Origin of the sequence: Streptomyces sp. NRRL F-5122, from assembly GCF_001507435.1 — a bacterium.
GTDB lineage: Bacteria > Actinomycetota > Actinomycetes > Streptomycetales > Streptomycetaceae > Streptomyces > Streptomyces lannensis.
Genome location: NZ_LMWH01000228.1, coordinates 227,497 through 283,820, shown reverse-complemented (window position 1 = coordinate 283,820; position 56,324 = coordinate 227,497). Strand labels below are relative to the sequence as shown.

Sequence of the window (56,324 nt, the reverse complement as noted above, 5' to 3'; positions counted from 1 at the left end):
CGGCAAGACGAACCTCCTGCTGCGCTGGACGGGCGCGGACGGCGCGGACGCGCGCTATCTGCCCCTGCCCAACCCGCTGGCCTGCCGGTGAGCGGCCCCCACCGGGCCCATGGCGCACACGGGCACGGAGCCGAGGTGCTCGGCGTCGGCGCCGTGCGGGGGCCGGGGGCACGACGGGTCGGCCGGACCGCCCGCGCAGCGCCGGCCCGACACCGCCGACGACGCCCATCGCGTCCCGATGTGGACCCGGAGGCGAACCGGGCACCGAGCCGGTCGGGGACGTCGTCGACGGGCGACTCGGAGCCGTGGACCGCGTAGTGCCCGGTCGCTCGGGCACTCCGTGCTCCGGTCACCCCCGGTTACTATGGTCACTTCATGCCGGAGGGCCGGAAACAGGACGGCCGGCTCCGTTGTGACACGCCTTCGAGGTCGAGCGCGGACGGCACGGGTGAAGAGGTTGGTGGCCTGAGGACATGCTGAGAGAGGTCACCGCTGCTCGCTATGTCGAGCCCCTGCGCTCCGGCGGTTCCGTGCCGGGCGTCGTCGAGGCCGACGACCTGGGGACGTACGTCGTGAAGTTCACCGGCTCAGCCCAGGGCGTCAAGGCGCTGGTCGCCGAGGTGATCGTCGGGGAACTGGCGCGCCGGCTCGGACTGCGCGTGCCCGAGCTGGTCCTCACCCACTTCGACCCGGCGATCGCCGCGCACGAACCGCACCAGGAGGTGCGCGACCTGCTGAACGCGAGCCCCGGCGTCAACCTCGGCATGGACTTTCTGCCGGGCGCCCGGGACTTCACCCCCGAGGTCGCCCGGGCCTGCACGGTCGACCCGCTGGAGGCCGGCAGGATCATCTGGCTCGACGCGCTGACCGTGAACGTCGATCGCACGGTCCACAGTTCCAACCTCATGGTCTGGCCGACGTTCGGCATCGCTCCGCCGAAGCTGTGGCTGATCGACCACGGTGCGGCCCTGGTCTTCCATCACCGATGGAACGCCTCCGCACCGGACAAGGCGTACGACTTCCGGCACCACGCCCTGGGCCACTTCACCCCCGACACGCGGGCAGCCGAGGCCGAGCTCGCGCCCAGGGTGACCGAGGCGCTGCTGCGCGAGGTCGCCGAGGAGGTGCCGGACGCGTGGCTGGCCCGTGAGCCGGGCTTCGCGACGCCCGGAGAGGTCAGGGACGCCTACGTGGACTACCTCACGGCCCGGGTCAAGGCGTCCGAGGCCTGGCTGCCCACCGACTTCCCCACCCGGGAGGAGCTCGCCGCCGAGGAGGCCCGGCGCGCGGAGCGGACACAGGAAGGCCGTCCGGCATGGCTCAAGCGGGTCCCGGACCTGCACGGCAAACCGGCGGCGCGACAGGATTGGTCGGTGCACCTCGGATGACGGACACCCCCGGGACGACCGGCGCCCCCTCGCGGGAGGCGCACCGCGTCCGGATCGAGTACTGCACCCAGTGCCGCTGGCTGCCCCGCGCGGCATGGCTGGCGCAGGAACTGCTGACGACGTTCGAGACCGAGCTGACGGAACTCGCGCTCACACCGGGCACGGGAGGTGTCTTCGTCGTCAGGGTGGACGACGAGGTCGTCTGGGACCGCCGTGAGCAGGGTTTCCCCGAGCCCACGGCGGTGAAGAGGCTGGTCCGCGACCGAGTGGCCCCGGGCAAGCCCCTGGGCCACTCGGAGAGGCAGGCCGAGTAGGTCAGCCGCCCAGCTGCTCGTAGGCGGGCAAGGTCAGGAAGTCCGCGTAGTCCTCGTCCAGGGCGACCTTCAGAAGCAGGTCGTGGGCCTGCTGCCAGTGACCGGCCGCGTAGGCGTCCTCGCCGATCTCGGCCCGGATGTTCGTCAGTTCCTCGGCCGCGACCCTGCGGGCCAGCTCCGGGGTCGCCTTCTCGCCGTTCTCGAACTCGACGCCCGCGTTGATCCACTGCCAGATCTGCGAGCGGGAGATCTCCGCGGTGGCCGCGTCCTCCATCAGATTGAAGATGGCGACCGCGCCGAGGCCACGCAACCAGGCCTCGATGTAGCGGACACCGACCTGGACGGCGTTGACCAGTCCCGGGTAGGTCGGCTTCGCGTCCAGGGAGTCCACGGCGATCAGATCGGCCGCCTTGACGTCCACGTCCTCGCGCAGCCGGTCCTTCTGGTGGGGCTTGTCGCCGAGGACCCGGTCGAAGGACTCCATGGCGATGGGCACCAGGTCGGGGTGGGCGACCCAGGAGCCGTCGAAGCCGTCGTCCGCCTCGCGGTCCTTGTCGGCCTTGACCTTCTCGAAGGCGACCCGGTTGACCTCCTCGTCGCGCCGTGACGGAATGAACGCCGCCATGCCGCCGATCGCGTGCGCACCGCGCTTGTGGCAGGTGCGGACGAGGAGTTCGGTGTACGCGCGCATGAACGGGGCCGTCATCGTGACCGCGTTGCGGTCGGGCAGGACGAACTTCGGCCCGCCGTCGCGGAAGTTCTTCACGATGGAGAACAGGTAGTCCCACCGGCCCGCGTTCAACCCCGAGGCGTGGTCGCGGAGTTCGTAGAGGATCTCCTCCATCTCGTACGCCGCGGTGATCGTCTCGATCAGGACCGTGGCGCGGACGGTGCCCTGCGGGACGCCGAGGTGGTCCTGGGCGAAGACGAAGACGTCGTTCCAGAGGCGGGCCTCCAGATGGGACTCCGTCTTGGGGAGGTAGAAGTAGGGGCCCTTGCCGAGGTCGAGCAGACGGCGGGCGTTGTGGAAGAAGTACAGGCCGAAGTCGACGAAGGCGCCCGGCACCTGCTGTCCGTCGACGAGGAGATGACGCTCGTTCAGATGCCAGCCGCGGGGGCGCACGACGACGGTCGCCAGCTCCGCGTCCGGGCGCAGGGCGTAGGACTTCCCGGAGGCCGGGTCGGTGAAATCGATGCTCCGGGTGTACGCGTCGATCAGGTTGAGCTGGCCGACGACGACGTTCTCCCAGGTGGGGGCCGAGGCGTCCTCGAAGTCCGCGAGCCACACCCGGGCGCCCGAGTTGAGGGCGTTGATGGTCATCTTGCGGTCGGTGGGGCCGGTGATCTCGACACGGCGGTCGTTCAGGGCCTGCGGCGCGGGCGCCACCTTCCAGGAGTCGTCCGCGCGGATCGCGGCGGTCTCGGGGAGGAAGTCGAGCGTCGAGGTGCGGGCGATCTCGGCGCGGCGCTCAGCACGGCGGGCGAGCAACTCGTCGCGCCGGGGCGTGAACCTGCGGTGCAGCTCGGCCACGAAGGCGAGGGCCGCATCCGAGAGGACCTCGTCCTGCCGGGGCAGGGGCTCGGCGTCGACCACGATCGGCGACGGCGCTGGTGCGGACATGAGCGGTCACTTCCTTCAGCGAGCTGATGCGGGGACACCGCGACACCGGGTGCCAGGGAGCCCGGATGCGGCTGACGGTGCCCCGTGAGTGGTCCTGCGCTTCTGACCTGTGGATACTAGTTTCCTCATGGTGGAAGTTCAATGATCTGTTGATGTCGAGACTCTCCGTCTCGAGGGAGGTCGGCTCCGGGTGCCACCCTCCTCACTCGAGACGGGCCAAGTCGGCCTGTGTGTCGATGTCGTAGGGCTGTGCCACATCGCCGCACTCCACCAGCGCGATCGCGTTCTCGTGGGCCTTGAGGTAGTCGCGCGCCCCGCGATCGCCCGTCGCCGCCGCCGCGACGCCCGCCCAGTGGCCGGCGCCGAACAGCACCGGATGTCCGCGTACCCCGTCGTACGCGGCGGAGACCAGCGTCGCCTCGTCCTCGTAGGCGGCGAGCACCCTGGCGACCGCCTCGGGACCGATACCGGGCTGATCGACGAGCAGGACAAGAGCCGCCGGGGCGCCCGTCCCGGCGAGGGAGCCGAGGCCGGCCCGCAGGGAGGAGCCCATGCCGCCGGCCCAGTCCGGGTTGTCCACCAGTACGCAGCCGGACAGATCCGCCCGCTCCCGTACGGCCGCGGCGGACGCTCCGAGCACCACATGGACCCGCTCGCACCCCGCCGTGCGCAGGCTCGCCACCGCATGTTCCACGAGGGTCCGCCCCCGTTGCTCCAGCAGCGCCTTGGGCCGTCCGCCGAGCCGCCGACCGCCGCCGGCCGCGAGGAGCAGTCCGGCGATCCGGTCCTCTTTCGGTGTCATACGTCCTGCATACCCGACCCTGTGCCCACCGCGCCGTTCCAGGGACTGAATTTCGGTCCGCACGGTGGCGCCCGGACCACCGGGTGGCGTTTACTGACCCGCGTCCCCGGCGCCCGACCAGCGCCATGGGGGCGCGGACGGTGTGTCGAGAAGTGCGCACGACGGGGTGCGAGGGGGGAGAGCTGTGTTGCGGAGCTTGGGGCAGAGGCCAGTGACCGGCAGTGAAGAGGACCCGAGGGTGGCGGAACTGCGGACCGCCGTGTCCCGGCTGCGCCGTGAACTCGCCACCCTCCCTTCCGAGTTCCCCGACCGTGCCATAGCGGAGGACGAACTCGCCGCGCTGGCCGCGATGGCCCTCAGCGGTGTCCCCGAGATCCCACGGCTGCGCCGCTCCCTGCTCCTGATCGCCGGCGCGATCGGCTCGGTCAGCGCGCTGGCCCGGGGTCTGTCGGATGTGCGCAGCGCGGTGGAACTGTTCGGGGAGTCGCGGCGGGACTGACCCGCACCGCCCATGACCGGCATGCCACGGCAGCGGCCTTCGGCCGCACGGCCGGACACCGTGTGCGCATCGGGGGTCAGGCCGTCGGGGTGCCCGAAGTCGCCAGCGCCTGCGACAGTTCCGCGGCCACCTGCTGGAGCACCGGCACGATCTTCTCGGTCGCCGCGTCGGTGACACGGCCCGCCGGTCCTGAGATGGAGATCGCCGCGGCCGTCGGTGAGTCGGGCACGGACACGGCGAGGCAGCGGACCCCCAGTTCCTGCTCGTTGTCGTCGACGGCGTACCCGTGCGTGCGCACCTCCTGCAGCGCGGCCAGGAACGCCTCGGGACTGGTGATCGTCTTCTCGGTCGCCGCGGGCATGCCGGTGCGGGACAGCAGGGCGCGCACCTCGTCGTCCGAGGTGGTGGCGAGCAGTGCCTTGCCCACGCCCGTGGAGTGCGGCAGCACCCGCCGGCCCACCTCGGTGAACATGCGCATCGAGTGCTTGGAGGGGACCTGCGCCACATAGACGATCTCGTCCCCGTCGAGCAGCGCCATGTTGGCGGTCTCGCCGGTCTCCTCGACCAGTCGCGCCAGATAGGGGCGGGCCCAGGTGCCGAGCAGCCGGGACGCCGATTCGCCGAGCCGGATCAGCCGGGGGCCGAGTGCATAGCGGCGGTTGGGCTGCTGGCGTACGTAGCCGCAGGCCACCAGCGTGCGCATCAGGCGGTGGATCGTGGGCAGCGGCAGCCCGCTGCTCGCGGACAGTTCGCTCAGGCCGACCTCGCCGCCCGCGTCGGCCATCCGCTCCAGCAGGTCGAAGGCGCGCTCGAGGGACTGGACACCGCCCGCGGCGGACTTGGCGGGGGCGTCGCTGGCGCTGGACGTCGACACGGCGCGTTCCTTTCGGGGCCGGCAGGAAGGGCCAAAGCCTACCCGGCGGGCGGTCGGCTCCCTGGTCCTGGTGCCACCCTGGGGTCTGTTGGGCGGAATTCTAATTCCGCTAAGCGGAAAAGTCCATAGCGGGCGCCTCGGAGGTGATGGAAGGAAGTGTGCCCTTGACGGCGTGGGGGCGGGAGTGAAGACTCCTTCAACAGAACGTTGAAATCCCATGGATGTGCATCCCTTTCCCGGAAGCAGGACGGCGGCAGAGAGGGGCCGGAGTGTCTGACGCTGAACTGGTGCTGCGCTCGAGGCGTGTCATCACACCCGAGGGGACGCGCGCCGCGACGGTCGTGGTCGCCGGGGGGACGATCACGGCGGTTCTGCCGTACGACGCGGAGGTTCCGGCAGGGGCCCTCGTGCAGGACGTCGGCGACGACGTCCTGCTGCCCGGCCTGGTCGACACCCACGTGCACGTCAACGACCCGGGCCGCACGGAGTGGGAGGGCTTCTGGACGGCCACCCGCGCGGCGGCGGCCGGCGGGATCACCACCCTGATCGACATGCCGCTCAACTCGATCCCGCCGACCACCACGGTCGGCCACCTGCGCGTCAAACAGCAGGTCGCGGCCGGCAAGGCGCATGTCGACGTCGGCTTCTGGGGTGGCGCCCTGCCGGACAACGTCAAGGACCTGCGGCCGCTGCACGACGCCGGAGTCTTCGGCTTCAAGGCCTTTCTGGCACCGTCGGGCGTGGACGAGTTCCCCCACCTCGACCAGGAGCGACTCGGCCGCTCCATGGCCGAGATCGCCGGATTCGGCGGACTGCTCGTCGTGCACGCCGAGGACCCGCACCACCTCGCCGCCGCCCCGCAGCAGGGCGGCCCCAGGTACGCCGACTTCCTGGCCTCCCGGCCGCGCGCCGCCGAGGACACGGCCGTGGCACACCTGATCGCGCACGCGAAACGCCTGGACGCGCGGGTACATGTGCTCCACCTGTCCTCCGGCGACGCGCTGCCGCTGATCGCCGAGGCCCGGACCGAGGGCGTCCGGATCACCGTGGAGACGTGCCCGCACTATCTGACCCTCACGGCCGAGGAAGTCCCGGACGGGGCAGCCGAGTTCAAATGCTGCCCGCCGATCCGTGAGGCGGCCAACCAGGACCTGCTGTGGCGGGCGCTGGCGGACGGCACGATCGACTGCGTGGTCACCGACCACTCCCCGTCGACGGCCGACCTGAAGACCGACGACTTCGCCACCTCCTGGGGTGGCATCTCCGGACTGCAGCTGAGCCTGTCCGCGGTGTGGACCGAGGCGCACCGGCGCGGACACGGCCTCGAGGACGTGGTCCGCTGGATGTCCGCACACACGGCACGGCTGGTGGGGCTCGACACGCGCAAGGGAGCCATCGAGGCCGGCCGGGACGCCGATCTCGTGGTGTTCGCCCCCGACGAGACCTTCACCGTGGATCCGGCGGCCCTCCAGCACCGCAACCGGGTGACGGCGTACGCGGGCAGGACCCTGCACGGCGTCGTCAGGGCCACCTGGCTGCGGGGCGAACGCATCGTGAAGGAAGGCGAGTTCACCGAGCCGAAGGGCCGACTGCTCGGCAGGGACGACTGACCCGCGTCCCCGCCCGCAGCCGCCGACTCCCGAAAGGACGACCTGATCACCGTGACCGCGCAGCATCGACCCCAGACGGCCCGCTTCACCGGAGACGCCGACCCGTACGGAGGCGGTGACCCCTACGCGGACTACCGCACCGCCCACTACCCCTTCACCCGCCACGCCGACCTCGCCGACCGGCGGCTCGGTGCCGGTGTCATCGCTGCCAACGACGAGTTCTTCGCCCAGCGCGAGAATCTGCTGGTGCCGGAGCGGGCCGAGTTCGACCCCGGGCACTTCGGGCACAAGGGCAAGGCGATGGACGGCTGGGAGACACGGCGCCGGCGCGGCACCTCGGCCGGGCATCCGTGGCCCGCGGAGCAGGACCATGACTGGGCGCTGGTACGCCTCGGCGCCCCCGGCGTCGTCCGCGGCATCGTGATCGACACGGCCCACTTCCGGGGCAACCACCCGCAGGCGGTGTCCGTCGAGGGCACGTGCGTGCCCGGCTCCCCGTCCCCGGAGGAACTGCTCGGCGACGACATGAAGTGGACGACACTGGTCCCGCGCACTCCCGTCGGCGGCCACGCGGCCAACGGCTTCGAGGTCACCGTCGAACAGCGCTTCACGCACCTGCGTGTCAACCAGCACCCCGACGGCGGCATCGCCCGTCTGCGCGTGTACGGCGAGGTGGTACCGGATCCGGCGTGGCTCGACGTGCTCGGCACGTTCGACGTCGTGGCACTGGAGAACGGGGGCGGGGTGGAGGACGCGTCCGACCTCTTCTACTCGCCCGCGTCCAACACCATTCGGCCGGGCCGCTCCCACAAGATGGACGACGGCTGGGAGACACGGCGCCGCCGCGACCGGGGCAACGACTGGATCCGCTACCGGCTGGCGGCGCAGTCCTTGATCCGTGCGGTCGAGATCGACACGGCCTGTCTGAAGGGCAACGCCGCGGGCTGGGCGTCGGTCTCGGTCAGGGACGGCGAGGACGGCCAGTGGCGCGAGATCCTGCCGCGCACCCGCCTCCAGCCCGACACGAACCACCGGTTCGTCCTGCCGTCGGCCGCCGTCGGTACGCACGCGCGCGTGGACATCTTTCCGGACGGCGGCATCTCACGGCTGCGCCTCTTCGGCTCCCTGACCGCGGAGGGGGCGGCCCGGCTGGCGGCGCGCCACCAGGAGCTGGGCGGCTGACACCGCCGTGCCCGTCCCGGCCCTGCGCCGAGCGACCTGCCGGGACGCGAGGGGGCGATCCGGGGTGCGCGGGTCCTCCGGTGTCCTTGCCGTCGGTACGGGTGGCGGCGAGGTCCTGCGCCGTCGAGGTACCGGTGGGGCGCCGTCGCCGTACCCCTGCCGCGGCTGCCCGTCGCGGACCGGGGCGGCGCGGTTCCCCGTGAGGTGGCGGGCCCGACCCACCCGTGGGCCGGCAGGCGGCCGACGGTGAACGGCGACCGGCCTCGACGGGACGGCTCCGGGGCGCTCAGTGGAACTCGTCACTTTGTGGAACTCTTCGACCCGCCCGTCACGTTCTTTGTCGCGTGACTCTTCAGCAAGAAATCGTCGGCAACGCCATGCAGATGGCGGTCGTCAACCTGCACCCGGGCCAGACCGTGTACTGCGAGGCGGGCAAGTTCCTCTTCAAGACCACGAACGTCACCATGGAGACCCGCCTGTCCGGCCCGTCGAACGGCGGACAACAGCAGGGCGGCGGCGCCGGCGGCATGGGCGGTTTCCTGCGCCAGGCCATGGGGACGGCCGCGCAGGTCGGCCAGCGTGTGCTCGCGGGCGAGTCGCTGGCGTTCCAGTACTTCACCTCGCAGGGCGGCGAGGGCACGGTCGGTTTCGCGGGCGTGCTGCCCGGCGAGATGCGCGCGCTGGAGCTCGACGGGACACGCGCCTGGTTCGCGGAGAAGGACGCCTTCGTGGCGGCCGAGTCGACCGTGAACTTCGGCATCGCCTTCCAGGGCGGACGGACCGGTATGAGCGGCGGCGAGGGTTTCGTCCTGGAGAAGTTCACCGGGCACGGGACGGTGATCATCGCCGGTGCGGGCAATTTCATCGACCTCAACCCCGCGGACTTCGGCGGCCGGATCGAGGTCGACACCGGTTGTGTCGTCGCCTTCGAGGAGGGGATCCAGTACGGCGTCCAGCGCGTCGGCGGCCTCAACCGCCAGGGGATCATGAACATGGTCTTCGGCGGGGAGGGCCTGTCCCTGGCCACCCTGGAGGGCAACGGCCGTGTGATCCTGCAGTCCCTCACCATCGAGAGCCTCGCCAACGCCCTCAAGAAGGCGCAGGGCGGGGACAAGCAGGGGCCGACCGGAGGACTGTTCTCGACGCACGCCGGGTGAGGCGATGAGTTCCGGGTGCCGCCGGGGTCCCAGTCGATGACAACGGACCCCACCCGGACACGAGAAAGCAGGCACCCGACATGGGCAAGCTCGTCGTCACCGCGTTCATCACCCTGGACGGCGTGTACCAGGCGCCCGGCGGCCCGCGGGAGGACCGCGGGGGCGGATTCGAGCAGGGCGGCTGGAGCGTCCCTTACGGGGACGGCGACTTCGGCACGTTCGTGGCCGAGGTCTTCGACCGCTCCGGCGCCTTCCTCCTCGGCCGCCGTACGTACGACATCTTCGCCGCGCACTGGCCCCGAGTGACCGACCCGGCCGATGCCGTCGCCTCGCGGCTCAACTCGCTGCCCAAGTACGTGGTGTCGCAGACCCTCGGTGCCCCTTCCTGGGCCGGCACCACCGTGCTCGGCGGCGATCTCGCAAAGGAGGTGACCGCCGTCAGGGAGCGGACCGAGGGCGAGCTTCAGGTGCACGGCAGCGGTGCCCTCGTCCGGTCGCTGCTCGCGCTCGACCTCGTCGACACCCTGCACCTGGTGACGTTCCCGGTCGTGCTCGGCGCCGGGCGCCGCTTCTTTGCCGAGGGCGCCGTCCCCACCGCGTTCCGACACACCGGTGCGCGCACCACGGGCACAGGTGTCGCCATCCACACCTACGAGCCAGAGGGCCGTCCCCAGTACGGGTCGTACGAGCTTCCGCAGGACGCTTAGGCGCAGATCGTCCGCACCCGTACGGCGATATTTCCGCCCGTGCGGCGGCCCGGGCCGCGCTGCCCAAGCCTGTGAGGAGCTGCGGCCCGCCCGCCGCCGGACCGCCGAGGGGGGTGACGGGCGTCCGCCCGTATCCGGCGGAGCGAACGAGCCCCGGTCCTCGTTCGCTCCGCCGGGCGGCCTGGGCCCCGCACGCCACGCCGGGCGCACGCCCTGCCGTAACCGAGGTTAACTCCCTGAAAATTCCTGGGACTTGTCGTGAAACTCTGTGGAGTTGTCATTGACATGCCATGGTCTACGCGCGTCATCATGACGGCATGCGATTCCCCCCACGCGCAACACGAATCGGCGCCGCGGCCGCTCTTGCGTCCGCACTCCTCATGGGCGCCACCGTCACCGCCACGACCGCAGACGCCGCTGCCGCGTCCGTCGGGAGCATCTGCTATGGCTCCCTGCCCTCCCAGGCGCACGACACCCTGGACCTGATCGACTCGGGCGGCCCCTTCCCGTACCCGCAGGACGGGATCGTCTTCCAGAACCGTGAAGGCGTCCTGCCCAAGCAGTCGAGCGGGTACTACCACGAATACACCGTCAAGACCCCCGGATCCTCCACCCGTGGAGCCCGCCGCATCGTCACCGGCAGGCAGTTCGAGGAGGACTACTACACCTCGGACCACTACGAGACGTTCGATCTGATCGACTTCGGCTGCTGACGACCGGCGGACGATCGGCGGCCGTGCGGCTTGAGCCGGTCCGGCGCGACCCGGCACCGGAAGGGTCGTGCGCCGCGTACATACCGCCCCGCAGCTCTCGTATCCGCTGCGGGGCGGTTGGCGTCCTCGCCCCGTTACGGGCCGCGACGCCCACCCCGTGCCCGAGCGGATCCGCCCTTCGGCGCCCGCCCCTGTATCGGCTCGGGCCCGTCGTCGGGCGCCCGACCTGTCTCCGGTCGGCCGTGTCTCTGCCCGGGCCCGTCGTCGGGCGCCCCGGGTCGGCCCCGTCTCCGCCCGGGCCCGTCGTCCTCCGCCCGTCCCGTCTCCGGTCGGCCCCGTGCCGGGTCGGACCCCTCCGGCCCCTGTCCTCCCCGCCGAGCACGGCATCGGCCGGAAGTACCCCCAGGGCCGGCAGGGGAGGCCCAAAAGTCTGCGGCACTGCGACTTTGGTCTCGGATCGGGGCGCGGGAGAGGATTCCCCGGCCGTCCCCACATAGATTTGTCGACCGTGAACGGAGACGAGTCGGCACGACGCCCGGGGCCCACCGCGCCCCGCCTCGCGGCGGCGGTGGAGGGTGTCAGGGAGGGCCTCGGCCCCCTGCTGACGGGCTGGTCGCGGCATCTGCGGCGGCGGGAGGCACCCGCGGCCCCCACGGCGCTGCCCGTGCCCGTGCCTCTGGAGGGGACGACCGCGAACGGGCTGCCCCGGCACCGCTGGTTCCTGCCCTCCGCCGTGATCGCGGAACTGGATCCCGAGGCCGGCGGCCGGCGGGGCCGCCCCCGCCGTACCGTACGGGACTGGGCCGTCGACCTCGGGGCCTTCTTCCTCGCGGTGCTCCTCGCCTTCGCCGCCGGGGTCTCGGTGGAGCAGAGCCCCCACACCTCGCACCAGGTCGTGGCGATGGACGTGGGTCTTGGCGCCCTGGCCTGCCTGGCCCTCTGGCTGCGCCGCCGATGGCCGCTCGGGCTCGCGGTGGCGATGCTTCCGCTGGGTCTGCTCTCCGACAGCGCGGGTGGTGCGAGCATGATCGCCCTGTTCACCGTCGCCGTGCACCGGCCCTTCAAGTACTCCGCCTGGATCGGCGCCGCCCAGCTCGCGATCATCCCGTTGTTCTACTGGATACGCCCGGACCATGACATTCCGTACCTGGTCACCGTGGCCGTCGCAACTCTGATCACGACCGGGGTCGTCGGCTGGGGCCTGTTCGTGCGCTCCAAGCGGCAGCTCATGCTGAGCCTGCGGGACCGGGCCCGGCGGGCCGAGACGGAGGCGGCTCTGCGGGCCGAGCAGGCCCAGCGGCTCGCCCGGGAGGCGATCGCGCGTGAGATGCACGACGTCCTGGCGCACCGGCTGACGTTGCTGAGCGTGCACGCGGGCGCACTGGAGTTCCGCCCGGACGCGCCCCAGGAGGAGATCGCCCGGGCGGCCGGGGTGATCCGGGAGAGCGCGCACGACGCGCTGCAGGACCTGCGGGAGATCATCGGGGTGCTGCGGGCCGGTGACTCCGACGACGCCGGACGCCCGCAGCCGACGCTCGCCGCGCTCGACGCCCTGGTCGCCGAGTCCCGCGAGGCCGGCATGAAGGTCGTCCTCGACCATCGGGTCTCCGACGCTTCCGCAGTGCCCGCCTCGGTGGGCCGCACCGCCTACCGCATCGCCCAGGAGGGCCTGACCAACGCGCGCAAACACGCCCCCGGCGCCGAGGTCACCGTGACGGTCGCGGGCACGCCCGGAGACAGCCTCACCGTGACGGTGCGCAACCCGGAGCCGCCCGGCGCGGTCCCGCACGTCCCCGGTTCCGGCCAGGGACTGATCGGCCTGGCCGAACGCGCCACTCTGGCCGGCGGACGACTGGAGCACGGCGCCGGGACCGACGGCGGCTTCCGGGTGCACGCGTGGCTTCCCTGGCCTGCGTGAGCACGGCGGCCGGGCCGCAGGGTGCGGCTCAGGGCAGCCGGAGGGTGTGCCACACCTCGTCGACGCCGGCCACGTAGCGGTCCACCTCGACGAAGCCGCGCCGGTGGGCGAACCGCAGTCCGTCCTCGTTGGTGCCGAGCACGATCGTCTCGATCACCTCGGCACCCAGCCGTCGTGCCAGCTCGGCGCCGCGGTCGTAGAGCTGCCCGCCGAACCCCCGCCTCCGGTGGCCGGGCAGGACCCGGGCGATGACCGTGGCAGTGCCGTCCCGCGGAGGGCGCACGGTCGAGCAGCCCACGAGGACCTCGCCCAGATACGCCACCTCCAGCTGATGGCGCGCCATGCGCTCGCGAACGTCATCCGGGGAGAGCGGGTCCGCGGGGATGATCTTGTTGTGGACGTACCGCCAGTCCTCGAGTTTGCTGTCGTCGTGCGGTTGTTCGAAGTGAAGGGTCGGCATCGCAGCAGGAAACCGGGTGCGCTCGGCCCGAGTCAATCGAAATCCACGGCGTCACACGGCGGTTCGGGCCGGTCCCCGGCCGCATCGCGGCGCCCGTCGCGGCCCGCCGGAGCGGCGATCCCTGTCATGCACGAGGCGGCCGGTGCATACGGTAGGGAGCATGACCGCGATCCGACTGCTCCTCGTCGACGACGACCCCCTCGTGCGGGCCGGCCTGTCCTTCATGATGGGTGGTGCCGACGACATCGAGATCGTCGGCGAGGCTGCCGACGGCAGTGAGGTCGGGCAACTCGTCGCGCGCACCCGGCCCGACGTCGTCCTCATGGACATCCGGATGCCGACCGTCGACGGACTCGCCGCGACAGAGCTGCTGCGCAGCCGCCCGGACGCGCCTCAGGTCGTGGTCCTCACCACCTTCCACGCCGACGAGCAGGTGCTGCGGGCGCTGCGTGCCGGCGCGGCCGGGTTCGTCCTCAAGGACACCCCGCCCGCCGAGATACTGGACGCGGTACGGCGGGTCGCGGCGGGCGACCCGGTCCTGTCACCCGCGGTCACCCGTCAGCTGATGGCGCACGCCGTCGGAACCGGGGCCGACACCCGGCGTCATACGGCCCGAGAGCGGATCGCGGCGCTCGGGGAGCGCGAACGGGAGGTCGCGGTCGCGGTCGGCCGCGGCGCGTCGAACGCCGAGATCGCCACCCAGTTGTTCATGAGCGTCGCCACGGTCAAGACACACGTCTCGCGCGTCCTCGCCAAACTGGGTCTCAACAACCGCGTGCAGATCGCCCTGCTGACGTACGACGCGGGACTGCTCGACGAACCCGGGCACTGATCGCGCACGCCGTCCGTTCTCCGGGGGGCGCGTTGACGGACCGGTTGCCGACGAACGGGCGGGGAGAGCGGGCATGGCCGTGATCGATCTGGGGGCCTACGGGCCGGGCTTCACGCGGGATCCGTATCCGGTCTACGCCGAGCTGCGGGCGCGCGGGCCGGTGCACCGGGTGCGGACGCCGCCGCCCGAGGCGTACGAGGGCTGGCTGATCGTGGGACACGACGAGGCGCGGGCGGCGCTGACCGATCCCAGACTGTCCAAGGACAGCACCAAGAGAGGGCTGGTCAGCCGCGAGGACGGGCTGATGGGCCGGCATGTGCTGATCGTCGACCCGCCGGAGCACACCCGGCTGCGGTCCCTCGTCGCCCGGTCCTTCACCATGCGCCGCGTTGAGGCGCTGCGCCCGCGCGTCCAGCAGATCACCGACGAACTGCTCGCGCAGATGCTGCCGAAGGGCCGGGCCGATCTGGTCGAGGCCCTCGCCTATCCGCTCCCCATCACCGTCATCTGCGAACTGCTCGGCGTCCCGGACATCGACCGGGTTGCCTTCCGCTCCCTGTCGAACGAGATCGTGACCCCGACCAGTTGGGAGGCCGAACTCGCCGCGGTGCGGCGACTCGCCTCGTACCTGGACGAACTGATCGAGGACAAGCGGTGCGCGGCCCCCGCCGACGACCTGCTCAGCGACCTTCTGCGCACCCGGGCCGAGGACGGCGACCGGCTCTCCGGCAGCGAACTGCGCGCGATGGCCTTCATCCTGCTGATCGCGGGCCACGAGACCACGGTCAACCTGATCACCAACGGTGTGCACACCCTGCTCACGCACCCTGACCAACTGTCCGCCCTGCGCGCCGACATGACCCTTCTCGACGGCGCCGTCGAGGAGCTGCTGCGCTTCGAGGGACCGGTGGAGACGGCGACGTACCGCTACGCCTCGGAGTCGATGGAGATCGCCGGTACGGCCATCGGCGAGGGCGACACGGTCATCGTCGGGCTCGACGCCGCGGGGCGTGACGCGGTGCGCTTCCCCGACCCCGACCGCTTCGACATCCACCGGGCCCCGCAGGGCCACCTCGCCTTCGGGCACGGCATCCACTACTGCCTGGGGTCGCCCCTGGCCCGTCTCGAGGCGCGTGTCGCGCTGGGTACCCTGCTCGAGCGCTGTCCGGATCTGGCCCTGGACGGTCCGCCCGGTCCGTGGCTGCCGGGGATGCTCATGCGTGGGGTGCGGAGCCTGCCGGTGCGCTGGTAGCCGGCGACGGGCGGGACGGCGCGGCGCGGCGCGGTGGCCGGTCCGGTCCGGACCGGCGGGAGGGCGCGGCGGTTCGGCCGTCATGCCCGGCCCGTCACTCGTGGGCGCCCGCGATCTCGGCGAGGCTCACCGGGCGGCGCTCGTGACGGGAGAGCTCGCAGGCCTCCGCGATGCGCAGGGCCCGCAGTGCCTCGTGGCCGTCGCACGGGTTGGCCCGCTCACCGCGCACCACCTGCACGAACGCGGCGAGTTCGGCCTCGTACGCGGGCGCGAAGCGCTCCAGGAAGCCGGTCCACGGTTTGACCGCGGGCGGCGGCCCCTCCGGCTCGGTCGACGTGATCGGGGTCCGGTCGTCCAGTCCGACCGCGACCGTGTCCAGCTCGCCCGCCAACTCCATGCGGACGTCGTAGCCGGCGCCGTTGGTGCGGGTCGCCGTCGCCGTGGCCAGGGTGCCGTCGTCCAGGGTGAGCACGGCCGCGGCCGTGTCGACGTCGTTCGCCTCGCGGTACATCGGCCCGCCGGCGTCGGTCCCGGTCGCGTAGACCTCGACGACCTCGCGGCCGGTCACCCAGCGCGTCATGTCGAAGTCGTGGACGAGGCAGTCGCGGTAGATGCCGCCGGAGACCGGAAGGTATAAGGCGGACGGCGGCGCCTGGTCGGCCGTCATCGCCCGGACCGTGTGCAGCCGTCCGAGGCTGCCGGCGCGCACGACCTCGCGCGCGGTCGCGTAACCCTCGTCGAAGCGGCGCTGGAAGCCCATCTGCAGGACCGTTCCGGCGGCGTCGACCTCGGCCAGCGCTTCCAGCGTCCCCGGCAGGTCGACGGCGATGGGCTTCTCGCAGAACACGGGGAGGCCGGACCGCGCTGCCCGACCGATCAGTTCGCCGTGCGCCGCGGTCGCCGCGGTGATGACGACGGCGTCCACGCCCCAGACGAAGATCTCGTTCACCCCCGGCGCCGCTGTCTCCCCGAGACGGTCCGCGAGCGTATGGGCCCGGTCCCGGTCCACGTCGGTGATGATGAGTGAACCGACGTCACGGTGGCGACTGAGCGAGGTCGCGTGGAACGTGCCGATGCGGCCCGCTCCGATGAGTCCGATGCGCATGGGAACAACGTGGAGGCGCGTCCCCCACCGTGTCAATGCTTTGTCCGGACAATCTGACTACACAACTTCCCGTCAACAGGCACCGGAGCTACGCTCGGGCCGTGCCGAAACCAGATGTGGATCCGACCGCCTCGCTCCAGCTCAGCGTCGACCGGAACAGTCCGGTTCCGCTCTACTTCCAGCTCTCCCAGCAACTGGAGGCCGCGATCGAGCACGGGAAGCTCACTCCGGGCAGTCTGCTGGGCAACGAGATCGAACTGGCCGCGCGGCTCGGCCTGTCACGGCCCACCGTCCGCCAGGCCATCCAGTCGCTCGTCGACAAGGGCCTGCTGGTGCGCCGCCGCGGTGTCGGCACGCAGGTCGTGCACAGCCAGGTCAAGCGCCCGCTGGAGCTGAGCAGCCTGTACGACGACCTGGAGGCGGCGGGGCAGCGCCCCGCGACCCGCGTCCTCGTCAACACCCTGGAGTCGGCCTCCACCGAGGTCGCCGCCGCGCTCGGGGTGCCCGAGGGCACGGAGGTCCACCGGATCGAGCGGTTGCGGCTCGCGCACGGTGAGCCGATGGCCCACCTGTGCAACTTCCTGCCGAAGGACCTGCTCTCTCTCGAGACCGGACAGCTCGAGTCCACCGGCCTGTACCGGCTCATGCGCTCCGCGGGCATCACCCTGCACAGCGCCAGGCAGTCCATCGGGGCCCGGGTCGCCACCGAGGCCGAGGGCGAGCGACTCGGCGAGCCGGAGGGCGCCCCGCTGCTCACCATGCAGCGCACCACTTTCGACGACACCGGGCGTGCGGTCGAGTTCGGCACCCATGTCTACCGGGCCTCGCGCTACTCGTTCGAGTTCCAGCTCCTCGTGCGCTCCTGACCCGACGGTGGCGTACGTCACCGTGTCGCCATTGCCTCATCAGGGCCCTGACCTGCGACGTCGATGCGCAGTCCGTGATACTTGGTAGTTCCAAGCGACACTACGCAAGAAGGGCACGGCCTCGTGGCACGGACTCGGACCTGGGCAACCATCGCGCTGACAGGGGCGCTCGGCCTATCCCTCGCGGGGTGCAGCAGCCATGGAGGGCAGCGCGCCGAGGACGCCCGCAAGGCCGCCACCGCGCAGGGCCGGGCCGCAGTGGACACCCCCCGCTGGACCTTCGCGATGATCACTCATTCGGGTGATGGTGACACCTTCTGGGACATCGTGCAGAGCGGCGCCCGGCAGGCCGCCGTCAAGGACAACATCGACTTCCTGTACTCGCACGACGCCAACGCCCAGCAGCAGGCCCAGCTCGTGGACGCCGCGATCGACCAGAAGGTCGACGGCATCATCGTCACGCTGGCGAAGCCCGACGCGATGAAGGCCGCCGTCGCCCGCGCCGAGAAGGCCGGCATCCCGGTCGTCACGGTGAACTCCGGCTCCGCGGAGTCCAAGGCCTTCGGAGCGCTCGTCCACATAGGCCAGGACGAGACGATCGCGGGCGAGGCCGTCGGCGACGAGCTCAACAAGCGGGGCAGGACCAAGGCCCTGTGCGTCCTGCACGAGCAGGGCAACGTGGGCCACGAGCAGCGCTGCGCGGGTGTGCGCAAGACCTTCCACGGCACCGTGGAGAACCTCTACGTCAACGGCACCAACATGCCGGACGTGCAGTCCGCCGTCGAGGCGAGGCTCCAGTCGGACAAGTCCGTGGACGCGGTCGTCACGCTCGGCGCTCCCTACGCCGACACGGCGGCCAAGGCCAAGGCCGATGCCGGAAACCGGGCGGAGATCGACACCTTCGACCTGAACGCCAAGGTGGCGGGTGAGCTGAAGGACGGCACCCTCGGCTTCGCCGTCGACCAGCAGCCCTACCTCCAGGGCTACGAGGCGGTCGACCAGCTCTGGCTCTACAAGTACAACGCCAACGCTCTCGGCGGTGGCAAGCCCGTGCTGACCGGACCGCAGATCGTCACCGGGGACCAGGCCTCGGCCCTCGAGCAGTACACGAAGCGGGGCACGCGATGACCGTCACGTCACCGGCATCCGCGCCGGACACGCACCAGGGGCCGGCGTCCGACGAGCGGCTCCTCGGGACCTCACCGCTCAAGAGGCTCCTCAGCCGGCCGGAACTGGGCTCGGTCGTGGGAGCGCTCGCCGTCTTCGGCTTCTTCGCGCTCGTCGCAGAAAGCTTTCTGCGGGCCTCGAGCCTGAGCACCGTCCTGTACGCGGCCTCGACGATCGGCATCATGGCCGTCCCGGTGGCGCTGCTGATGATCGGCGGGGAGTTCGACCTCTCCGCCGGAGTCCTCGTGACGACGTCCGCGCTGGCCTCGTCGATCTTCAGCTACCGGATGACCGCGAACGTCTGGGTCGGCGTCGGCGTGTCCCTGCTGTTCACGCTCGCGATCGGCGCCTTCAACGGGCTTGTGCTCGCCCGCACGAAACTGCCGAGCTTCATCGTCACGCTCGGGACGTTCCTGATGCTGGCCGGCCTGAACCTCGGATGCACCAAGCTGTTCAGCGAGACGGTCTCCACCAAGTCGATCTCGGACATGGACGGCTTCTCCTCGGCCAGGGCGGTGTTCGCGTCCACGGTCACGATCGGCGGTGTCGCCTTCAAGATCACCATCCTGTGGTGGATCGTCCTGGTCGCCCTGGCCTCCTGGGTCCTGCTGCGCACCCGCGCCGGCAACTGGATCTTCGCGGTCGGCGGCAACAAGGACGCGGCCCGCGCGGTCGGCGTCCCGGTCGGCAGGACCAGGACCGGCCTCTACATGGGTGTCGCCCTCGGGGCCTGGATCTCCGGTCAGCACCTGCTCTTCTCATACGACGTCGTGCAGTCCGGTGAGGGTGTCGGCAACGAGCTGATCTACATCATCGCGGCCGTCATCGGCGGCTGCCTGATCACCGGCGGCTACGGATCCGCCGTCGGCTCGGCGGTCGGCGCCCTGATCTTCGGCATGACCAGCAAGGGCATCGTCTTCGCCCAGTGGAACCCCGACTGGTTCAAGTTCTTCCTCGGAGCGATGCTGCTCCTCGCGACCCTGCTCAACGCCTGGGTCCGCAAGCGCGCGGAGGCCACGACATGACGGACGTCACGGAGCGCACCGCGCTCGTCCACCTCGAGGACGTCGGCAAGCACTACGGCAACGTCCGCGCCCTCGACGGGGTGTCCCTGGAGGTCCACGCGGGCGAGATCACCTGCGTACTCGGCGACAACGGCGCGGGCAAGTCGACCCTCATCAAGATCGTCGCAGGGCTTCACCGGCACGACGCCGGGACCTTCCGCATCGAGGGGGAGGAGAGCGGCCTGTCCTCCCCGCGCGAGGCCCTGGACCGGGGCATCGCCACCGTCCACCAGGATCTGGCGGTGGTCCCGCTCATGCCGGTCTGGCGCAACTTCTTCCTCGGTTCGGAGCCGCGCAAGGGCTTCGGCCCCTTCAAGCGCCTGGACGTCGACCTCATGCGGCGCACGACGCGTGAGCAGCTCTTGCGCATGGGCATCGACCTGCGCGACGTCGACCAGCCCATCGGCACCCTGTCGGGTGGTGAACGCCAGTGCGTGGCCATCGCACGGGCGGTGTATTTCGGGGCCAAGGTGCTGATCCTCGACGAGCCCACGGCGGCCCTCGGAGTGAAGCAGTCCGGCATGGTCCTGAAATATGTGGCCGCCGCACGGGACGAGGGCCTGGGCGTTGTGTTCATCACTCACAACCCCCACCACGCGTACCTCGTGGGCGACCGTTTTGTGCTGCTCAAGCGCGGCACCATGGTGGGGAGCCACACCCGCGAGGAGATCACCGTGGATGAGCTGGCGCGCCAGATGGCGGGCGGCAACGAACTGGATGATCTGCGCCATGAACTCGAGCGCACACCGCACGGGGGCGAACGTCAGGACGCGGGGCGGTGACGCCGCGTCGTCCCGCCGCATCCGCGGGTCCGGCCACGACGGACGTGCGGATGCGGCGCGGGGCCGCGTCGCCACGGCCCGGTGCCGGGTCGCCACGGCCCGGTGCCGGGTGCGAGGGCTCCGCGATGCAAGCCGGTGGGGGCGTAAGGCAGAATCGGGCGCGATGAGCACCTACCGCGACTTCACCCACCGCGGCTCCGCCCGGGCCACCGTCCTGCGGACCGTCGGCACGCGCGAGCGCCGTTCCCACCTGACCGCGCCCCGCGTCCCCACGGTCGGCATCGACATCGGCGGCACGAAGGTGATGGCGGGCGTCGTCGACGCCGACGGCAAGATCCTGGAGAAGCTCCGCACCGAGACGCCGGACAAGTCCAAGAGCCCGAAGGTCGTCGAGGACACCATCGTCGAGCTGGTCCTGGACCTCTCCGACCGGCACGACGTGCACGCCGTCGGCATCGGAGCGGCCGGCTGGGTGGACGCGGACCGCAACCGCGTGCTGTTCGCCCCGCACCTGTCCTGGCGCAACGAACCGCTGCGCGACCGCCTCGCCGGGCGGCTCGCCGTGCCCGTCCTGGTCGACAACGACGCCAACTCCGCAGCCTGGGCCGAGTGGCGCTTCGGCGCCGGCCGTGACGAGGACCATCTCGTCATGATCACCCTCGGTACCGGCATCGGCGGCGCCATCCTGGAGGACGGCCAGGTCAAGCGCGGCAAGTTCGGAGTGGCCGGCGAGTTCGGCCATATGCAGGTCGTGCCGGGCGGGCACCGCTGCCCGTGCGGGAACCGCGGCTGCTGGGAGCAGTACAGCTCCGGCAACGCCCTGGTCCGCGAGGCCAGGGAGCTCGCCGCGGCGGACTCCCCGGTCGCGTACGGGATCATCGAGCACGTCAAGGGCAACATCTCCGACATCAGCGGCCCGATGATCACCGAGCTCGCCCGCGAGGGCGACGCGATGTGCATCGAGCTGCTCCAGGACATCGGCCAGTGGCTCGGCGTCGGGATCGCCAACCTCGCGGCGGCCCTGGACCCCTCCTGCTTCGTGATCGGCGGCGGGGTGAGCGCGGCGGACGACCTGCTGATCGGACCCGCCCGGGACGCCTTCAGACGCCATCTGACGGGCCGCGGTTACCGCCCCGAGGCCCGCATCACGCGTGCCCAGCTCGGTCCCGAGGCCGGCATGGTCGGAGCCGCGGACCTGGCCCGGCTCGTCGCCCGCCGGTTCCGGCGCGCCAACCGTCGCCGGGTCGAGCGGTACGAGCGCTACGAGCGGTTCGCGGAGGGCCGCCGCAGCGCCAAGGGGACGCTGTGACGGCCGCCGTGTCGATACCGCGCCAGTCCTCGCCGCCTGACGAGCCCCCGGGGCCTCCGGAGGGCGGGTGGCACAAGTTCCGCCGCCGGGCGCTGACGCTGCTGATCATCGTGCTGCTCATCGGCGTGCCCGCCGGCTATCTGGTGATCTCCGCGAACCAGAGCCGCAACAGCGGCAAGGACAAGGAGGCGAAGTACTCGGCGACCGGACTGACCGCGGGGTGGCCCTCGCGCGTGCAGCGCCGCCTGTACCAGGTGACGATTCCGAAGGGCGCCACGAACGTCGCGTACTACGAGACGAACAACTGGAAGACCAGCCGGCTGTACGTGCAGTTCGACACGGACGACGCCGGTCTGACCCGGTTCCTCGGCCACCTCAAGACGTCACAGGCCGCCCTGAAGAAGGACGACATCGCCATCAACGAGCGCGACCAGAAGATCGTCGGCTGGTCCTTCACGGCACCGGGCTCCTGGTACGGCCTCGTCCACAAGCAGAAGAACCCGGCTCCCACCCTGGACATCGTGGTGAACAAGGAGCATCCCCTGCAGCCCACGGTGTACGTGGTGTCGCGCACGATCCCCTGACGGTCCCGCGCCCGGCGCTCCCGCGGCCGCCGGAGCCGATTGTCGGACCCCGCCCGTAGAGTCGAAGACGACTCGACGTCGATGGCGGGAGGTGACCGGACGCATGGCCGAGCAGACGGCGCAGGGCGGCGTGCCCGTGAGGCTGGCCGCCGTCTTCGTGCCCGCGCCGGTGCCCCGCCGGGGCCGGGTCGTCTTCTGGGACCCGGAGGGCGATTCCCCGCCCGCGGGCCCCACGGAGGAGCTGACGGTCGTCCGCCGGCACGGGTCCGCGGTGCGCAGGGCCACCGTGCCTGCCGTGTCCGTCCCGGTCGCCGAGGCACTGCCCCTGCTCACCCGGGCCCGGCGCGATGCCGCCGCCCACCCGGCCACCGCGTGCTGGGGCGCGGCCGCGCTGCACGCCCTGCGGCTCGTCGCGCGCGGCAGGCTGCTGCCGGGGCTGTCCCCCGAGGGATACGACGCCTGGCGGGCCGGACCGCTGGAGCCGGACGACATCGCCCACCTCAGAGCGGTCGCCGCCGCCCTGCCGTACGAAGGCCACGCCGTCCCGCTCCCGGACAAGGGCCCGCTCCTGCTGCCCGAGCCCGAGGCCCTCGTCAGATCCTTCCTGGACGCGGTCGCGGACGCCCTTCCGCGCACTCCGGCGGCCGCCCACACCGTGGGCGGGCCGTTCGCGGCGCGCGAGCCGCAGCGTCTGCCGCTGGCGCAGGACTGGGCCGCGGAGGTCGCGGCCGGCATGGACGCCGGTGTGCGGATCTCGCTGCGCCTCGACCTGTCCGCGTACGACCTCTTCGACGACGGCGGGGGAGCCCGCCGTGCCGGGGCCGCGGTCGTACAGGTGCACAGCCTCGCCGACCCGACCCTCGTCGTCGACGCGGCGGCGCTGTGGGCCGGTGAGGCCGACGCCGCCTTCGGCCCCCGCGCGCGGGTGGACGCCGCCCTCGCCGTCCGCCGCGCGGCCCGGGTCTGGTCACCGCTGGACCGGCTCTCCGAGCAGGAGACGCCAGACGTGCTGGCCCTGTCCGAGGACGAGCTGACCGATCTTCTGGGCGTCGCCGCCACGCGGCTGGGAGCGGCGGGAGTCGCCGTGCACTGGCCACGCGACCTGGCGCAGGACCTGACCGCGGCGGCGATCGTACGGCCCGCGCCGGGCTCGGCCACCGACGGCACGGGCTTCTTCGAGAGCGAGGACCTCCTCCAGTTCCGCTGGCAGCTGGCCCTCGGCGGCGATGCGCTCACCGAGGCCGAGATGGACACCCTGGCGGAGGCCCACCGCCCGGTCGTCCGGTTGCGCGACCGGTGGGTGCTCGTGGACCCGGCGCTCGTCCGCAAGGCCCGCAAGCGCGAGCTCGGCCTGCTCGATCCGGTCGACGCGCTGTCCGTGGCGCTCAGCGGCAGCGCCGAGGTCGACGGCGAGACGGTGGAGGCGGTGCCGGCCGGGGCGCTGGCCGAGCTGCGGGACCGGCTGACGGCGGGCATCGTCCCCGTGGAGCCGCCCCCTGGTCTCGCCGCCCGCCTGCGGGACTACCAACTGCGGGGACTGGCCTGGCTGGACCTGATGACGTCGCTCGGCCTCGGCGGCTGCCTCGCCGACGACATGGGGCTGGGCAAGACCGTCACCGTCATCGCGCTCCATCTGCGCCGGGCGCGCCGTGAACCGACCCTGGTGGTCTGCCCGGCGTCGCTGCTCGGCAACTGGCAGCGGGAGATCGGCCGGTTCGCACCCGGCGTCCCGGTCCGCCGCTTCCACGGCGCCGAGCGGAGTCTGGACGGTCTGGACGGCGGCTTCGTGCTCACCACGTACGGGACGATGCGAGCGGCCGCGCCACGACTGGCCGGACAGAGCTGGGGACTGGTCGTCGCGGACGAGGCGCAGCACGTCAAGAACCCCTACTCGGCGACGGCGAAGGCGCTGCGCACCATCCCGTCGCCCGCCCGCGTGGCCCTCACCGGCACCCCCGTGGAGAACAACCTCTCGGAGCTGTGGGCGCTCCTGGACTGGACGACACCGGGACTGCTCGGCCCGCTGAAGTCCTTCCGCGCCCGGCACGCACGCGCGGTGGAGAACGGCGAGGACGCGCAGGCGGTGGAGCGTCTGGCCCGGCTGGTCCGGCCGTTCCTGCTGCGCCGCAAGAAGTCGGACCCGGGCATCGTCCCCGAACTGCCGCCCAAGACGGAGACGGACCATCCGGTGCCCCTCACCCGCGAGCAGGCCGCGCTGTACGAGGCCGTGGTGCGGGAGTCGATGCTCGCGATCGAGACGGCGGAGGGCATCGCCCGGCGCGGCATGGTCCTCAAGCTCCTCGGTTCGCTCAAGCAGATCTGCGACCATCCCGCGCTGTATCTGAAGGAGGACCCGCGGGCAGCCGCTGGCCTCGCCACGCGATCCGGCAAACTCGCCCTGCTGGACGAGCTGTTGGACACGCTCCTGGCGGAGGACGGCTCGGCGCTGGTCTTCACGCAGTACGTCGGCATGGCCCGCCTGATCACCGCGCATCTGGCCTCCCGCGCGGTGCCCGTCGATCTGCTGCACGGGGGGACGCCGGTACCCGAACGGGAGCGGATGGTCGACCGGTTCCAGAGCGGCGCGACACCCGTCCTGGTCCTGTCCCTCAAGGCGGCGGGCACGGGCTTGAACCTCACCCGCGCCGGCCATGTCGTCCATGTGGACCGCTGGTGGAATCCGGCCGTGGAGGAGCAGGCCACGGACCGGGCGTACCGCATCGGCCAGACCCAGCCGGTGCAGGTCCACCGGCTGATCACCGAAGGCACCGTCGAGGACCGCATCGCCGAGATGCTGGAGGCCAAGCGGGCGCTGGCCGACGCGATCCTGGGCTCCGGCGAGTCGGCCCTGACCGAGCTGACCGACCGGGAGCTGTCGGATCTGGTCTCGCTGAGGAGTTCGGCGTGAGCGGGGCAGGTGAGGAAGGGCTTGCGGCGGGCGACGAGTCGCGTGAGGGCACCGGGGCGGCCCCAAGCGACCGTCCGCGTCCCGCCGACGCGGTGCGCCGTGCGCTGTGGGCCGCGCGGGAGCGCGGCGGGGGCGCGGAGTCCTCGGCGCCGCCGGTGCAGCCGCCCGCCGCGCACACGGCGGCCTCGGCGCCGGAGGAAGGCACGCAACCGGAGGCCCGTCCCGGCGATGCGGCGCGGGCGGCTCTGCGCCGGGCGGCCGCGGAACGCCGCACCGGCCGGGAAGCGGACGAGGACGCCGTGTCACTGCCGGTGCCGGGCGAGGGAAGCCGAGCGGTTGTGGGCGAGGCCGCCACGCCCCGGGAACCCGCACCGGCCGAGCGTCCCGGCGACGCGGCGCGACAGGCGTTGCGTGCCGCGCGGACCGAGGCGGAGCGGCAGCCGGCCGAGCCGCGTCCGCGGGGGGTGCGGCCCCCCGACCGGTCCGCCACTGCCGGCACCCGGGAGCGGCGGGGGAAGCGCACCCGTACGCATGCCGAAGACACCCGTGCCATGGACGCCCGGGCACAGAACGTCCGGGAACTCCTCGCTGACGCCTTCGTGTTGCCGCCGGCCGCCACCGCGCAGCGCGGAGCCACGACCGTCGCGGCCGACGCCGGCGGTGAGCCGGGCGAGGCGCCCGCGCATCAGCGGCAGGAAGCGCCGGAGATCTCCTCGCGACCCCGGTGGGAGCAGCCGGATCCACCACCGGGACCCGGCGGTCCGCCTCCCGCCGCGGCCCGCTATCCCCGTTCCATGGCGGCCCCCGATCGCGACGGCGAGCTGCGGCGCACGTTCGCGGCGCTCCCCGCGCGACCGGCTCAGGCATCCGAGAGGTTCGCCGAGACCTGGTGGGGCAACGCCTGGGTCACCGCACTGGAGGAAGGGGCACTCGACGCGGCCCGGCTGGCGCGCGGCAGGACGTATGCCGGCCGGGGGAACGTGGACGCCATCACCGTCACCCCCGGTCTCGTGCTGGCCTACGTCCAGGGCAGCCGTCCACGGCCGTACCGCGTACAGGTACGGCTGCGGACGTTCTCCGACGACGAGTGGGACCGCTTCCTGGACGCGGCCGCCGAGCGTCCCGGGCACATTGCCGCACTGCTGGACAAGCAGGTGCCGCAGTCCCTCGCGGACTGCGGGGTCCGGCTGCTGCCCGTGCCCGGAGACCTCGAACCGCACTGCAGCTGCCCCGACTCCGGCCGTCCCTGCAAGCACGCGGCCGCCGTCTGCTACCAGACCGCGCGTCTGCTCGACCGGGACCCCTTTGTGCTGCTTCTGCTGCGCGGCCGGGGCGAACGGCAGCTGCTCGACGCGCTGTCCCGGCGTAACGCGGCGCGCGCGGCCCGGGCCGTCCAGGACCGGGAACCAGCACCCCTGCCCGGCGTACGCGCCCGGGACGCCCTTGCGCGGAACGCACTGCCGGCGCTGCCGTTGCCGTTGCCGCCGCCCGCCCACCCGGAGCAGCCGCCGGTCTATCCCGGGGCGCCGGGCGGCCCGGACCCGTTCGCGCTGGACCAGCTGGCCACGGACGCGGCCGCCCGTGCACACGCCCTGCTGACCACGGGACACGACCCGGTCGCCGAGCTGACATTGTGGCAGGACGCCGTACGGCTCGCCTCCGCCCGACCGGGTTCGGGACTCACCGCGGGCACCCGGGCGCTGTACGCCTCCCTGGCCGCCGCCACCGGACGCACTCCGGCCGATCTGGCGCGGGCGGTCGCCGCATGGCGGCAGGGCGGACAGGCGGCACTCGCCGTACTGGAGGAGCCCTGGGACCCGCCGGCGGGACGCTTCGACCGTGCCCGCCCCCTGCTGCTGGCCGCGGATCTCCCGGCGTTCCGCCCGTGGCGCAACCGCCTCACGCACCCGGACGGCCATGTTCAGCTCCGGCTCGGCCAGGACGGTCTCTGGTACGTCTACGAGTCGGAACCGGGCCGCGAGGAGTGGTGGCCCCGCGGCACCCCGGATCTGGACCCGGTCGGCGCCCTGACCGGACTGGGGGCGGGCTAGGCCGCGGCGGACGACGCGGCAGGGCAGACCGCGAAGGACGACGCCTGTCGGTCCTGCCGCGCGTCCGAAACCCATCGGCCCCTCGAAACGGCCTGAGTAGGATCGCGGAATGCTCACAACTCCGCTCGGTGCGCTCGAAGTCGCCCTGGTCCAGAGCGGCGCCCGAGCCGTGGACACGCTGCACGACACCGCCGGGTTCGCCCGGCGCATCGAGGACCTCGGGTACCGGCGGCTCTGGTACGCCGAGCACCACCACTCCCCGGCGATCGGGGCGTTCCCGCCGGTCGTGCTGACCGCCCACGCCGCCGCGTCGACCTCGTCCATCCGCCTCGGGTCCGGGGGCGTCCTCGCTCCGAACCACGCGCCGATCATGCTGGCGGAGCAGTTCGGCACGCTGGCGGCACTGCACCCGGACCGGATCGACCTGGGCATCGGCCGTGGCCCGGGCACGTTCGACGAGCGGACGGCACGCGCCCTGCGGCGTGGAGCGGGCCCGGCGTCGGACGACGAGTACCGAACCGATGTGTCAGCGATCCTGCGTCTTGTGGTGGAGGAGATGGATCTCGGCCCGCTCCCGGAGCCGTGGCTGCTGGCCTCGAGCACGGCGGGCGCCGGCCTCGCTGCGGAACTCGGACTGCCGATCGCCGTCGCCCATCACATCCGCCCGGATAACACCCTCACCGCACTCCGTCACTACCGCGAGCGCTTCTCCCCCTCCCGCTGGTGCGAACGTCCCCGTGTGCTGGTCTGCGTGGAGACGATATGCGCCGAGACTCAAGGTGAGGCGGCCCGGCTGGCGGGCCCGATGGCCGTCATCAAGGCCGGACTTCTCGCCGGACGGGGCGACATGCCCGTCCCCACACCGGAAGAGGCGGCCGACCACGTGTTCACCGCGGAGGAGGCGCGGGCACTGGCGGCCTTCAACGCCAGTCAGGCGCACGGCTCCCCGGAGACCGTCGTACGGCAGCTGGCGAGCATCGCGGACGCGACCGCTGCCGACGAACTGATGTTGACAACACCCGTGTACTCGGCGGCGGACCGCCTGAGGTCGTACGAACTCGTCGAGCAGCATGCCGGGTTGCGCGCCGCCTCGTGACGAGGGGCACCGGGGCGACACAAGCACACCGGTGCCGACCGTGCACGTGCCGTACCGCGCCGAACACCCCGCGGGGACGCGCACCTCGCTCGTCACTTCACCCGTGGAAGCCGGGCGCGGAAGACCGCTCCCCGGCCCGGGTCGCCCCCTACGGTGAGTGAACCGCCGTGCCGCAGCACCACGTCCCGGGCGATGGCCAGGCCGAGTCCGGCGCCGCCCGCATCGCGGCTTCGGGCCTCGTCCAGGCGGACGAACCGCTCGAAGACCCGCTCCCGGTCCTCGGGGGCGACCCCGGGACCGTCGTCGCCCACCGTGAGGACGACGACGTTGCCCTCGACGGCCACGCTCACCTCCACCGCGCCCGCCGCGTGCCGTTGGGCGTTGTCCAGGAGGTTGGCAAGGACCCGGGCCAGTTGCGTCCTGCTGCCGGTCACCGCGAGCGACTCGCCCTCCAGCGCCACGGCGGGGGCGAACCGGTCGGTCGCGGCGCGCGCGGCCACCTCCTCCAGGACCAGGTCCGCGAGGTCGACGCGTGCGTCCGCCGGACTCTCCCCGGCGTCCAGCCGGGCGAGGAGGAGCAGGTCGATCGCGAGATGCTGGAGGCGTACGACGTCCTGGACGAGGCCGTGGGTGTCCAGCAGCTCCGGATGCGCCTCGGCGACCTCCAGTTGGGTGCGCAAGTTGGCTATGGGACTGCGCAGTTCGTGGGAGGCGTCGGCGATGAAACGGTGCTGCCGCTCGATCGAACCCTCCAGGGCGGCCAGTGTCTGGTTGGTGGTGCGGGCCAGCCGGGCGATCTCGTCCCCCGACCGGGGCTCCGGCACTCTGCGGGACAGATCGCCGCTTCCGGTGATCTCCGCCATCTCGGCACGGATGCCCTCCACCGGCCTCAGCGCGCGCCGGGTGACCAGCCATGTCACCGCCGCCACGACGGCGAGCAGGAACGGCAGGCCGGTCAGCAGCGACTTCGTGACCTGGTCCAGGGTGGCCTGCTCCTCCTCCAGGGAGATCCCCGCGTAGACGGTGTAGGTGCGGCCGTCGTAGGTGGTGCCCTGAACGGCGGCGAAGCTGTAGTCGTGGGTCCTGCCGGCCACGGTGGCCCGGATCGTGCGCCGCTGGACGTCGGTGCCGACCTTTCCGCGCGGGGGACTGCTGGTGGCTCCCGTCCCGCTGTCCTCGCCGCCGCCGTTCCCGGAGTGGTCGTCCCCGCCGCCGTGGTCGTCGCCGGTCGGATCCCCGCTCCTGCCGTCGTCGCTCCCGCCGCTGCCGCCGTGGTCGTCGGAACCGCGGCCCCGCCCGTGGTCGTCCACCGGAGCCGCGATGCGACCGATCCCGTTGGGCACAGGGACGTGGACCGCGGCGAGCACGCCACCGGAGGCGCCCGTACGGCCGTTCGCGTGCGCGGTCGTACCGGTCGCGTCCGCCGTCCCGGACGCCGATGGCGAAGACGGTACGAACGCAGCACCCGACCGGGAGGGTGACGGCACAGCGGACGCGGCTGCCGTGGGGGTCGAGGACACTGCGGACCCGGGTGCGACGGTGCTGTCCGCGGCCGGGGCGTAGTCGGCGACAGGCGCACGGCCCGCGAGTGCGGCACCGGCGCCCAGTACCCGCCCGGCCGAGTCGACGACCTGGACCACGCGCCCGTCCTCGGGTAGGTCGAGCCGGTCGAACCGGCCGTTCAGCGCGTCCTGGGAACCGGCCACCGTACGGGCGGTGACCTCGGCCTCCAGGCCGGCCCGACCGGTGAGGTTGTGCCGCAGCACCGTGACCACGCCGAAGCCCGCGACGACCAGTGCGAGGCAGACCACCACGGTGGCCGCGAGCGCCGCGCGCGCCCGGACCGACGCCGGCGGCCTAGGCATCGCGTCCCCCATCGGCCTCCAGGCGGTACCCCGCGCCGCGCACCGTCCTGATGGAGCGGCGTCCGAAGGGCACGTCGATCTTGCGGCGGAGCGCGCTCACATAGACCTCGACGATGTTCGGGTCACCGGCGTAGGCGAAGTCCCAGACGTGCGCGAGGATGTCGGCCTTCGACACCACCTCGCCGGCATGTCGTGCGAGCTGCTCCAGTACCGCGAACTCCTTGGTGGTGAGGACGACTTCCTCCCCGTCACGGGTCACGCGACGGGCTCCCGGATCGAGACTCAGGCTGCCGACGCGCAGGACGGGCGAGCCGGTGCGGGCACGGCGGCGCAGCAGAGCACGGATACGGGCCTGGAGGACGACGTAGGAGAAGGGTTTTGTCAGGTAGTCGTCGGCGCCGGTGTCCAGACCCTCCGCCTCGTCGTATTCACCGTCCTTGGCGGTCAGCATCAGGATGGGCGTGTCGTCCCCGTCGTCGCGGAGCGAGGCACAGACCCGGTAGCCGTTCAGACCGGGCAGCATGATGTCGAGCACGATCAGGTCGTACTCCTGCTCACGGGCCAAGTGCAGTCCGTCGACGCCGTCATGGGCCACATCCACGGCGAAGCCCTCGGCGGCCAGTCCGCGTGCGAGGGCGGTGGCGAGACGTCGCTCGTCCTCGACTATCAGCAGGCGCATGCCGTCAGGGTGGCAGAACCTTCCTGAAGACGGGTTCAGGTTGCTTCAGCCTGGCTTCAGGGTGCGCGGCGCACGGTGGTTCCCGTCCGGTCGAACACACCGGACGGACCCCGTGGACCGGCCGCGGGGCGAAGGAAGGGACACGTCATGAACAGTTCCCGGTTCACCGGCCGCCGCCGCACCCTCGCAGCCGTGTTCGTCGCTGCGGCGGTGATCGGCGCAGGCGCCGTCACCGCCACGGCCGTCACCTCACCGAGCAGCGGTCAGCCGGCTCCCGGTCCGGCCGCCTCATCGACACACCACCAGCGGCACGGTGCGGACGACCGGGGCGTGGACGACCACGGCCGCCACTCGGGAACGGACGACGACTCGCGCACCGGTTCGGACGACTCCCGCACCGCACCGGCGACCCGGGCTGTGCCGGGCGGCGCCGTGGAGGACAGGCCGCACGCCGACGACCATCCGACCGCGCATCACAGCCGCTCCGGCGACCGGAGCCCCGAGGCCCGGCACCACGCCGACGACCCGGCCGGCGACGACCACGGCGGTGTAAGGGGTCACGGTGCTGACGACCCCGCCGGCGACGACCACCACGGGCGCGGCTCGCACGGCGGTGGGGACGACCACTGACGGCGGCGGCCACGCAGGCGACAGACCGACAAATCGACAGAGGCCGAACGTCGGCGGATCCGCGGGCGCGGCTGACGGCAAGGCCCGCGGGTCGGTCGACCCGCGGGCCTTGCCGCCCTCGCCGTCCTTCGAGCTGCTTCCCCGATCCGGGTGCCAGGCGGCCGCTGCGGCGGTCGAGAACCAGCCGGGGGTCCCCCGCCGGGCGCCGAGGTCGTGCAGCACGATCGCTGCCGTCTGCCGTCTGCCGTCTGCCGTCCGCCCGGCACATCCATACACGCGTGGCGACAGCCGGTGGACGCTGTTCAGCGCTCGCCGTTCGGGGCGCCGTGCGGAGCCGAGGAGGCTTGCGCCGCTTCCGTGAGTGCGACGACGAACTCGTCCAGATCGGCTCCGAGGGGGGTGTCGCAGTCCCAGACGGCCTCGTAGGCGATCTCGACGGGCTCTCCGCCCTGGTGAAGGGGGCGGCAGCTGGTGTGGTCGAGTGTGATCTTGGAGCGGGGCAGGAGTGCCGCACCGAGGCCTATCGCCGCCCACTCGTCGACCGCGCGGAAGCTGGCGGCCTCGCCCGGGTAGGGGTGCAGGACCAGGTCGTTGCCGTGGAAGAGCTCGGTGGTGAAGGTGGTCAGTCCGCAGGTGGCGGGTCCGAGGATGTAGGAGGCGTGCGCCACGGCACGCAGTTCGACGGGGGAGTCGTCCCCGGGTCCGGCGGGATCGATCACGACCACCGGTTCACTAGCGATGACGCGGTGGCGGAAGGCGGGCATTCCGGGAACGGCGGGGACGAGGACGATGTCCAGGCGTCCCGCCTCCAGGTCGCCGCGCAGAGGCTCGAGGTCCGCCTCCCGCAGTACCAGATCGCGTGGACGGTCCAGGGTGCGAGCGACCTGGAACGCATGGGCCACGAGGTCGGACCCGATCAGGGGCGACACCCCCATGCGGATCATGTCGACGGCCGGACGGGCCAGCCGCCGGCTCTCCGCGACCAGGGTGTCGAGGGCGCCGAGGACATGGTCGATCAGGGGGAGGACCAGGGCGCCGTGCGCGGTGGGCTTCACCCCCCGCGGTGACCGGTCGAAGAGCCTGACACCCAGTTCCTCCTCCAGCCGGGCAACGCCGTTCGACAGGGCCGGCTGCGTCACCCCGTAGGCCCGTGCGGCGGCGCTGAAGGACTTCAGACCGGAGACGGCCTGGGCATAACGCAAGGCCTCGATGTTCACGACTCTCTCCTCTGCGCCATAACGGCCCGCTATACCCCCATTTCCCATGATCCTCTACCGCTGCTGCGAGGGGCGCCCTATGGTCAATGACGTCGGGTTATACCGGGGCATACGGAGAGAATTCTATTGATCCTCGCGATCAGTGACGGACACATGCATATCTCTTCACCGTCGCCGGATCGTCAGCGATGTGGAGGCATGCCTGGGCTTCCGGGTTTTCTCAGTCCTTCGGCTGCCCTGGCTCGGCGTGAGACGGACACGCCCCGTGCATCGGACCCGACCGCCGGCGGCCGTGTCTCGTGCCAAGTCGTCAACGCGCGGAAAAGCAAGATCAGGAGAACAGCATGTCCAGCAGCACCCTCGACTTCACCGGGCGGAAGGTCGTCGTCATCGGCGGCACCAGCGGTATGGGGCTGGCCACCGCCCGCCGCGTCCTCGAGGGCGGCGGCAGTGCCGTCGTCACCGGCCGGAGCCAGGCCGGCGCAGCCAAGGCCGCGGACGAGCTGGCCGCATCCGGAAACGCCGTCGGCCTCGGCGCCGACCTGTCCGACCGCGCGGCGGTGGACCGTCTGAGCGAACAGCTGACGGAGCAGCACGCCGACGCCACCCTGCTCGTCAACTCCGCCGGAATCTTCGAGCCCAAGTCCTTCCTGGAACACACCCAGGACGACTACGACCGCTACCAGGCCATCACCCGGGCCTTCTACTTCGTGACCCAGACCGTCGCCGGCAACATGATCGCCCGTGGCAGCAGGGGCTCGATCGTCAACATCGGTGGCATGCTGGCGCACCAGGCCATGGCGGCAACGCCTTCCTCGGCGTACTCCGTGGCCAAGGCCGGCCTGCACTCCCTCACCCAGCACCTGGCCATGGAACTCGCCCCGCACGGCATCCGCGTCAACACCGTCGCCCCCGCCGTGGTGCGCACCCCCATCTACGAGGCCTTCCTCCCCAAGGACGAGATCGACTCCACGCTCGACGGGTTCAACAGCTTTCACCCCCTCGGTCGCGTCGGAACCCCCGACGACGTCGCCCCCACCGTCGCCTTCCTCCTGTCCGATCAGACCGACTGGGTCACCGGCGCCACCTGGGACGTCGACGGCGGCGTCCGGGCCGGACGCAACCTCTACTGACCGGCCGTCACCCGCCCACCCCTCGACCGGAAGCACAGGAGCGCATCGTGTCCTACCACGAGCACACCGACCACCAGTACGCCCGGCACATCCGCGCCGGCGCACCTGCAGCCTTCAAGGCCTTCATGGCCTGGGACGCCGAGGTCCTGCGTGGCAGCAACAACGTCATCCCGGCCAAGTACACCGAACTCATGGCCGTGGCCGTGGCGTTGACCACCCAGTGCGCCTACTGCATCGAGGCACACACCAAGGCAGCGCACTCCGCGGGCGCGACCCAGCAGGAACTCGCGGAGACCGTCATGACCGCCGCGGCCCTGCGTGCGGGCGGCAGTTACGCACACGGGTTCATGGCCATGAAGTTCTTCGGCCAGGCCGACAAGAGCGCCACACCGTGAGCTGACACGGCCGACCACCCCTGTCGGCCTGCCGTGAGCACCCGGCCGCCACCCCACAGCCGTGGGTGGCGGCCGGGTCGCAGCCCGCCCGGCTTCCAGCCCGTCATGACAAGGCCGGGGCCGGTTGTGCGCCGCTACTTGTCGTGGCCCTCTGCGAGGGTGTGCGCGACGAGGGCGTTGGCGTGGCCGTGCCCGAGACCGTGCTCGGCCTTGAGCCAGTTCACGAGCTCCATGTGCTTCGTCAGGGGCGAGGACAGGATGAGCTCCTTCCACTCCGAAACCGGGCGACCGTACTTCTTCTCGATGGAAGGAAAGTAGCTGGCAGGGCCCTTGACGGCGTCGGTCATGTCGGCAATACCCCATCTCTGGATGCTGGTTGTTGAGGACTGCCGGCCGCGCCGCACGTCCACCGGGCCGCGTAGCAGTGTTGTCGCTCATTCGACTGATGGGTGGCGCGTGGATCATCGGTCGGCGAATGTGCGCTGCGTCACAGTTCGCTGCCGGGTGTGCACGCACATGCGCCGCGGGCTCGCCCGGCGGGACCGGCCTGACTTCGCCTGAGACCGCCGTCCCGGCGTCGAGAGCGCCGTCCCTGCCCCGTCAGGCATCGGGGCAGATGTACGCCCTCGCCGCCGCCAACACGGTCTGTGCCGCTGCCGGGTTCAAGTCCGGCACCTGGGTGGAGAACCGCCGCTGCATGTTGCCGATCTGTGTGGGCCCGGGCTTGTGCCGCAGGATGTCGAGACAGCCGTTGCGCCCATTGTCGACGGCCTCGTCCGGGTCGGCGGTCAACCGCTGGTCCGCTGTTTCGAGAGTCTGCAGGTAGGCCCTGCGGTGCGGGCCGTCGGGCCCGGACACGCCCGGTACCTCGGCGCCGTCGTCGGTGCCCGAGTCGGCCGACGAGGTCGTCGCCGTCGACACGGTCGAGTTGATCTCCACACGACTGCTCGGCGTTGAGGTGTCAGGCGTGTCGGCGCCCCCGGCGGCTGCGCATCCGCTGAGGACGAGCACGGCGAGCGACGCGCCCGCTACTACTGCATTTCGTGACATCCAGTCAGCATGCGGGCCGTAACCGGCACATGTACGCATCGTGACGGATTCGTGACAGCCTGAGAGGGGGTGCTCGAATCCGCGGCCGGTGATCGGGGCCCGGCGCTCTCCGCGCCGCTGAGGGCAACGCCTCGTCGAAGTCGAAGAGGGTCTGGGCGGCGACCGCATGGACTCCAGGTGCGGGCCGTGGACGGGGGCGGCCGGGCGAGCGTGTCCGCGAGCAACGCAAGGTGGGGCGTACCGCCACATGGCGAAACCTGTGCTGCGCGCAGGGCGTCTGTACGATGCCCGCGCGTCGGGCTTCACGCACCTCGCGGACAACGGCGTCCCGGACCGCACCCGGGCCGGGCCGGCAGGGCACTGCGACGTGAGGACCACGGAGAACCGGTACGTGAAGCCGGATGTGGAGGATCTTCGCACGGCCGTCACGACTTGGGAGGGTCTGCATGGGTCCCCGGGCGTACATACCGGGCGGTCGTGAGAAGTTGTGAGATATGAGAGCGTGAGCGGCGTGAGTCAGACACCCCCCACACCCCTGCAATACCGCTTTGACGGGCCAGAAGACGCTCCAGTCCTGATCCTGGGTCCGTCCCTCGGTACAACATGGCACATGTGGGACCGCCAGGTCCCCGAGCTCGCCGAGCAGTGGAGGGTCTTCCGGTTCGACCTGCCCGGGCACGGCGGAGCGCCCGCGTACCCGGCGGGTTCCGTCGGTGATCTCACCGTCCGGCTGCTCGCCACGCTGGACGCGCTCGGTGTGCAGCGTTTCGGCTACGCGGGCTGTGCGCTCGGCGGTGCCATCGGGGTGGAGCTCGCACTGCGTCACCCCGAGCGCCTCGCCTCGCTCGCCCTGATCGCCGCCTCGCCTCGCTTCGGCACCGCCGACGAGTTCCGTCAGCGCGGCGTGATCGTGCGGACGAACGGCCTCGACCCGATCGCCCGGACCGCCCCGGAGCGCTGGTTCACCGGTGGGTTCGCGGCGGCCCAGCCCGCGATCACCGAGTGGGCGGTGCAGATGGTGCGCACCACCGACCCCGGTTGCTACATCGCGGCCTGCGAGGCGCTCGCCGCCTTCGACGTACGGGCTGAACTGGGCCGTATCGGTGTGCCGACCCTGGTCCTGGTCGGCGCGGACGACCAGGTGACCGGACCGGCCGAGGCGCGCACCCTCGTCGCCGGGATACCGGACGCACGCCTCGCGGTCGTCCCCGGCGCCTCCCACCTGGTGCCCGTCGAGCAGCCCGCGGCGGTCACGGATCTGCTCGCCCACCACTTCGCGACCGCGTGGCACCCCGGGTACGACGCAGCGACCGGCCAGATGGCCGCCATCGCGGCGCCTCCCGTGAAGCCGGTGCTGTCCGGCCCCGTGCCGACGGCGCCCGTGGCCGAGATCGCCCCGGCCGTCCGGCCTCCGGTGCCGTCGGGCAGGGCGGACACGTACGACACGGGGATCAAGATCCGCCGCGAGGTCCTCGGTGACGCGCACGTGGACCGGGCTCTTGCCTCGGCGGACGACTTCTCCGGGGACTTCCAGGAGTTCATCACCCGGTACGCGTGGGGCGAGATCTGGGACCGGCCGGGTCTGGACCGGCGCTCGCGCAGCTGTGTCACCCTCACCGCGCTCGTCGCGGGCGGCCATCTGGACGAACTCGCGTTCCACACCCGGGCGGCCCTGCGCAACGGACTCACTCCGGAAGAGATCAAGGAAGTGCTGCTCCAGGCGGCGGTCTACTGCGGCGTACCGGCCGCGAACAGCGCGTTCAAGGTGGCGCAGCGGGTCATCCGGGAGGAGACGACCCCTCTGGAGTGACGTTCTGCCGGGTGGTGGGAGCACCATGCTCGGCGGGACCCGGCAGACCGGGCCGGGGCAGGATGGGGTCATGAAGCTCACGAAGAAGTCGCACGCCTGCATCCGGCTCGAGAAGGACGGGCGCACGCTCGTCATCGACCCCGGCGCCTTCAGCGAGGAGGACGCGGCGGTCGGCGCCGACGCCATCCTCGTGACCCACGAGCACATGGACCACTTCAGCGAGGACCGGCTGCGGGCCGGGATGGAGGCCAACCCCGGCGCCGAGATCTGGACGCTCGCCTCCGTCGCGGAGCAGATCTCGGCGGCCTTCCCGGGCCGTGTGCACACCGTCGGCCACGGCGACACCTTCACCGCCGCGGGCTTCGACGTCCAGGTGCACGGCGAGCTGCACGCCGTGATCCACCCGGACATTCCGCGCATCACCAACGTCGGTTTCCTGATCGACGGCGGGAAGGTCTTCCACCCGGGCGACGCGCTCACCGTCCCCGGCCGGGCGGTGGAGACGCTGATGCTCCCCGTGATGGCTCCCTGGAACAAGATCTCCGAGGTCATCGACTACGTCCGCGAGGTCCAGCCGCAGCGTGCCTACGACATCCACGACGCCCTGCTGACGGACCTGGCCCGGCCGATCTACGACAACCAGGTCGGCGCGCTGGGCGGCGCCGAGCACTTGAGGCTGACGCCGGGGGCGTCGGCGGAGGTCTGAGCGCCGCGGCAGCCGGGAGGTCGGGCCGGAGCGGGCTCCGCGGGGACGCGGGGGACCGTTGTCGTACCCGCCAGGTAGGTTGTGGGACATGCGCATCGCCACCTGGAACGTGAACTCGATCACCGCCCGCCTCCCGAGGCTCCTGGCCTGGCTGGAGAGCAGCGGCACGGATGTGTTGTGTCTCCAGGAAGCCAAGGTCGCCGAGCAGCAGTTCCCGTACGAGCCGCTGCGCGAGCTGGGCTACGAGGCCGCTGTGCACGCCACCGGCCGGTGGAACGGCGTCGCGGTGCTCTCCCGAGTCGGCATCGAGGACGTGGTCAAGGGCCTGCCCGGCGACCCGGGCTACGAGGGCGTCGAGGAGCCCCGCGCCGTATCCGCGACCTGCGGCCCGGTCCGCGTCTGGTCGGTGTACGTGCCGAACGGCCGCGAGGTGGACCATCCCCACTACGCGTACAAGATCCAGTGGTTCGAGGCCCTGAAGGCGGCCGTGGCGGGCGACGCCGCGGGCGGCCGCCCGTTCGCCGTGCTGGGCGACTACAACGTGGCCCCGACGGACGACGACGTCTACGACGTGGCGGCCTTCGAGGGCGCGACCCATGTCACCCCGGCCGAGCGGGCCGCCCTGGCCGAGCTGCGGGAGACGGGTCTCACGGACGTCGTCCCGCGCCCGCTGAAGTACGACCACCCGTACACCTACTGGGACTACCGCCAGCTCTGCTTCCCGAAGAACCGCGGCATGCGCATCGACCTGGTCTACGGCAACACCTCGTTCGCGGCCGCGGTCAAGGACGCGTACGTGGACCGTGAGGAGCGCAAGGGCAAGGGCGCGTCGGACCACGCGCCGGTGGTGGTGGACCTGGAGGTCTAGGGAGTTCCCCCCGGTGTCACTCTGGTGCGACCCGTCGTACCGGTGACACGCTGGGGCCATGAACATCCCCTTCCTGGGCACCTGGCGCAAGAAGCGCGGCCCCGCCCGTGGCGTCGTGGTGTTCTCCGAGGGCGACATCGATACGATCTCCGTCGCCCAGCTGCTCTCCGAGTGCGAGTTGCTGCGCTCCCAGGCCGAGGACGCCGGCGTAGAACTCGACGACTCCGCGGCGTCCCTGGAGGCGCTCGACCAGCTCGTCCCGCGCTGGCGTGACGACGAGGAGACCCTGCCCTGGCTCGGGAACGACGCGGGACTCTACCTGGGCACGGTCATCGTGCGCACGGTCCCCGGTGCCGCCTGGGAGATCCGGCCGAACGGCCGTCCCGTCGTACGGCTGTCCTCCGGGCGTGAGCTCGATGTGGTGGCCGACGGCCTGACCTGGGCCTCCACGGGCGCTCCGGAACTGTCGTATGTGTATGCCGAGGCGGCCGAGGCGTAGCCCCACCCCGATCGGCACCCTGTAAATACGGCTAATGCCCGAACGGTGCGTGTCGGGTGTCGAGCGCGCCCGCCTCTGGATAGCTTGCGGGACCTGCGACACGGCTGAGCGACTAGGGCGGGCAGGGCATGGCGGTCGATCCGCTGATCGAGCTTCACGGCGTGAACAAGTGGTACGGCGACCTGCACGTCCTGCAGAACATCGATCTCACGGTCGGCAAGGGTGAGGTGGTTGTGGTCGTCGGGCCCTCGGGGTCCGGCAAGTCCACGCTCTGCAGGACGATCAACCGGCTCGAGACCATCCAGTCCGGCGCCATCAGGCTCGACGGCCGGCCGCTCCCCGAGGAGGGCAGGGCCCTCGCTCGCCTCCGCGCCGACGTGGGCATGGTGTTCCAGTCCTTCAACCTCTTCGCCCACAAGACGGTGCTGCAGAACGTCTCACTCGCCCCGGTGAAGGTCCGCGGGCGCAGGAGGGACCAGGCCGACACACGCTCGATGGAACTCCTGGACCGTGTCGGCCTCGCCTCACACGTGTCCAAGTACCCGGCCCAGCTCTCCGGCGGTCAACAGCAGCGGGTCGCGATCGCCCGGGCCCTGGCCATGGACCCCAAGGCGCTCCTGTTCGACGAGCCGACCTCCGCACTCGACCCCGAAATGATCAACGAGGTCCTGGAGGTGATGCGCCGGCTCGCGCGCGACGGCATGACGATGGTCGTGGTCACCCACGAGATGGGCTTCGCGCGGGCCTCCGCCAATCGCGTCGTCTTCATGGCCGACGGCCGCCTGGTCGAGGACCGCACCCCCGAGGAGTTCTTCACCAACCCGCGCAGCGACCGCGCCAAGGACTTCCTGTCCAAGATCCTCAAGCACTGACCGGGGGAGTCCGACCGTGATCCGTACCCGACGTGTGTGGGCCGCACTGGCACTGCTCATGGCGCTGGCGGCCGCAGCCTGCGGCAAGGAGGGCAGTCCCCCCACCAAGGGGCCCGCCACCGACAGGCTGCCGCACTACCAAGTGGCCCGGGGGTTCCGGCTCCCCGAGTCGCCCACCTGGAATCGGGCGAAGAAGCGCGGCTACTTCGTCGTCGGCGCCAAGGAGGACCAGCCCTACCTCGGGGAGCGGGACCCCGCCACCGGCACCTTCTCCGGCTTCGACATCGAGATCGCGAGGATGATGTCGGCCTCGCTCGGCCTGGCTCCGGAGACGATCCGTTTCCGGACCATCGCCTCGGCCAACCGCGAAACCGCCCTGCAGAACGGGCAGATCGACTACTACGTCGGCACCTACACCATCAACGCCCTGCGCAAGAAGCTCGTGGGTTTTGCCGGACCGTACTTCATGGCCGGCCAGGACCTTCTGGTTCGCCAGGACGAGCACGGCATCGACGGCCCGCAGGACCTCGGCGGCAAGCGCGTGTGCTCGGTCGCCGGTTCGACCCCGTACCAGCGCATGAAGAAGGACTACCCGAAGGTGGTCCTGGTCGCGTACGACACCTACTCCGTCTGCGTCGACAATCTGCTCACCTATCAGGTCGCCGCCGTGACCACCGACGACGCCATTCTCATCGGCTTCGCGGCGAAGGCACCGGACGAACTCCGGGTCGTCGGCAGGCCTTTCTCCGAGGAGCCCTACGGCATCGGGGTTCCGCGCAAGGACAACGCCCTCAGATTCGCACTCGACGACGCACTGGAGGCCCGTATGAAGGACGGCGACTGGAAGAAGGCGTTCGAGGCGACCCTCGGCCTGTCCGGGGTGCCCGCGCCCGCCCCGCCGGCCATCGACCGCTACCCCGCGACCTGAGCGAGGCACGCGTGAACGTACTGACCGACAACATCTCCGTCTTCGCCGAGGGCTTCCTCGGTACCGTCGAACTCACCGTCTACTCCTCCCTGCTGGCCCTCGCCCTCGGCTTTGTGATGGCCTCCTTCCGGGTCGCTCCCGTGCGCTCCCTGAGGGTGTTCGGCACCGCGTGGGTGGCGGTCCTGCGCAATACGCCGCTCACCCTGCTGTTCTTCGCGGTCCTGCTCGGGCTGCCGCGCTTCGGGCTCGTGCTGCCCTTCACGGTGTTCGCCGTCCTCGCGCTCGGCTGCTACACCTCGGCGTTCATCTGCGAGGCACTGCGTTCGGGCATCAACACCGTTCCCACGGGCCAGGGAGAGGCGGCCCGCAGTCTCGGCATGTCCTTCGGGCAGACGCTGTCGCACGTCGTTCTGCCGCAGGCCTTCCGGACGGTCATCCCGCCGGTCGGCTCCATCCTGATCGCGCTCGCCAAGAACTCGGCGATCGCCGGGGCGTTCAGCGTCACCGAACTGCTCGGCACCTACCGGACCCTGAGCGAGCTCGGCTACAACATCGTCTGGACGTTCCTCTGGATCGCCGTCGGCTATCTGGTCGTCACAGGCGTCATCAGCGCGGTCTTCAACGTCCTGGAACGCCGCTGGGGAATCGCCCGATGATCGTCAAAGCCGCGGCGGCCACTGCCCTTTACGACATTCCGGGACCGAGGGCCCGCAGGCGGCACCGCCTCTTCGGGGTCCTCGCCACCGTCGTCCTCCTCGCCCTGCTCGGCTGGATCATCCATCTCCTCTTCTCCACCGGCCAGTTCACGTACACGAAGTGGATGCCCTTCGAGTACAAGGGAATCCAGGAACTTCTGCTGCGCGGCCTCGGCAACACGCTCAAGGCCTTCGCGATCGCGGCCGTGCTCTCCCTGGCCCTGGGCGGGCTCCTCGCCGTTGGGCGACTCTCCGAACACGCCCCGGTGCGCTGGTTGTCCACGCTCGTCGTCGAGTTCTTCCGGGCCATGCCGCTGCTGGTGATGATCTTCTTCATCTTCGTGGCGCTGAAGGTGCAGCCCCTGCCCGCGCTGGTCGCGGGTCTGACCCTCTACAACGGCTCGGTGCTCGCCGAGGTCTTCCGTTCGGGCATCAACTCCGTGGACCGGGGCCAGAAGGAGGCCGCGTACGCGCTGGGCATGCGCAAGACACAGGTCATGTCGTACGTCCTGGTGCCGCAGGCCGTACGGGCCATGCTGCCCGCCATCATCAGCCAGTTGGTGGTGGCGCTGAAGGACACGTCCCTGGGCTTCCTTATCACCTACGAGGAATTCCTCCACGCCGGCAAGCTCATCGCGTCGAACCTCGACTACGATTTGCCGTTCATCCCCGTGGTGATGGTGATCTCACCGATCTACATCGGGATGTGCATGCTGCTCTCCTGGGTCGCGCAGTGGGTGTCCCGGTGGGAGCGGCGCAGTCCCAAGACCGAGGCCGTGGACGTCGAGACGGCCGGGGCGGGGACGCTGCTGCCGGGTGGGGTTCCCCCCACGGCCCCGGGACCGTAGGGGGAGGGGGGCAGCAGCCATAGGGCCGGGCCCGGCCGGCGGCAGCCGGAGATCACTGCTCGCGCAGCGGAACGGACACATAGGAAGGATCGTCCGCAGGCGAGGAGAAGGTCAGCTGTGCGCCGGACGGGTTGTGCTCGATATAGAGCGGGTCGACCGTGTCGACGACCAGGGCGAGCCGGTGCCCGGCCGGTACGTCGTAGGCCGTGGAGAACAGATCCAGGTCGACGCCGAACGGCTTGCCGGGCGTCCGCCCGTACCAGGTGTACGGCGCGTTGCTGACCAGCTTGCCGAGGCCGAGCGGACCCACGTCGTAGAGATAGGCGACGAGGGTGCCGCTCGCCTTGGTGCCGGTGACCGTGGTGTGCATCTTCACGGTGCCGCGGATCCGCTGGGCGGTCGCGTACTTCCCCGACTGCCACACCGCGGCCCAGCGGCGCGGCAGGAGCGGGATCCACGCGGCGGGGGGCGCCTGGGCGACCTGGTCGAGGATGCTGGAGAGGAAGATGATTCCGCCGTCCGCGCCGGAGTCGACGTTCGCGTGGATTCCGTGCGTCCCGGCGAGGTCGATCTTCCTGCTGGTCGCGGCCACCGACTTCCAGTCCGGATAGCCCTCGTAACCGCCCGCGGAGCGGGACTTGAGCTGTACCGGCTGCTCGCGGTCGATGCCGTTGTCCACGCCCTTGAGGTAGTGGTCGAGCCACCGCCGGGTGTCCGTCCACACGTCGTTGGGCAGTCCGAACAGGCCGGTCAGTTCGGCCGTGGCATGGTCGCCCGGACGTAGCTCCAGCCTCTTCGGGCCCGTCAGCTTCTCGTAGAAGTCGGCGTACCCGTTCGCCGGGAAGATCGTGTCGCCCCAGGCGTTGGCGAGCATGACGGCCGCGCCGTTGCGGTTGATCCGGTCGACGTAGGTCGCGGGTGAGCGCTTCTCGCCCCAGGCGATCAGCTCCGGTTCCTTGGAGAGGTCGGAGGCGTAGAAGTCGTTGAACACCTGCCTCACCTCAGGGCTTTCACGGCCGGTGAGCGTTGCGGCGCCGTCCAGCAGGGCGGCCGCCTGGATGTGCTGGGTGCGGCCTGAGTAGATCGAACCGATCAGGTCCGACCAGCCGCTGAGGGAGGCGACCGCCTTGATGCGTCTGTCGTGAGCTGCCGCCAGCAGGCTGATGCCGGCGCCGTAGGAGACGCCCGCCATGCCGATGTGCCCCGCGTCCGCCGGGGTGTTGGCGAGGGCCCAGTCGATGACCTTGGAGGCGTCGGCCGTGTCGGGTGGGCCCGCCACCTCTATTCGTCCGCCGGACTGCCAGAAACCACGCACGTTGTAGGTGACCACGACATAGCCGGAGTCGGCGAGCTCCCGGGCCTGGGCCAGGTACTCGACCTGCGGCAGGCCCCAGCTCGTGGGGAGCACGACGAGCGGATAGCGCCGTGTGCCGTCGGCGTCCGCGGGCGTGACGACGTTCGCCTTGAGCACCGTGCCGCCGTCGCCTGTGATGTCGACGAACCGAACGCCGCCGACGGCCTGTGCGGAGGGGGCGAGGCCGAGGACGCTGCCGGCGACCAGCGTCGCCGAGACGGCGCCCACGGTGGTGGTGCGCAGCGCCTTGCGGGCGGCCCCGCCCGTCTTCCGCCGCTCTGCTCGACGGCGCTTCCCGCCCCCATGCGTCATGGGTCACTCCTCACTCGTGTCAGTGCAAAGTGACCCGACGGTAACCTTCGCCGTTTACCAGAGGTAACCCGTCGGTAAGTTACGCACGAGTAACGATTGTTGACGCCTGGAGGAACCTAGGAGGCGCGATGGGACGTGCGAGCGGCGGGCACGGGTGCGGGAGCCTGCGCGACCCTCGTGACATCGCCCACCAGCTCGACCACATCCGGTCCGTACGCCTGGGAGTTGACGACCTTCAGCAGCAGGACGAAGGAGCCCGAGCCGTACTTGCGCGCCAGGCGTTCGTGATGGCGCGCGAGGTAGCGGGTCGCCGCCTGGTTGGTGATCGCGCGCTGGCCGCAGAAGAGGAAGACGGGTCTCGATCCGCGGCCCAGGTCCGCGGTGAGCCGCGCGAGGACGACGTACTCCGCCTTGCCGGACTCGAGTTGGTACTTCTCCCCGCCGATCCGGAACGCACCGCGTTCCGGGCCCGGTTCGGGATCGGTGTTGACCTGGACGCCGGGCAGGAGGGAGTTGAGGTGCGCCGCCATGCGGCGGTTCGAGGAGGGTCCGCCGACGCAGAACTCGGTGCGCTCACCGAAGCCCTGCTGAGCCGCGTCATGTGCGACCACCTGGGCGTTGGCGCCGCAGTCCTTGATGAGCGCGGAAAGCTCCAGCAGGGCGAACACGTCGTGGCGCATGACCGTCAACTCCGCGCCGCCCGCCTCGCGGTTGACCACGAGCAGCGACTCCGAATTGTCGGGGAGCCCGAAGAACGCCTGCTTCCGCCGGAGTTTCCGCCTCCATATGTAGGTACGAGCCAGCCAGCCGAGGGCAGCGCTGATGCCCGCCGCGACTACCCCGAGGACGATGTTGCGCACGTCGTCGTTCATGGGCGCGCATGCTAGCGGCTCCGGACGACGATCAGGCGCTCAGCGCCGGCCGGAGTGCTGCCGAGCAGGTCCTGCATCCGCCCGTTCGGGATCCCGCCGAGGCCCTCGCCGCATCCGTTGCTGATCGGCAGCCGGTGGGAGGGGCAGTGCTCGGCGAGAGCGGCGAGACGCGGACGCGAAAGCCGGCGCGGTCACACGCCTTGCGTGCCGGCGATCACAGCATAGTGACGAAAGTCACCCGTCATGGCGGCAATTCTCACGTAACCAGGACGTATTTACCCATTCCGCTACAGATCCGGTGGCCTCGTCAAAAGCTGCTTCAGGCGCAGGCCTGCGCACTTGAGTAGCCGTACTCAGGTGTGCGGCTACCGTCCGCCTCAGGATGGTGGGCATGTTGCAGTGGGTCCTGGACGTCGGCCTGGCGGTCCTGTTGTCAGGGCTCGAGGTGGCGGCGTCAGCTGCCTTTTGGTTTGCCGAAGCCATGAAGAAGTGGGCCGTCAAGGGAGGGCCGGTTCCTGGTGCGACGAGGCGGCTCTTCCTGGTGATGAGCGTGGGACCGACCTCCCTGGCGTTGATCGGCTACGGCCTCTCTTGGGCCGACCTGCCGGTGGCCTGCGCGTCTCAAGCGGCCTTGGCTGCACTGCTCACGTTGATGCTGAGCCTGGGTGCAGGAACCGAATGCGGCAAGCGCATCAGCAGATACCGGCTGCGCCGCCGTCTTCGCCGAGAACGTCGCCACTGGCACGAGTCGCAGCGCGAGGGCGGCGGACAGGCTTCGGCTCCGGTCCGCCGGCGGTAGCCCCGCCGCGGCCTCGATACACGCCCTGACGGCGTTCACAGGCCGAGCTCGGCATTGCCCGGCTGCACACCCCGCCCTCGTGGGGTGACTCCCGCCCTCCCCGGCTCGGAGAACGGTCAGTCGATACAGAACTCATTGCCCTCGATGTCCAGCATCGGGATGCACGACTCGTTTTCCTCATCGGCGTACAGAGTCTGCACGTGGGTCGCGCCGAGCGCGACCAGCCGTGCGCACTCGGCTTCGAGTGTGGCGAGACGCTCGTCGCCCACGAGCCCGGTGCCGACCCGGACGTCGAGATGCACCCGATTCTTGACGATCTTTCCTTCGGGGACGCGCTGGAAGTACAGGCGCGGTCCGACGCCCGAGGGATCACTGCAAGCGAACCATGATCCCTGCTTCTCGGGGGGGAGGGTGCGATTGAATTCGTCCCAAGTGGTGAACCCCTCCGGTGGCGGCGGCATGACGTACCCCAACACTTCACACCAGAAGCGAGCGAGGCGCTCAGGTTCTGCGCAGTCAAAGGTGACTTGGAACTTCTTGATCGCTGACACCGGCGCACCGTAGCGCATACCAAGGGGACGCCGCCGCTCATTTCTCCCGGCGGATCCGCCCGTCACGGCTCCCGCCGCTCGCTGCCCTCGCAGCTCGTACGGGTGACAGGTCCCGTACGGGCAGGGACGGACGGTGAGGCCTGCGTACGGCGGCATGAGCGCCGTGCGGGGACTGCTACGAGGGGCAGATATACCGGAGGACAGGCGACGCTCGGCTATCTCGATCTGATCGATCTGGACGCGATCCGGGCCGACCCGAAACCGATCATCGGCTACAGCGATATCTCGCTGCTGCACATGGCGTTGCACGCCAAGACCGGCCTCGTCGGCTTCCACGCCGACATCGCCACCCACGGTTTCGGCAGCGACTGGTACACGCTGGGCGACGCCGCCCGTCGCTCCGAGCTGGTCGACCTCTACACCCGCGTGCTCACCAAGGCCGAGGCGCCGGGCGTGCTGCCGGCGGGAGGGGCTTGGGAAGCCTGGCGGCCGGGCCGTGCGCAGGGGCCACTGTTCGGCGGTTTGCTGAACCGCCTGGTCCTACTGCAGGCGACACCGTTCGCGCCGGCCGCCGAACGATTCGACGGGGCCGTGTTGTTCTGGGAGGAGCTGCAGCGGCCGGTCTCGCGGATCTGGAACGACCTGCATACCTTGCGGCTGTCCGGTGTGCTGGACCGGATCGCGGGCAGGGTGGTCGGCATCCCGACCGAGGTCACGCCTCACGACGACGGCGGAGACCGCGCAGTTCTACGCGATGTGGTGCTCGATGTCCTGGGCCGGCGTGACATCCCGGTCCTGGCTCAGGTCGACTTCGGCCACACCTCGCCGAATCTGCCGCTGCCTGTCGGCGTCCGCGCAGACGTGGACGCGGACAACCGGACGCTGTCCCTGCTCGAGTCGGCGGTCGCGGAAGCCTGAGTTCTGTTGGAAATCATTTGGGCCGGGGCATCCTTCTGCCGTAAGTCTGCGGCTCGACAACCGTGCGGCCCTCTACGGGGGGTGATAGGTCCCGTGCGGGCAGGAGCGGGCGGTGAGGTCCGCGCGCGGCTGCGCGCGTTTCTACGTACGGCGATTGTGAAAGCCCCTTGTTCCCCCCGTCGGCTGGGCAGGATGATGCCGACGAGATGCGAGGGGGTGTGGTGGAGGACCTACATGCGCGTGCCGCTCAGGGGGACATCGGGGTAATCGGTGATCTGTTGGAATCACTTCTGGTTCCAGATCGCGTGTCGTCCGACGATCGAGGTCGAGCGCAGGGGGTGACGCCCGAGGTCCTTCGGGTGTGGTTGGACGCGGCCCATGCGCATCGGCCGCGCTCCCACCGATCTGCCGAGGAGTCGTTCGCCCTCTCTCTCGGGCAGGTGGCAAGGCAGCTTGTTTTGCTTGCGAGTGGCACGGGGCAGCCGTGGAACCATCTGCTCTCGCATCGGGTGTTCGTGTGGCCCGTGATAACGACTCCAGAGCTGCGTCAGCCGGTGCCGCTCGAGCCCGGGCCTCCCGTGAGTGTCCAGCCCGGGTACGGCTGTCCTCAGCCCGCCACTCCCGGTCCGGCCCTTGAGGTGCTCGCGTTCGCGGTGACCGTTGGGCTCGTTCCGTTCTTGCAGACGATTGCCACGCAGGCGGCGCAGCGGACTTTCGATGCGGCTCGTGCCGCGTTTCGGGAGCGTCTCGGCCGGGGGGAGGCTCGAGTCTCCGGGCCGTACCTGGTGATTGAGGAGCGGGATGGCCGTGTGGAGTTCCGTGTGCCGAGTGGTATCCCTGACGCGGCGTTGGAAGCGCTCGTCGCCCTCGGCGATCAGGGGTTGGAGCGGCTTGCCAAGGCAGATCCCAAGGGTCGGGCCGTGACTGTGACCTGGAACGCCGGGAGCGGACGTTGGGAGCGGGCCGTCTCCCAACGTTGACCTGTTGCTCGTTCGATCGCCGCATCATCGCGGGCGGTGAGGTCCGCGGGCGGCGGTGCGGGGCGCTCGCGTGGGGCGTGGTCGGGCGGCGAAGCGCAGGCGGTGAGGCCGCTGAAGGTCACGAGTTGGCGAGGCTCGAGGCGACGGGATGGCATTGAAGGCGGCTGAACGCTCATGCTGCTTCGGCGAAAGCACGCCGAAGCAGTGCGCTTGGCTCGAGTGTCCCCAACGGTCGACCTGGGCGTCCCGACCGCACGGCTCGCGGTGAGCAGGAGAGATGATCAGGCTGAAGACCGAACCCATGCCGGCCGCCGGCCTACCTCGAGGTCAAAGGCCCTGCAAAACACGATCGAGTGACGACCGTCCTGCCGGCCCCCACTCCCCCTTGCCGCCAGGTAGGCCGCGGTCGCCGTTCTGACCCATCAGCATCAAGAACAGGCTCTTCATCACGGCCAGCCCGCGCGCCCGTCGGACGGTCGCCTCATCCGCCTGTGCGTAGCTGCCGAAGAACCGTGAGGCGCCGCCCATGGGGAGCAGCACCCAGGCGGCCGCGAGGTCCCATGCCGGGTCGCCGGCGAAGAGGGCGCCGAAGTCGACGACACCCGCCAGGGTGCCGTCCGTGACGACGACGTTCGCGGGGTGCAGGTCGCCGTGCACCCACACTCGCGGGCCCTCCCATTCGGGAGCTGCGACCGCGTCGTCCCACACGGCCCGGATGTCGACCTCGGCGAAGCGGCCGAGGTCCACGGCCTGCAGGAAATGCTCGAAGCCGTCCGTGCATTCCCTGGGATGAGCGCCGAAGTCCGAGGCGTCCGGCGCATCGGTGGGAGCCTCCACATGCAGCGCCTTGAGGAAGGCCGCCAGCGTGTCGGCCGCGTGGTCGCCGCGGGTGATCGAGCCGTGGTCCAGCGGTGTGCCTTCGACCCATGTCATGACGGTCCAGACCTTGGGGAACCGCTCGGACGGCGCACCGTCCCGTACCGGAGTCGGAATCGCAAGCGGCAGGCGCGAGGCCAGCAGCGGCAGCCAGCGGCGCTCCTTGAGCTGGAGCTCGGGGGAGGTGTCCATCCGTTGCATCCGGACGGCCAAATCGTCCCCGAGCCGCCACATCTGGTTGCCCCAGCCGCCTGCCACCTCGCGGACGGGCAGCTCGGCCAGGTCCGGATGCTGCTCTCGCAGTAGAGCGCGGACCAGATCTTCGCTGATCTCAATCTCGGATTCGATCATGGGGAGTCACGGTACTCAAGGAAGGCAAAGCCGACCCTGCCTTGTGGGAGAGCCGGTTCCCCGTTGCGACCCATCTCACCATTTCTCACCACGGGCCAGGGCTCCGTCGAGGCCGCCTGAAGTCCTTGCCGCATCGAAGAGGCCGATGGGAAGGGCCGACGCGAGCGGTGAGACGTGTACACGAGACCGGCGCCGCCTTGTCGGTACGGCGCTCCGCGCACGCACGATCACGATCAGGTGCACATGCCCTCGGTCACGCCGTCAGTTCCGGTGCCGGCAGGACGTGTTGGCCCGTTCGGAGAGTCCGTGGGCGACGTCCCTGGCGGAGGCCGCAGCGCGGGGTCGCCCCGGTGCGCGGAGAGACGACTCCTGTGACCGTGGGCCGTAGCGGTCATTGTCCTCGGCCGTACGGGGGAATCCACGGACCGGCGCCGGGGGACGGTCACCCGGTCGGGGATCCCTTCTGCCGATCACGGGCGCTCACGTGGCTCTTGACGACGACAGTGGTGCCGGGCCGTCGAGCACGCCCTGCGCTGTGACAGGAGGAGTGGGATGTTCAGGCGAGCGGACCGGGCCGCGGGGCCGCGGTGGACCACGGTGGCGGCGACGGTGGGAGCCGTCACGCTGACGGGGGTGAACGCCACTGTGGCGGAGGGATACACCCCGGTGGACTGCCGCGGCAACCCTTCGGCACTGCAGACCGCGATCGCGGCTGCCGCCCAGGGAGCGACGCTCAGCGTGCGAGGGAGGTGTATCGGCCCCTTCACCATCGGCAAGTCTCTGACCCTCGTCGGCCGGGGACAGGCAGTACTCGACGGCAATCACGCGGGCACCACTGTGACGATCAGCGGAGCCGTGCATGTGCGGCTGACCCGCCTGACCGTCACCGGGGGACAGGGGAGCAGGGGCGGAGGCATCCTCAACGCCGGTGGCACGCTGACGGTGGCCCATTCCACGGTGACCGGGAACGCCTCCAGCAGCACCGGGGGCGGCATCCGCAACGAAGGCACGGTGAGGGTGCAATTCTCCTCGGTGCACCACAACACAGCCCGGACACTCGGCGGCGGCCTCGACAACGTAGGGCCGAGCGGCAGGCTGGTGGTCATCCGATCGACGGTGCACCACAACACCTCCAACGAGGTCGACGGTGGAGGCATCTTCAACGACGGCACGGCGACGGTGGACTTCTCCGTGGTCAGTGACAACAGGGCGCCCGTCGGCAGTGGAGGCGGCATCCGCGACACAGGCGCCAACGGCAGGCTGACCCTGAACGGCACGCTGGTGCGTGACAACAGGGCGGCAGGCGTCGGCGGCGGCGTCAGTGTCGGCGCAACGGCCGTGGCGACGCTGAACCATTCACAGGTGCGCAACAACTTCGCGGGAACCGCCGGCGGCGGCATCAATGCCGACGCAGGCACGGTGACGGTGAACCGCACACGGGTCGCCGGCAACGTGCCGAACAACTGCGCCCCGACAGGCGCTGTACCCGGCTGCGTCGGCTGAAGTCCACACACCTCACGGACAGCCGTCGCCGCCGGCGCGCGCCGACGGCCTACGCTCAGTTGTGTGCATGCGTTGCTGCCGATCTTGATCCTGCTGGGCGCCCTCGCCGTGGTCCTCGGCTGTTTCGTGTGGCTGGCAGCGCGTATGCGTCGCCGCGACCTGGCGGGCGGAGCCGCAAGCGCTGCCCTGGCCTCGTACGAGGAGGTCTTCCGCGCGACCGCTCACCAGGCCCACTACGAGATCCGGGCGCAAACGGAGCGCAAGGCGCCGGCCCTGTCGCCCGCCGGCCACGGCCGACTCCTCCTGGACGGGACGAACCGTCCGAGTGACGGCGATCGGCCGCACCGGGTACGCCGTGGCCGTCGATCCGTGCGAGGGCTCGCGCGCCGGTTGAGGCGATGGAGGCACGGGCGCTGACCGGTGCCCTGGCCGGTGCCGGGCCACGGCAGATCCGGCGACTTCAGCGGATCGCCGGCCTGGACGTACAGGGCGGCGCAGGAGTGTCCGACTCGGTGTGCCCAAGGACGTCGGGCTCTTCCTTTCGCACCCCGAGGGTCCCGTGGAACAGGGCGGTTAACATGCCCGGTCATGGCGATGTTCGTGCACTTGACGTCGGCGGCGAACGTACGGCGCGTCCGGCGGTCGGGTATCCGGGCGGTCGGCCGGGGACAAGACGGTGCGCGAGGGGTGTACTGCTTTCCGGTGCTGCCGTCGTACACACTCACCCATCAATGGCTGCGCGAACTGGCCCGCTTCGGCACCCGAGGCGGGCTTGCGGCCGTCCACGTACGGCTGGACGACGAGCAGCACGTACTGGTCCGGCACTATGCGGACCGGACACGGGACGCCCGGTCCGCCGTTCCCGCGGCCGAGGCGGTGGGGCGGATCGCCGCACTGGACGACCCGCGAGGGTGGGAGGTGTTCGTACCCCGGGCGATCCGGCCTTCCGAAGTGCACCGGGTCCGCACCGCGCCACAGGTCGTGGGCTGGCGGTACCGGCCGGGTGCGCACGGCGTCCGCCCCTGCACCTGCTTCGGATGCCGGGTGAGGGGAGGGTACGGGGCGCGGCGCCTGCGTGAGCGGTTGCCGCATCCGCTGGACGGGCCGCCGCCGCCGGCCGAAGTGCTGCTCGCCAGGATCGCGGCGGCCGGCGCCCCCGGAGACCCAGCCGTGCTGCGGGAGGCGCTGCATTGGTTCGGTATGCGTCGACGGGGCCCGCTTCCCCAACTCGCCCGCCTTGCCGCGCACCCCGACCCCGGCGTGCGGGAGGAACTCGTGTGGGCGGTCGCCCGCTGGTCCACCCCCGGGGTGGCCGAGCTGCTGGACGGACTCGCCCACGACCCGCACCCGGACGTCCGGGAGGCGGTGGAGGCCGTCCGTGAGTCGCCGTGATCGCCGACTCCTTGGAGTCCGTCCATCGCCCCCAACACCTTGCGTGCAGGTGTGACTTCCTCGAGGCCGACCGCACCCCATGGCCCGGCGAACCGAGCCGGAGCCGCGTCGGACGGAGTCACCCGCCGAAGGACACGGACGTCAACAGGCCGATGACATCGGGGTCCTGAGGCGCGGGACTGCCGCGCACGGCGGCGGGTCCGTGAGCGGCCCTGGGCGGGGGTGGGGCGGGAAACGTGTGTCACGCGGTTCAGCCCGGCAGCGGCTTCCACGTCGTCGGACCCGGGGTCCGGCCCTCGGGGGGATAGTCGCAGTCGATGCTGGTGACCTCGCGGTCGCCGTCGTCCGAGTCGACCACGGCGACACCCGTGCAGACCCTGCCGTGCTCGTCGGTCCAGGTGACGACCTCGCTGCGGTCGGCGCAGCCCGCGAGTACCACCATGCCCACGACCGCCGACCCGGCGAGTGCGGTCCTGCGATTCCCCCTCATGCGGTCCCCCGTCAGGTTGAGCCCCACGGCGCGGGTTCGCCCCGCGCCGAACCCGGCTACAGCCTTGGTACCGCCGGGAGTTGAACAGTCCGCCAACGGGTCGTCACAGACCCGGGAGAGGAGTACGTACCGGACCTCGACCAAGCCGTCAGCCGCTCTCGGCCATGTTTCACCCCGGGCCGTTCACCCCAGCGGTCGTAACCGCGGGGGCCTCGCGCATCCGTGCGCCCACCTCGTCGTTCGCGCCGATCGCGCGCCGTCCGGAGGGTGTTGGCCCGGCCGTGCACTGTCTCGTCCACGGGTACGCATGGTGGCGCACCCGCGGCGAGCGGTGTTCGATGGGACTGACGGGACCATGGCAATACGATTACGCTGCGTGGACGGTCGTCCACTGGAGGTGCGAATGCGTCGCCCTGTCGCACGGAAACTGGCGGTGTTGGCGGTCTCGGCCGCTGTGGTGTCGGTGGGAGCGGCGGGGCCGCCGGGGACCGCCCGCCCGGCCCCCGCGAAGGTGCCCGTGGCCGTGGGCTACGGCGGCGCCGTCGCGAGTGTCGACGCGGACGCCACCGCCGCCGGTGTCGAGGTCCTCAGAAAGGGCGGCAACGCGGTCGACGCGGCCGTGGCCACCGCCGCCGCACTCGGCGTCACCGAGCCGTACTCGGCGGGCATCGGCGGAGGCGGCTACTTCGTCTACTACGACGCCAGGACCAGGTCGGTGCACACCATCGACGGCCGTGAGACGGCCCCGCTGACCGCGAACTCCCGGCTCTTCGTGGAGAACGGCAAGGCGCTCGCCTTCGCCGACGCCGTCAGCAGCGGCCTGAGCGTCGGTACTCCCGGCACACCCGCCACCTGGCAGAAGGCGCTGGACGAGTGGGGCACCGAGCGGCTCGGCAAGGTCCTCGAGCCGGGCGAGCGGATCGCACGCCGGGGGTTCACGGTCGACGACACCTTCCGCTCGCAGACCGCGTCCAACGAGACCCGTTTCCGGTACTTCCCGGACACGGCCAAGCTGTTCCTGCCGGGCGGGCAGCTCCCCGTCGTCGGCTCCTCGTTCAAGAACCCCGAGCTCGCGCGCACCTACGAGGAACTGGGCCGCAAGGGCATAGGCACGATCTACCACGGCGACCTCGGCGAGGACATCGTCGCCACCGTGAACAAGCCCCCGGTGGATCCGGCCTCCGGCTGGAACGCCCGCCCGGGCGAGCTGTCCGCACGGGACCTCGCGGCCTACCGGGCCAAGCTCCAGGCACCCACGAAGACCTCGTACCGCGGTCTCGGCGTCTACTCCATAGCGCCGTCCTCCTCCGGCGGCACGACGGTGGGCGAGGCCCTGAACATCCTGGAGCGGACGGACCTGTCGAAGGCGAGCCAGGTGCAGTACCTGCACCACTTCATCGAGTCGAGCCGTATCGCCTTCGCCGACCGCGGGCGCTGGGTCGGTGACCCCGACTTCGAGAACGTGCCGACGGACGGGCTGCTGTCGCAGAAGTACGCCGATTCGCGGGCGTGTCTGATCAAGGACGACGCGGTGCTCACCAGCCCGCTCGCACCCGGTGACCCGCGCCACCCGGCGGCCTGCGGCACTGCGGGCAAGGCGGCCCCGACGACGTACGAGGGCGAGAACACCACGCATCTGACCGTCGCCGACAAGTGGGGCAACGTCGTCTCCTACACGCTCACCATCGAGCAGACCGGCGGCAGCGGCATCACCGTCCCGGGCCGGGGCTTCCTGCTGAACAACGAGCTGACGGACTTCTCCTTCGCACCCGCCGACCCGGCCGTCCACGACCCGAACCTGCCCGGTCCCGGGAAGCGGCCGCGCTCCTCGATCTCGCCGACGATCGTGCTCGACAAGGACGGCAAGCCGGTCGTGGCGCTCGGCTCGCCCGGCGGCGCGACGATCATCACGACGGTGCTCCAGACCCTGACCGGGTTCCTCGACCGGCATCTGCCGCTGGTGGACGCCATCGCCGCGCCACGTGCCAGCCAGCGCAACGCGGCGAAGACGGAACTCGAACCCGCCCTCTACAACAGCGATCTACGGGCGCAGCTGGAGGCGATCGGGCACTCCTTCACGCTGAACCCGGAGATCGGTGCCACGACCGGTGTGCAGCGGCTGCCGGGCGGCAAGTGGCTGGCAGCCGCCGAGAAGGTGCGGCGCGGCGGCGGGTCGGCGATGGTCGTGTCCCCGGCGCCGTGAGCGGCCCTCGCGCGGCTCTCACTCGGGACGGCCGGTCCCGTCCCCTTCGGGGCGGGCCGTCTCACCGCCCTGCACCGTGGGAGGGGTGATGCCGCCGCCGGGCTCCATGGGGCCGGCCTGTGCACCCCGTTCCACGGGGGCGACGGCCGGTTCCGGGTGGGCGGGCGGCTCAGCCCGGAAGGTGAGCCGTCCCTCGTCGGTGTCCACCACGACCCTGCCGCCCCGCTCGATCCGGCCGTCCAGCAGCAACCGGGACAGCTGGTTGTCGACCTCCCGCTGGATGGTGCGGCGCAGTGGCCGGGCGCCGTACTCCGGCTGGAAGCCGCGCTGCGCCAGCCAGTCGACGGCCCCGTCGGTGAAGGAGACGTCGATGTCCTGGGCCTGAAGCATGCGCCGCGTCTTGTCGAGCATCAGATCGGTGATGCGCCGCAGTTGCTCGGCGGTCAGCTGCCGGAAGATCACGATCTCGTCGATGCGGTTGAGGAACTCCGGCCTGAAGTGCTCACGCAGCGGCCGCAGGATCTGCTCACGGCGCGCCTCCTCGTCCGCGTCGGCACCGCCCGGCCCGAATCCGATGCCCGCGCCGCGGCGGGTGATCGCCTCGGAACCGAGGTTGCTGGTCATCACGATGACGGTGTTGGTGAAGTCCACCGTGCGGCCCTGGGAGTCGGTGAGCCGGCCGTCGTCGAGGACCTGCAGCAGGATGTTGAAGACGTCCGGGTGGGCCTTCTCCACCTCGTCCAGCAGCAGCAGGGAGTACGGGTGGCGTCGTACGACCTCGGTGAGCTGGCCCGCCTCCTCGTGGCCGACGTACCCGGGCGGGGCGCCCACGAGGCGACTCACGGTGTGCCGTTCCTGGTACTCGCTCATGTCCAGCCGCACCATGCGCTCGTCGCTGCCGAAGAGCACCTCGGCGAGCGCGCGGGCCAGCTCGGTCTTGCCGACGCCGGTAGGGCCGAGGAAGAGGAAGCTGCCGATCGGCCGCTCGGCGCTGGACAGACCGGCGCGCGAGCGCAGCACGGCGTCGGCGACCGCGCCGACCGCCTCGTCCTGCCCGATGACCCGCTGGTGCAGATGCTGCTCAAGCCCGAGCAGCCGTTCCTTCTCCTCCTCGGTGAGCCGGCTGACCGGGACACCGGTGAGCCGCGAGACGACCTCGGCGATGGCCTCGGCGGTCACCTCCAGGTGCTGCCCCTCGTCGGCCTCGGTGTCGCCGGAGGCCTGCCCGATCCGCTCCTTGAGCCCGGTGATGCGGTCGCGCAGCTGG

General features: G+C 71.1%; 54 protein-coding genes (2 of these 54 only partly in view). 38 read left to right on the top strand and 16 right to left on the bottom strand.

The genetic code is table 11. The annotated features are described in order from the left end of the window. From ADL25_RS22225 to ADL25_RS22215, 3 genes are all read left to right on the top strand, one after another. Nucleotides 1-91, top strand: partial view of an IucA/IucC family protein gene (locus ADL25_RS22225; RefSeq protein ID WP_059129506.1) — the end only. The gene continues 1,409 nt to the left of window position 1, outside the view; 91 of the gene's 1,500 nt are visible here — the last part of the coding sequence; its start codon lies off the left edge, out of view; its stop codon occupies nt 89-91. A 382-nt stretch (nt 92-473) separates the two neighbouring features. Next, nucleotides 474-1,388: a HipA family kinase gene (locus ADL25_RS22220; RefSeq protein WP_059129505.1), complete on the top strand. Its 915-nt coding sequence runs from the start codon at nt 474-476 to the stop codon at nt 1,386-1,388. Further along, complete coding sequence (locus ADL25_RS22215; protein WP_059129504.1) at nt 1,385-1,702, top strand: SelT/SelW/SelH family protein; 318 nt, start codon at nt 1,385-1,387, stop codon at nt 1,700-1,702. Before ADL25_RS22220 ends, ADL25_RS22215 begins: the two co-directional genes overlap by 4 nt. Before the next feature lies 1 nt (nt 1,703). Here ADL25_RS22215 and aceB read toward each other — a convergent pair whose 3' ends face one another. Together aceB and ADL25_RS22205 are read right to left on the bottom strand one after the other, a co-directional pair. After that, on the bottom strand, nt 1,704-3,323 hold the full coding sequence (gene aceB, locus ADL25_RS22210) for a malate synthase A (RefSeq protein ID WP_059129503.1): 1,620 nt from the start codon (nt 3,321-3,323) through the stop codon (nt 1,704-1,706). A gap of 202 nt (nt 3,324-3,525) precedes the next feature. Then, complete coding sequence (locus tag ADL25_RS22205; protein WP_059129502.1) at nt 3,526-4,125, bottom strand: nucleotidyltransferase family protein; 600 nt, start codon at nt 4,123-4,125, stop codon at nt 3,526-3,528. Nucleotides 4,126-4,309: 184 nt separating this feature from the next. Here ADL25_RS22205 and ADL25_RS22200 point away from each other — a divergent pair, with 184 nt between their 5' ends. Beyond that, a complete protein-coding gene (locus tag ADL25_RS22200) occupies nt 4,310-4,624 on the top strand; it encodes a DUF5955 family protein (protein WP_079050517.1) in 315 nt (104 codons plus the stop codon). 76 nt (nt 4,625-4,700) lie between these two features. Here ADL25_RS22200 and ADL25_RS22195 read toward each other — a convergent pair whose 3' ends face one another. Further along, on the bottom strand, nt 4,701-5,498 hold the full coding sequence (locus ADL25_RS22195; protein WP_059129500.1) for an IclR family transcriptional regulator: 798 nt from the start codon (nt 5,496-5,498) through the stop codon (nt 4,701-4,703). Between the two features lie 269 nt (nt 5,499-5,767). Between ADL25_RS22195 and allB the strand changes: the two genes are divergently transcribed. The 6 genes from allB to ADL25_RS22165 all read left to right on the top strand — a co-directional run bounded on the left by allB (nt 5,768) and on the right by ADL25_RS22165 (nt 12,785). Next, nucleotides 5,768-7,108 (top strand): allantoinase AllB, encoded by a 1,341-nt coding sequence (gene allB / locus ADL25_RS22190; protein WP_059129499.1) that lies wholly within the window; start codon nt 5,768-5,770, stop codon nt 7,106-7,108. A 42-nt stretch (nt 7,109-7,150) separates the two neighbouring features. Continuing rightward, nucleotides 7,151-8,290 carry an allantoicase gene (alc, locus tag ADL25_RS22185; protein ID WP_199839198.1) on the top strand — a complete coding sequence of 380 codons (1,140 nt, stop codon included), beginning with the start codon at nt 7,151-7,153 and terminating at the stop codon, nt 8,288-8,290. Between the two features lie 344 nt (nt 8,291-8,634). Then, nucleotides 8,635-9,447: an AIM24 family protein gene (locus tag ADL25_RS22180; protein WP_079050516.1), complete on the top strand. Its 813-nt coding sequence runs from the start codon at nt 8,635-8,637 to the stop codon at nt 9,445-9,447. 80 nt (nt 9,448-9,527) lie between these two features. After that, the gene (locus ADL25_RS22175; protein ID WP_059129497.1) at nt 9,528-10,154 is read left to right on the top strand and encodes a dihydrofolate reductase family protein; all 627 of its coding nucleotides are present in this window, start codon (nt 9,528-9,530) and stop codon (nt 10,152-10,154) included. 317 nt (nt 10,155-10,471) lie between these two features. Next, entirely contained in the window at nt 10,472-10,867 is a 396-nt protein-coding gene (locus tag ADL25_RS22170) for a ribonuclease domain-containing protein (RefSeq protein ID WP_059129659.1), read from the top strand. 664 nt (nt 10,868-11,531) lie between these two features. Next, entirely contained in the window at nt 11,532-12,785 is a 1,254-nt protein-coding gene (locus ADL25_RS22165; protein ID WP_234381001.1) for a sensor histidine kinase, read from the top strand. 28 nt (nt 12,786-12,813) lie between these two features. On the opposite strand, the gene ADL25_RS22160 is transcribed toward ADL25_RS22165, so the two are convergent. After that, nucleotides 12,814-13,245 (bottom strand): GNAT family N-acetyltransferase, encoded by a 432-nt coding sequence (locus tag ADL25_RS22160; RefSeq protein ID WP_059129496.1) that lies wholly within the window; start codon nt 13,243-13,245, stop codon nt 12,814-12,816. A 160-nt stretch (nt 13,246-13,405) separates the two neighbouring features. Here ADL25_RS22160 and ADL25_RS22155 point away from each other — a divergent pair, with 160 nt between their 5' ends. Beyond that, nucleotides 13,406-14,077 (top strand): response regulator, encoded by a 672-nt coding sequence (locus ADL25_RS22155; protein ID WP_059129495.1) that lies wholly within the window; start codon nt 13,406-13,408, stop codon nt 14,075-14,077. Nucleotides 14,078-14,150: 73 nt separating this feature from the next. Further along, nucleotides 14,151-15,329, top strand: a complete 1,179-nt coding sequence (locus ADL25_RS22150; RefSeq protein ID WP_181923185.1) for a cytochrome P450 family protein — start codon at nt 14,151-14,153, stop codon at nt 15,327-15,329. A gap of 94 nt (nt 15,330-15,423) precedes the next feature. On the opposite strand, the gene ADL25_RS22145 is transcribed toward ADL25_RS22150, so the two are convergent. Then, nucleotides 15,424-16,434: a Gfo/Idh/MocA family oxidoreductase gene (locus ADL25_RS22145; RefSeq protein ID WP_059129494.1), complete on the bottom strand. Its 1,011-nt coding sequence runs from the start codon at nt 16,432-16,434 to the stop codon at nt 15,424-15,426. Nucleotides 16,435-16,550: 116 nt separating this feature from the next. Here ADL25_RS22145 and ADL25_RS22140 point away from each other — a divergent pair, with 116 nt between their 5' ends. The 9 genes from ADL25_RS22140 (at nt 16,551) to ADL25_RS22100 (ending at nt 28,261) form a co-directional block, all read left to right on the top strand. Further along, entirely contained in the window at nt 16,551-17,300 is a 750-nt protein-coding gene (locus ADL25_RS22140) for a GntR family transcriptional regulator (RefSeq protein ID WP_059129493.1), read from the top strand. Between the two features lie 123 nt (nt 17,301-17,423). Beyond that, nucleotides 17,424-18,428 (top strand): sugar ABC transporter substrate-binding protein, encoded by a 1,005-nt coding sequence (locus ADL25_RS22135; protein ID WP_059129492.1) that lies wholly within the window; start codon nt 17,424-17,426, stop codon nt 18,426-18,428. Beyond that, nucleotides 18,425-19,492: an ABC transporter permease gene (locus tag ADL25_RS22130; RefSeq protein WP_059129491.1), complete on the top strand. Its 1,068-nt coding sequence runs from the start codon at nt 18,425-18,427 to the stop codon at nt 19,490-19,492. The genes ADL25_RS22135 and ADL25_RS22130 overlap by 4 nt, the downstream gene beginning before the upstream one ends. Further along, nucleotides 19,489-20,313 (top strand): ATP-binding cassette domain-containing protein, encoded by an 825-nt coding sequence (locus ADL25_RS22125; RefSeq protein WP_059129490.1) that lies wholly within the window; start codon nt 19,489-19,491, stop codon nt 20,311-20,313. The genes ADL25_RS22130 and ADL25_RS22125 overlap by 4 nt, the downstream gene beginning before the upstream one ends. Nucleotides 20,314-20,476: 163 nt before the next feature. Further along, the gene (locus ADL25_RS22120; protein ID WP_059129489.1) at nt 20,477-21,622 is read left to right on the top strand and encodes an ROK family glucokinase; all 1,146 of its coding nucleotides are present in this window, start codon (nt 20,477-20,479) and stop codon (nt 21,620-21,622) included. After that, entirely contained in the window at nt 21,619-22,206 is a 588-nt protein-coding gene (locus tag ADL25_RS22115; protein WP_234380994.1) for a sugar kinase, read from the top strand. Before ADL25_RS22120 ends, ADL25_RS22115 begins: the two co-directional genes overlap by 4 nt. A gap of 103 nt (nt 22,207-22,309) precedes the next feature. After that, nucleotides 22,310-25,114, top strand: coding sequence for a DEAD/DEAH box helicase (locus tag ADL25_RS22110; RefSeq protein ID WP_059129488.1), 2,805 nt, complete (start codon nt 22,310-22,312; stop codon nt 25,112-25,114). Then, nucleotides 25,111-27,165: an SWIM zinc finger family protein gene (locus ADL25_RS22105; RefSeq protein WP_079050514.1), complete on the top strand. Its 2,055-nt coding sequence runs from the start codon at nt 25,111-25,113 to the stop codon at nt 27,163-27,165. Before ADL25_RS22110 ends, ADL25_RS22105 begins: the two co-directional genes overlap by 4 nt. Nucleotides 27,166-27,274: 109 nt before the next feature. Continuing rightward, nucleotides 27,275-28,261: an LLM class flavin-dependent oxidoreductase gene (locus tag ADL25_RS22100; RefSeq protein ID WP_059129487.1), complete on the top strand. Its 987-nt coding sequence runs from the start codon at nt 27,275-27,277 to the stop codon at nt 28,259-28,261. Nucleotides 28,262-28,353: 92 nt separating this feature from the next. On the opposite strand, the gene ADL25_RS22095 is transcribed toward ADL25_RS22100, so the two are convergent. Further along, nucleotides 28,354-30,126 carry a sensor histidine kinase gene (locus ADL25_RS22095; RefSeq protein WP_059129654.1) on the bottom strand — a complete coding sequence of 591 codons (1,773 nt, stop codon included), beginning with the start codon at nt 30,124-30,126 and terminating at the stop codon, nt 28,354-28,356. After that, nucleotides 30,119-30,805, bottom strand: coding sequence for a response regulator transcription factor (locus ADL25_RS22090; protein ID WP_059129486.1), 687 nt, complete (start codon nt 30,803-30,805; stop codon nt 30,119-30,121). Before ADL25_RS22090 ends, ADL25_RS22095 begins: the two co-directional genes overlap by 8 nt. Nucleotides 30,806-30,952: 147 nt before the next feature. Between ADL25_RS22090 and ADL25_RS22085 the strand changes: the two genes are divergently transcribed. Beyond that, entirely contained in the window at nt 30,953-31,435 is a 483-nt protein-coding gene (locus tag ADL25_RS22085; RefSeq protein WP_059129485.1) for a hypothetical protein, read from the top strand. A 302-nt stretch (nt 31,436-31,737) separates the two neighbouring features. On the opposite strand, the gene ADL25_RS22080 is transcribed toward ADL25_RS22085, so the two are convergent. Continuing rightward, the gene (locus tag ADL25_RS22080) at nt 31,738-32,652 is read right to left on the bottom strand and encodes a LysR family transcriptional regulator (RefSeq protein ID WP_234380993.1); all 915 of its coding nucleotides are present in this window, start codon (nt 32,650-32,652) and stop codon (nt 31,738-31,740) included. A gap of 344 nt (nt 32,653-32,996) precedes the next feature. Here ADL25_RS22080 and ADL25_RS22075 point away from each other — a divergent pair, with 344 nt between their 5' ends. Together ADL25_RS22075 and ADL25_RS22070 are read left to right on the top strand one after the other, a co-directional pair. Further along, complete coding sequence (locus tag ADL25_RS22075; protein WP_059129483.1) at nt 32,997-33,785, top strand: SDR family NAD(P)-dependent oxidoreductase; 789 nt, start codon at nt 32,997-32,999, stop codon at nt 33,783-33,785. 47 nt (nt 33,786-33,832) lie between these two features. Continuing rightward, entirely contained in the window at nt 33,833-34,180 is a 348-nt protein-coding gene (locus ADL25_RS22070) for a carboxymuconolactone decarboxylase family protein (protein WP_059129482.1), read from the top strand. 134 nt (nt 34,181-34,314) lie between these two features. Here ADL25_RS22070 and ADL25_RS22065 read toward each other — a convergent pair whose 3' ends face one another. After that, nucleotides 34,315-34,527, bottom strand: coding sequence for a DUF4287 domain-containing protein (locus ADL25_RS22065; RefSeq protein ID WP_059129481.1), 213 nt, complete (start codon nt 34,525-34,527; stop codon nt 34,315-34,317). 253 nt (nt 34,528-34,780) lie between these two features. Beyond that, a complete protein-coding gene (locus ADL25_RS22060) occupies nt 34,781-35,230 on the bottom strand; it encodes a DUF732 domain-containing protein (RefSeq protein WP_159044973.1) in 450 nt (149 codons plus the stop codon). A 511-nt stretch (nt 35,231-35,741) separates the two neighbouring features. Between ADL25_RS22060 and pcaC the strand changes: the two genes are divergently transcribed. The 8 genes from pcaC (at nt 35,742) to ADL25_RS22015 (ending at nt 42,456) form a co-directional block, all read left to right on the top strand. Then, nucleotides 35,742-37,040: a 4-carboxymuconolactone decarboxylase gene (gene pcaC, locus ADL25_RS22050; RefSeq protein ID WP_059129478.1), complete on the top strand. Its 1,299-nt coding sequence runs from the start codon at nt 35,742-35,744 to the stop codon at nt 37,038-37,040. Nucleotides 37,041-37,110: 70 nt separating this feature from the next. Next, nucleotides 37,111-37,746, top strand: a complete 636-nt coding sequence (locus tag ADL25_RS22045) for an MBL fold metallo-hydrolase (protein WP_059129477.1) — start codon at nt 37,111-37,113, stop codon at nt 37,744-37,746. Between the two features lie 88 nt (nt 37,747-37,834). Next, entirely contained in the window at nt 37,835-38,614 is a 780-nt protein-coding gene (locus tag ADL25_RS22040) for an exodeoxyribonuclease III (protein ID WP_059129476.1), read from the top strand. A gap of 58 nt (nt 38,615-38,672) precedes the next feature. Beyond that, nucleotides 38,673-39,113: a DUF6278 family protein gene (locus tag ADL25_RS22035; protein WP_059129475.1), complete on the top strand. Its 441-nt coding sequence runs from the start codon at nt 38,673-38,675 to the stop codon at nt 39,111-39,113. Nucleotides 39,114-39,241: 128 nt separating this feature from the next. Then, a complete protein-coding gene (locus ADL25_RS22030; protein ID WP_059129474.1) occupies nt 39,242-39,985 on the top strand; it encodes an amino acid ABC transporter ATP-binding protein in 744 nt (247 codons plus the stop codon). Between the two features lie 58 nt (nt 39,986-40,043). Continuing rightward, the gene (locus ADL25_RS22025) at nt 40,044-40,913 is read left to right on the top strand and encodes a glutamate ABC transporter substrate-binding protein (RefSeq protein WP_181923376.1); all 870 of its coding nucleotides are present in this window, start codon (nt 40,044-40,046) and stop codon (nt 40,911-40,913) included. An 11-nt stretch (nt 40,914-40,924) separates the two neighbouring features. Further along, nucleotides 40,925-41,569, top strand: coding sequence for an amino acid ABC transporter permease (locus ADL25_RS22020; protein ID WP_059129473.1), 645 nt, complete (start codon nt 40,925-40,927; stop codon nt 41,567-41,569). Beyond that, entirely contained in the window at nt 41,566-42,456 is an 891-nt protein-coding gene (locus tag ADL25_RS22015) for an amino acid ABC transporter permease (RefSeq protein WP_059129472.1), read from the top strand. Before ADL25_RS22020 ends, ADL25_RS22015 begins: the two co-directional genes overlap by 4 nt. Nucleotides 42,457-42,508: 52 nt before the next feature. On the opposite strand, the gene ADL25_RS22010 is transcribed toward ADL25_RS22015, so the two are convergent. Together ADL25_RS22010 and ADL25_RS22005 are read right to left on the bottom strand one after the other, a co-directional pair. Further along, nucleotides 42,509-44,122 carry an alpha/beta fold hydrolase gene (locus tag ADL25_RS22010; protein ID WP_059129471.1) on the bottom strand — a complete coding sequence of 538 codons (1,614 nt, stop codon included), beginning with the start codon at nt 44,120-44,122 and terminating at the stop codon, nt 42,509-42,511. Between the two features lie 116 nt (nt 44,123-44,238). Then, the gene (locus tag ADL25_RS22005) at nt 44,239-44,994 is read right to left on the bottom strand and encodes a hypothetical protein (protein WP_059129470.1); all 756 of its coding nucleotides are present in this window, start codon (nt 44,992-44,994) and stop codon (nt 44,239-44,241) included. Nucleotides 44,995-45,385: 391 nt separating this feature from the next. Here ADL25_RS22005 and ADL25_RS22000 point away from each other — a divergent pair, with 391 nt between their 5' ends. After that, entirely contained in the window at nt 45,386-45,793 is a 408-nt protein-coding gene (locus ADL25_RS22000) for a hypothetical protein (protein WP_059129469.1), read from the top strand. Between the two features lie 116 nt (nt 45,794-45,909). Here the strand turns inward: ADL25_RS22000 and ADL25_RS21995 are convergent, their stop codons facing one another. After that, nucleotides 45,910-46,344: a VOC family protein gene (locus ADL25_RS21995; protein ID WP_107116675.1), complete on the bottom strand. Its 435-nt coding sequence runs from the start codon at nt 46,342-46,344 to the stop codon at nt 45,910-45,912. Nucleotides 46,345-46,446: 102 nt separating this feature from the next. On the opposite strand from ADL25_RS21995, the gene ADL25_RS21990 reads away from it, so the two are divergent. Further along, on the top strand, nt 46,447-47,262 hold the full coding sequence (locus ADL25_RS21990) for a S66 peptidase family protein (RefSeq protein WP_107116667.1): 816 nt from the start codon (nt 46,447-46,449) through the stop codon (nt 47,260-47,262). Nucleotides 47,263-48,569: 1,307 nt separating this feature from the next. Here the strand turns inward: ADL25_RS21990 and ADL25_RS21980 are convergent. Beyond that, nucleotides 48,570-49,469 carry an aminoglycoside phosphotransferase family protein gene (locus ADL25_RS21980; protein ID WP_059129466.1) on the bottom strand — a complete coding sequence of 300 codons (900 nt, stop codon included), beginning with the start codon at nt 49,467-49,469 and terminating at the stop codon, nt 48,570-48,572. A gap of 552 nt (nt 49,470-50,021) precedes the next feature. Between ADL25_RS21980 and ADL25_RS21975 the strand changes: the two genes are divergently transcribed. From ADL25_RS21975 to ADL25_RS21965, 3 genes are all read left to right on the top strand, one after another. Further along, on the top strand, nt 50,022-50,972 hold the full coding sequence (locus ADL25_RS21975; protein WP_059129465.1) for a hypothetical protein: 951 nt from the start codon (nt 50,022-50,024) through the stop codon (nt 50,970-50,972). A 63-nt stretch (nt 50,973-51,035) separates the two neighbouring features. Continuing rightward, entirely contained in the window at nt 51,036-51,389 is a 354-nt protein-coding gene (locus ADL25_RS45400) for a hypothetical protein (protein WP_079050512.1), read from the top strand. 171 nt (nt 51,390-51,560) lie between these two features. Next, on the top strand, nt 51,561-52,364 hold the full coding sequence (locus ADL25_RS21965) for a HEAT repeat domain-containing protein (protein WP_199839191.1): 804 nt from the start codon (nt 51,561-51,563) through the stop codon (nt 52,362-52,364). A gap of 250 nt (nt 52,365-52,614) precedes the next feature. Here the strand turns inward: ADL25_RS21965 and ADL25_RS21960 are convergent, their stop codons facing one another. After that, entirely contained in the window at nt 52,615-52,854 is a 240-nt protein-coding gene (locus tag ADL25_RS21960) for a hypothetical protein (RefSeq protein ID WP_059129650.1), read from the bottom strand. Between the two features lie 403 nt (nt 52,855-53,257). On the opposite strand from ADL25_RS21960, the gene ggt reads away from it, so the two are divergent. Continuing rightward, nucleotides 53,258-55,057: a gamma-glutamyltransferase gene (gene ggt, locus ADL25_RS21955; protein ID WP_059129464.1), complete on the top strand. Its 1,800-nt coding sequence runs from the start codon at nt 53,258-53,260 to the stop codon at nt 55,055-55,057. An 18-nt stretch (nt 55,058-55,075) separates the two neighbouring features. Here the strand turns inward: ggt and ADL25_RS21950 are convergent, their stop codons facing one another. After that, a protein-coding gene (locus tag ADL25_RS21950; protein ID WP_079050525.1) for an ATP-dependent Clp protease ATP-binding subunit crosses the window boundary here: on the bottom strand, nt 55,076-56,324 show its 3' end. It continues 1,421 nt past the right edge of the window; the window shows 1,249 of its 2,670 coding nt (coding positions 1,422-2,670); its start codon lies beyond the right edge, outside the window — the gene reads right to left on this strand; its stop codon occupies nt 55,076-55,078.

What these genes read in the sequence shown, in the direction of transcription:
- ADL25_RS22220 (WP_059129505.1), top strand. Translation starts at nt 474, where the DNA reads ATGCTGAGAGAGGTCACCGCTGCTCGCTATGTCGAGCCCCTGCGCTCC.
- ADL25_RS22215 (WP_059129504.1), top strand. Translation starts at nt 1,385, where the DNA reads ATGACGGACACCCCCGGGACGACCGGCGCCCCCTCGCGGGAGGCGCAC.
- aceB (WP_059129503.1), bottom strand. Translation starts at nt 3,323, where the DNA reads ATGTCCGCACCAGCGCCGTCGCCGATCGTGGTCGACGCCGAGCCCCTG.
- ADL25_RS22205 (WP_059129502.1), bottom strand. Translation starts at nt 4,125, where the DNA reads ATGACACCGAAAGAGGACCGGATCGCCGGACTGCTCCTCGCGGCCGGC.
- ADL25_RS22175 (WP_059129497.1), top strand. Translation starts at nt 9,528, where the DNA reads ATGGGCAAGCTCGTCGTCACCGCGTTCATCACCCTGGACGGCGTGTAC.
- ADL25_RS22170 (WP_059129659.1), top strand. Translation starts at nt 10,472, where the DNA reads ATGCGATTCCCCCCACGCGCAACACGAATCGGCGCCGCGGCCGCTCTT.
- ADL25_RS22160 (WP_059129496.1), bottom strand. Translation starts at nt 13,245, where the DNA reads ATGCCGACCCTTCACTTCGAACAACCGCACGACGACAGCAAACTCGAG.
- ADL25_RS22155 (WP_059129495.1), top strand. Translation starts at nt 13,406, where the DNA reads ATGACCGCGATCCGACTGCTCCTCGTCGACGACGACCCCCTCGTGCGG.
- ADL25_RS22150 (WP_181923185.1), top strand. Translation starts at nt 14,151, where the DNA reads ATGGCCGTGATCGATCTGGGGGCCTACGGGCCGGGCTTCACGCGGGAT.
- ADL25_RS22145 (WP_059129494.1), bottom strand. Translation starts at nt 16,434, where the DNA reads ATGCGCATCGGACTCATCGGAGCGGGCCGCATCGGCACGTTCCACGCG.
- ADL25_RS22130 (WP_059129491.1), top strand. Translation starts at nt 18,425, where the DNA reads ATGACCGTCACGTCACCGGCATCCGCGCCGGACACGCACCAGGGGCCG.
- ADL25_RS22125 (WP_059129490.1), top strand. Translation starts at nt 19,489, where the DNA reads ATGACGGACGTCACGGAGCGCACCGCGCTCGTCCACCTCGAGGACGTC.
- ADL25_RS22120 (WP_059129489.1), top strand. Translation starts at nt 20,477, where the DNA reads ATGAGCACCTACCGCGACTTCACCCACCGCGGCTCCGCCCGGGCCACC.
- ADL25_RS22110 (WP_059129488.1), top strand. Translation starts at nt 22,310, where the DNA reads ATGGCCGAGCAGACGGCGCAGGGCGGCGTGCCCGTGAGGCTGGCCGCC.
- ADL25_RS22100 (WP_059129487.1), top strand. Translation starts at nt 27,275, where the DNA reads ATGCTCACAACTCCGCTCGGTGCGCTCGAAGTCGCCCTGGTCCAGAGC.
- ADL25_RS22095 (WP_059129654.1), bottom strand. Translation starts at nt 30,126, where the DNA reads ATGCCTAGGCCGCCGGCGTCGGTCCGGGCGCGCGCGGCGCTCGCGGCC.
- ADL25_RS22090 (WP_059129486.1), bottom strand. Translation starts at nt 30,805, where the DNA reads ATGCGCCTGCTGATAGTCGAGGACGAGCGACGTCTCGCCACCGCCCTC.
- ADL25_RS22085 (WP_059129485.1), top strand. Translation starts at nt 30,953, where the DNA reads ATGAACAGTTCCCGGTTCACCGGCCGCCGCCGCACCCTCGCAGCCGTG.
- ADL25_RS22075 (WP_059129483.1), top strand. Translation starts at nt 32,997, where the DNA reads ATGTCCAGCAGCACCCTCGACTTCACCGGGCGGAAGGTCGTCGTCATC.
- ADL25_RS22065 (WP_059129481.1), bottom strand. Translation starts at nt 34,527, where the DNA reads ATGACCGACGCCGTCAAGGGCCCTGCCAGCTACTTTCCTTCCATCGAG.
- ADL25_RS22060 (WP_159044973.1), bottom strand. Translation starts at nt 35,230, where the DNA reads ATGTCACGAAATGCAGTAGTAGCGGGCGCGTCGCTCGCCGTGCTCGTC.
- ADL25_RS22045 (WP_059129477.1), top strand. Translation starts at nt 37,111, where the DNA reads ATGAAGCTCACGAAGAAGTCGCACGCCTGCATCCGGCTCGAGAAGGAC.
- ADL25_RS22040 (WP_059129476.1), top strand. Translation starts at nt 37,835, where the DNA reads ATGCGCATCGCCACCTGGAACGTGAACTCGATCACCGCCCGCCTCCCG.
- ADL25_RS22035 (WP_059129475.1), top strand. Translation starts at nt 38,673, where the DNA reads ATGAACATCCCCTTCCTGGGCACCTGGCGCAAGAAGCGCGGCCCCGCC.
- ADL25_RS22030 (WP_059129474.1), top strand. Translation starts at nt 39,242, where the DNA reads ATGGCGGTCGATCCGCTGATCGAGCTTCACGGCGTGAACAAGTGGTAC.
- ADL25_RS22025 (WP_181923376.1), top strand. Translation starts at nt 40,044, where the DNA reads ATGGCGCTGGCGGCCGCAGCCTGCGGCAAGGAGGGCAGTCCCCCCACC.
- ADL25_RS22015 (WP_059129472.1), top strand. Translation starts at nt 41,566, where the DNA reads ATGATCGTCAAAGCCGCGGCGGCCACTGCCCTTTACGACATTCCGGGA.
- ADL25_RS22010 (WP_059129471.1), bottom strand. Translation starts at nt 44,122, where the DNA reads ATGACGCATGGGGGCGGGAAGCGCCGTCGAGCAGAGCGGCGGAAGACG.
- ADL25_RS22005 (WP_059129470.1), bottom strand. Translation starts at nt 44,994, where the DNA reads ATGAACGACGACGTGCGCAACATCGTCCTCGGGGTAGTCGCGGCGGGC.
- ADL25_RS22000 (WP_059129469.1), top strand. Translation starts at nt 45,386, where the DNA reads ATGTTGCAGTGGGTCCTGGACGTCGGCCTGGCGGTCCTGTTGTCAGGG.
- ADL25_RS21980 (WP_059129466.1), bottom strand. Translation starts at nt 49,469, where the DNA reads ATGATCGAATCCGAGATTGAGATCAGCGAAGATCTGGTCCGCGCTCTA.
- ADL25_RS21975 (WP_059129465.1), top strand. Translation starts at nt 50,022, where the DNA reads ATGTTCAGGCGAGCGGACCGGGCCGCGGGGCCGCGGTGGACCACGGTG.
- ADL25_RS21965 (WP_199839191.1), top strand. Translation starts at nt 51,561, where the DNA reads ATGGCGATGTTCGTGCACTTGACGTCGGCGGCGAACGTACGGCGCGTC.
- ADL25_RS21960 (WP_059129650.1), bottom strand. Translation starts at nt 52,854, where the DNA reads ATGAGGGGGAATCGCAGGACCGCACTCGCCGGGTCGGCGGTCGTGGGC.
- ggt (WP_059129464.1), top strand. Translation starts at nt 53,258, where the DNA reads ATGCGTCGCCCTGTCGCACGGAAACTGGCGGTGTTGGCGGTCTCGGCC.